Raw genomic sequence first — 57,671 nt, forward strand, 5'->3', positions numbered from 1 at the left:
GGTACCCGGATTCATCGTGGCCGCCGTACCGCAAGCCACGCCCAGCCGCACCATCTGGCGCACCGATTTGCCCGTCGACAGCGCGTAAAGCATCCCGGCTACCATGCTATCGCCGGCTCCTACGGTGCTGCGCTTTTTTACGGCGGGCGCTGGCACGTGGTCCTCCGTGTCCTGGGTCACGACGCAGGCGCCCTGCGGCCCCAACGACACGACGATAATCTCGCATTTGCCCTTGGCGATCAGGGCTTTGGCGGCTTTGCCCACGGCGGCGCTGTCCAACTCATCGACGCCGGCCATGCGGGCTAGCTCTCCCACGTTGGGCTTGATAAGGTACACGCCCTCCTCGACGATGCATTCGAGTGCCGGCCCCGAGGTGTCGGCTATTACCTTGGTGCCCGCCGCGTGCGCCCGCCGCACTACTTCTACCAAAAACTCCGGAGCGACGCCGGGGGGCATACTGCCGCTGATAACCAGAAATTCGGGAGCGGGCGTAAGTTCTTGGAGCACGCGCAACACCTGCGCTTGCTCGTCGGGCAATAGCAGCGTGCCCGGCATCCCGAACCGATACTGCTGATTGGTGGCAGAATCGACGACGATGAAGTTCTCGCGCGTCCAGCTGGCCGCGGCAATGGCGTGTTGTGCAATATGCTCGCGCTCAAGTAGTTCCTGCAAAAGCAGCCCCGCCGGCCCGCCGGCTGGAAACAGCGCGAGCGACTCCAGACCGAGCCGCTTTAGTCCCCGCGACACGTTGATGCCGCCGCCGCCGGGCTCGAGCTTGGGCGCTACGCACCGCATTTTGTGCTCCGGCACAAGCTTATCCACCGAAGTGCTTTTGTCGATGGCCGGGTTGAGTGTAAGGGTTACGATGCGATTCATGGCCAAGCTGATGGGTGTTTGAGAAAGAACTGCAAGAGACAAAAGTGGATATAAGAAGCTAATGTGAAATAACTTATATATTTAATGCAAAAAATTGTCGATCCTGTGAAGCTGTTGGCAATAAATTGGTTGGTAATATAAGTGATTGATTATAAGGTTCTTATGAATGTAAGGGTGTTTTGGCTTTACTGCATTATTGCGGGGGCATTGCCCACTATTCCCGTTTTCGGACAAGCCAGCCCGCAGGATAGCGCCTCGCTGACTGCCGCTGTTACGTCCGCAGGCAAGCAGTATGCGCAGGCTATGGGGCCTAACACGCTCCTGACCAACGGGCCGGAATACATCGATTACAAGTTGCCTTACATGAAAGGCCACCAGTTTTTCGGAGACGGCAGCCAGCAGATCGGCGCGGTTTATTTCGACGGAGTCCTGTACAAAGACGTGCCGTTGTGGTACGACATCAAGCTGGATCAGGTGGTGTCGCAGGTGGTCGCCAGCCCGCTGAAAGTGCGCTTGGTAAGCGAAAAAATAACCTACTTCGCGTTCGGCGAACACACCTTTACGCGCATTGTAACCGACAGCATAGCCGATAATTCCGTGCCGACGGGTTTCTACGACTTGCTAGTCGACGGCAGGGCTAGGCTCTTGGCAAAAAGAGTAAAAGTGCTCCATACAAAAGCCGGCCCCAACGGCATAGAAGGCTCCTTTCCGGAAGCCGTTACATACTTTCTGCAACAAGAAAACCGCTTTTATCCGGTCAGCTCCAAAAATGGCGTGGCAAAATTATTAAGCGATAAAAAATCGGAGCTGGAGGCGTACGCGCGGCAGCACAAATTAAAATTCAACAAAGCCAGCAGGGAAACGTCGTTGGCGGAGTTGGTTACCTATTATAATTCAGTGCAAAGCCAGCTTTCACAAAGCAAGTAACGAGTAAGAAAGCGCCGGCCGATTGACATAGCAGCAACTGATTTAGATGAAAAGATTTATACGTATTGTTCTGATATTCTTGATGTTATGTGCTGTATCTTCCGGTTATGCGCAAAACGCCACGCCGCCGGTAATCAGCGGAATATTTGAGAAGGCCTCTTTTGAGCACTTTGCCAAAGCCATAGAGTCGAAGTCGAAGTATCGCTTTTACTTTAATCCGGCGGCCGTTGACAGCTTATCCATCACGACGGAAGTGCGGGAGCGGTCATTGCCGGAAGTGCTGGATTCGGTGTTTAAAGGCACGAAGTTGCATTACGCTATCGATGGCGAAGGGCGCGTGTACATCACCTCGGGCCTCCGGTTGGAATCGGAGTTGCCAGCTGACTATTTCCGGCCGGGCGATGAGGAGAAAGTTGCTGTCGTTGACAATGCCAACGACGACGCGGCCAACCGCAAATCGCGCTCTGCGGCGGCGCTGCAACTGAAAGTATACGAAATCAGTGGTGGCCGTGGGGCTACGGCCAACGGCAACGTCACGCTGGTCGGGCACGTTCGGGAGCTGAAATCGGGCGAGGCCGTGATCGGCGCTTCGGTGTACATCGAGTCGCCATCCATCGGCACGGCCACCGATCAGTTTGGCTACTACTCGCTGACCCTGCCGGCCGGCCGGCACGAGCTGAGAATCAGGGGTGTGGGCATCAAAAACACCCGGCGCCAAGTGGTGTTGCGCACCGACGGAAAGCTGGACGTAGAGGTCGAAGAAGACATCACTACGCTGAAGGAAGTGGTGATCGAGGCCGAGAAGGACAAAAACGTAGCGGGCATGCAAATGGGGCTGGAGCGGCTCGACATCAAAACCATGAAGCAAGTGCCCACGGCCTTCGGCGAAACGGACATTTTGCGCGTGGTGCTGACCTTGCCCGGCGTCAAGTCGGTGGGCGAGGGCAGTACCGGAATGAACGTGCGCGGCGGGGGCACGGACCAAAACCTGATCCTGTTTAATGATGCCACCGTCTACAACCCTTCGCACTTGTTCGGCTTTTTCTCGGCCTTCAACCCCGACATCCTCAAAACCGTCGAGCTATACAAAGGAACAATTCCGGCGCGCTACGGCGGGCGCTTGTCGTCGGTGCTGGACATTGCCACGCGCGACGGCAACAAGAAAACGTTTGCCGGCTCGGGCGGTATTGGCTTGCTAACCAGTCGATTAGCACTGGAGGGCCCGATTGTGAAGGATAAAAGCTCTTTTATCATCAGTGGGCGGACCAGCTACTCCGACTGGTTGCTGCACCTGCTGTCGAACAGTAAGCTGAAGCAAAGCGCTGCCTCTTTCTACGATCTTAACGCGCACATTAGCAATGAGATAGATGATAAGAACTCCGTGTACCTTACCGGGTACCGGAGCCGCGATAGGTTTAAGCTGGCCAGCGATAGCGTGTACCAATACGAGAACACCAACGCCAGCGCGAAGTGGAAGCACAATTTCAACAACCGCCTTTACGGGGTCCTGACCGGCGCTTTCAGCCAATACAGCTACAACATTTCCAGTCAGGATAACCCAATCACCAACGCGCGACTTAAGTACGATATCCGGCAGGTGAATGCGCAGGCCGATTTTAGCTACCTGCCCAGCGCCAAGCACAGCATCGACTTTGGCGTAAGCTCCATTCTGTACAACGTCTCGCCCGGCACGTTTGCGCCCTCCGGCGACGCATCGCTGATTGTTCCCGACGCGTTGGCCCGCGAAAAAGCGGTCGAAAGTGCCGTGTATGCTTCCGATCTCATTACGGTTACGCCCCGCTTGGCCGTTTCCATCGGGCTGCGTTACTCGCTCTTTAATGCCTTGGGACCCAGAGATGTATACCAATACCTAGGAGGCGTGTCTAAATCGGTGAATACCATCACCGACACGCTGCACTACCAGAAAGGCAAAGCGCTCGCCACGTACCATGGCCCGGAATACCGCTTATCGGCCAAGTATTCGCTTTCCGACAACTCCTCGATGAAGGTGAGCTTCAACCGGCTGCGCCAATACATTCACATGCTATCGAATACGGCCTCGATGTCGCCGACGGATAGCTGGAAATTGAGCGATGCCAACATTCGGCCGCAGGTCGGTGACCAGATTTCGGTGGGGTATTACCGCAATTTCAAAAGCAACACCATCGAAACGTCCGTGGAAACCTACTACAAGGTGATGCACGACTTCCTGGATTACAAAGGCGGCGCGACGTTGCTCCTGAATCACCACATCGAAACCGATGTAATTAACGCGGAAGGCAAGGCATACGGCGTAGAAGTAATGGTGAAAAAGCTGACGGGCAAAATCAACGGCTGGGTGAGCTATACTTATTCGCGCTCGCTGGTGCAAGTCAACGTGGCTACCACCAGCGACATGATTAACGGCGGCCGGTTTTACCCGAGCAACTTCGACAAGCCCCACGACGTCACGCTGATTGGCAATTACCGCTTCAGTCGGCGCTTTAGCACTTCGCTTAATTTTAATTACAGCACGGGTCGGCCCATTACGCTGCCGCTGGCCAAATACGTCACGGCCAACTCGACGCGAGTGCTGTATTCCGATCGCAACGAATACCGCGTGCCCGATTATTACCGCGCCGACTTTGCCCTGAATTTCGAGGGCAACCACAAAGTGAAGAAGCTGGCGCACGGCTCCTGGACGCTATCCGTCTACAACCTGACGGGCCGCAAGAATCCGTATTCGATTTATTTCAAATCGGAAAATGGTCAGATCAAAGGCTACAAGCTCTCCATTTTCGGGCGGCCAATTCCTACCATTACCTACAATTTCAAATTCTAGATGGGCTACTTTTCGCTTCTGCTGCGCCCGGCTAGTCTTTGGTGGGCGTTGCTTTTATTGGCGCTGGCAAGTTGCATCGATCGCTTCGAGCCGACTGTACTCAACGCTTCCGTTGGCTATTTGGTCGTAGATGGGAGCATTAACCTCAATGGAGTAAGCACTGTTCAGCTCTCGCGCACGCAGAATCTGAGTAGCAAAGACGCCCCGCCCGCCGAAACCAAAGCCAGCGTATTTATTGAGCAAGAGGGCGGCCTGCGCTTTCCGCTGCTCGAAACGGCGCCGGGGGTGTACGCTTCCCAAGCGCTAAACCTGGTTCCAGGTAAGCGTTATCGTCTCTTTTTCCGGACTCAGAAGCAGCAGGATTTTGCCTCCGATTTTGTAGAGGCCAAAACTACACCGGCCATTGATTCGGTGACGTGGCAGGCCGGAGCGCAAGGCTTGCAATTTTATGTGGATGCCCACGACGCTGCCAACAATACCCGCTATTACCGCTGGGACTTTGAGGAAACCTGGGAATTTACTTCCGCCTACGTTTCCGGAGTTGAGTACCGCAACGGCCAGCTTACTTCCCGCACCGGCGAGGACATTTTTCACTGCTGGCGGACGGAGAAATCGACGGCCATTAAACTGGGCAGCACCGCGAAGCTCGGGCAAGATGTGATTGCTCACCAACCGCTCACGCTTTTGCCGCCTACTTCAGAAAAATTGGGGCAAAAATACAGCCTGTTGGTGCGGCAATACGCGCTGACGGCGGCGGAGTTTGCCTACTGGGAGCTGCTGCAAAAGAACACGGAAAGCCTGGGCACCCTGTTCGACCCCTTGCCCAGCCAGCTGGTGGGCAACGTGCACGCCCTCTCGGATGCCAGCGAAACGGTCATCGGCTTTGTGGGCGTACAGTCGGTCACCGAAAAGCGCATTTTCGTCGATTATGGCCAATTGCCCCGTACCTGGGTTTTTCAGACCGGCTACGAAAAGTGCGTTCCGCCCGACACCATACCGGGCCCGCATGATCTCAAAAAACCCCCACTGCCGCTCGTAATCGAGTTTTTCAAAAGCGGCGTCTTCCTCCCAATTGAAGAAATACAGATCGGGACGGACCCCACCAAGTATTACCTCTACTCATCTGCCGAGTGTGTGGACTGCCGCAAGCGCGGCACCAACAAGCGGCCGGCTTTTTGGCAATAAGCCTATTTATAAATACTTGATAGTTAACTACTTATATAAATGCAGATAAATTCATTGATCGACTTACTACGTGGGGTATGGCGTCGGCGGGCCTTGCTGCCGGTGTTGTTGCTGGCGAGTTGCATTGACCGCTTCGAGCCAAAAGTTGCCCAGAAATCAGTTGGGTATTTAGTAATAGACGGTGCGATCAACGCGGCCGGGGTGAGTACGATTCGTCTCTCGCGCACCCAAAACCTCGGCAACAAAACGGCGCCGCCAGCGGAAATCAAAGCCAATGTGTTCATCGAGCAGGAAGCGGGAACGCGCTACCCCTTAGCCGAAACTGCTCCTGGTACTTATACATCGGCCGTGCTGACGCTTTCTCCCGACAAGCGGTATCGCCTGTTTGTGCGCAGCAGCGGGCAGCGGGAGTACGCCTCGGACTTTGTGCAGGCCAAAATTACGCCGGCCATCGACTCGGTAACGTGGCAGATCAGCGACAAAGGGCTGCAATTTTATGTGAATGCTCACGACGCCGCCAACAACACCCGCTACTACCGCTGGGACTACGAAGAAACCTGGGATTTTAATTCTGCTTTTCGCGCCCAGATAGAATTACGCAACAACCGCCTCCAGCTGCTTACCGAAGACATTAATCACTGTTGGGCCACGGCCCGCGCGCCGTCCATCAAGCTGAGCAGCACCGTAAAACTTACGCAGGACGTCGTAACGCACTACCCGCTGACCTTACTGCCCAGCAACTCCACGAAGCTGCAAGTGAAATACAGCATTCTGGTGCGGCAGTACGCGCTGACGGCGGCGGAGTTTGCCTACTGGGAACTGCTGCAAAAAAACACGGAAAGCTTGGGCACCCTGTTCGACCCCTTGCCCAGCCAGCTGGTGGGCAACGTGCACGCCCTCTCGGATGCCAGCGAAACGGTCATCGGCTTTGTGGGCGTGCAGTCGGTGACGGAGCAGCGCCTCTTTATCGATCGCAACCGCGACCTGCCGCGCACCAATGCTTGGCTCCCTGTTACTGGCTACGAAAGCTGCGTCCGCGTGGATACCATCCTCGTCCGGAACCCCACCGGCCCGCAGGACCCACGGTATATCAGCTATTTCAAGGACAATCCTTTTGCGCCCATTGAATTTATTGATTCGCGTACCAAACCTGCCTATTCCTACTCCACCGCCGAGTGCGTAGACTGCCGCAAGCGCGGCACCAACAAGCAGCCGGATTTTTGGAAATAGACAATTATCTGAACTACAGTAAGTTGCAAAGGCGTGACAAGCGTCCGCAGACATTTCTTTTCTTCCTCCCGCTACTTTCAAATGAAGACATACAGGGCACTTTTGTTTTTCAGTTTGGCTTGGGCACTGAGCTTGGGAAGTACGTACGGGCAGGCAACGGATTCGCTGGCCAGCTTACGCAAGCGGTTTGATGCCTACAGCCAGCAGACGCTCCAAGAAAAGCTCTACGTGCACACCGACCGGCCTTTTTATGTGAGCGGTGAGATCTTGTGGTTTAAGCTAAATGCCGTCGATGGCACGCAACACAAGCCTTTGGCAATGAGCAAAGTAGCCTACGTGGAACTCCTTGATAAAGAACACAATCCGGTATTGCAGGCGAAAATCAATTTGCAACATGCCGCCGGCAATGGCTCGTGGCAGCTGCCGGCTTCTTTGGTTTCCGGCAATTATGTGTTGCGGGCCTACACCAATTGGATGAAAAACTTCAGCCCCGATTTTTATTCGTCCATTCCCGTAACCATTATTAATACGCGCCGCAATCTGGCTCAAAAAGCAAGCAAGGATTCGGCGGCAGTAGACGTACAGTTTTTCCCCGAAGGTGGTAATCTGGTAAAGGGAATAGAGAGCAAAGTCGCCTTCAAGATCACCAACAGCGCCGGCAAAGGCGTAGCGGCCGAAGGCACGGTGCGCAACCCGCAGGGCGCGGTGGTAAGCCAGTTTAAAACGCTGAAATTCGGCATCGGGAATTTCACTTTCACGCCGGCCCAGGAAGGAGTAGCTTACACAGCCTCAATCAAATTACCGGGTGGGCAAGTAGTTACCCGAAAGCTGCCCGCCGCGCATGAATACGGCTACACACTGCATCTGGAAGACATCAGTCCAGGCCAGCTCCGGCTAACTGTCGCGTCGAATATTGCTGAAAAGTCGGCGGAAGACGTGTTTTTGGTGGGGCACTCGGGCCAACAGATTTCCGTATCGACTGCTACTCGCCTTGCGGGCGGGCGCGGCGAATTTGTGGTTGAGAAAAAAAACCTTGCGGACGGAATTTCGCATTTCACCATTTTCAACAGTCGCAAACAGCCGTTGAGCGAGCGCCTGTATTTTCAGCGCCCAAAGCCCCAACTGCTCATTGCTGCCACTGCCGATAAGCCGCAGTACGGTATCCGCGAAAAAGTAGTATTGCAGCTGTCAACGACCTCTTCCACTGAGAAAGCCACGCCCGCCGACATGTCGTTGGCGGTGTATCGACTGGACTCTTTAACAACCGTTCCCGGCCTCGATGTAAACAGCTATCTATGGCTGACTTCCGACCTGAAAGGCACGGTTGAAAACCCTAATTATTATTTTACAAGCACTGGCCCTGAAATAGTAGAAGTGTCAGATAATCTGATGCTTACGCATGGCTGGAGCCGATTCCTTTGGACGGATGTATTCTCGAATAAAGCGCCGCACTTCGAATTTGCCCCCGAAATAAATGGCCACGTTGTTGAAGGCCGGGTGGTGAACGGCCATACCGGTGCGCCTGCGCCGAAAGTCGGCGCTTATTTGGCTAGCCCAAGCCGGCTTATTCGGATGTACAATGCGACCAGCGATCAGAATGGCCGAGTCCGGTTTGAAACACGCGATTTCTTCGGCTCTAAAGAATTGGTGCTGCAAACCAATACCCAGCGCGACAGCCTCTACCGCGTTGAAATCATCAACCCATTTTCCGTAAAATACACGGCCTCGGCCGTGCCACCGCTGGTTTTTTCGGAATCTTTTCGCACCGAGCTTGGCAAGCGCAGTCTTCAGATGCAGGTCCAGAATGCGTATTTTCGCAAGCAGCTGACGATGCACCGGCTCCCCGCCGCCGACAGCACCGCCTTCTACGGCAAGCCCGATGAGACGTACAAGCTCGACGACTACACCCGTTTTAAAGTGCTGGAAGAAGTAATGCGCGAATACGTGCCCGGCGTGCAGGTGCGACTGCGCAACGACGGCTTTCATTTCATGGTACTTGACAACATCCGGCACGTCATTCTGAACGAAAACCCGATGGTATTGCTGGACGGGGTGCCGGTGTTCGACATCAACAAAATCATGGCCATGGACCCGCTGAAAATCCAGAAGCTGGATGTAATTACCAGCCGGTATTTTCAGGGTTCTATGATTTATGATGGCTTGGTGAGCTACACTACTTACAAGGGCGATTTGGCTGGTTTTGAGCTTAATCCGCATGCGTTGGTGCAGGAATACGAGGGCATGCAATGGCAGCGCGAATTCTATGCGCCGCGCTACGAAACGGCGGCGGAAAAGCAAAGCCGCCTGCCCGACGCGCGCACCCTGCTCTACTGGAACCCCAACGTAGCCACTTCAGCAGATGGCAAAAAAAGCCTGGAGTTTTATACCTCCGATCATGCCGGAAAATATCTGGTTGTGATTCAGGGACTTGCGGAAAATGGTTTGGTGGGCAGCCGCCGATTTACGTTTGAGGTAAAGCAGCCTTTGTAACGAACAGCCCGCGATCAGAGCACCATTCCGGAGCCTGTCCGTGGTGGGGGTACTTTCGTAGAAGCTTGTAGTTTGTTTACTGAACCCGCTTTTATGCCTGTTACCTACATTGGCTGCTCCGGCTTTTCTTACCGCGATTGGAAGGGCGTATTGTATCCGGAGGGGTTGCCGCCGCGCAAATGGTTTGAGTATTACACGCAGCAGTTCAACACGTTGGAACTGAACGTGACCTTCTACCGAATGCCGGAACTGGCGACTTTTGAGGGATGGTACACGAAAAGTCCGGTCGAGTACCGCTTTGCGGTGAAAGCACCGCGCCTCGTGACGCACTACAAGAAATTCAATGCGGAAGCCCAGGCTGTTCTTGCCGATTTTTACGGCACGGTGCAGGAAGGGCTACGCGAAAAATTGGGCCCGGTGCTGTTTCAGTTACCGCCCAAAGCGGCTTACACCGAAGAACTGCTCCAACGCATTCTCGACAGCCTTGATCCCGCATTTAATAACGTACTGGAATTTCGGCACCCCACTTGGTGGGAAGGCGAGGTGTACCGCGAATTGGCCCGCCACCGCGTTGCCTTTGTGGGGCAGAGCCACCCGCAGCCCCTTCCCGACGAAGTAATTGCTAATACCGACGTGCTGTATTATCGCTTCCACGGCGTGCCGGAGTTGTACACAACGCCCTACAGCGCTGAGTTTTTGCAACGAATTGCCGACGAAATTCAGGCCGCGCCACACGTGAAAGAAGTGTATTTATACTTCAATAACGGCATCGGCGGCGCGGCCGTCAACAATGCCCGGACGATGCAGCAATTACTAACAGTCAAGGAAAAATCGTAGATCCGTTATGGATTAAGCCGTTCCAGCAAGGCGTACATCAGGTGATAGAGTTGCTGTAAATCGGCAGCTTCGACTATGCCTTCGTCTTTGCTGAAGCGCAGGACAATATCCGTTTCCGAGTGATGCGTCTCGGGCGCCAGCGTCAGCTCAAAGCCTTTGTGATTCAGCAGAATAGCGCGCAGGTTACCATCGGCAAACAGCGTGTGTAGCGTTGCGGGCTCGTTGGTTTTGATGATAAAAGCTTCGTCGAAATCCGGGTAACCGATTTCAATGTCTTCCAGCCCCAGCAATTTGCCCAACTCACTCACCCAATCCTGCTCGTGAATGGCAAATCGCAGCGCTACGGCATCCGACACGCGCGCCGTAAGCGTGGTGCTTTCAAACCCGCTCTCGAAGCCGCCACCCAAATCAATGTCGATATCCAGCAGAATCTGTTGCTTTCCCTGGTTTAGCTGCGCAGAGTACTCATAAATCTCGCCTTGCAGGGCCATGTCGGCGGTCACTTGCTGCCAGATTTCGGCTTCGCTGTTGGCTGTAAAAATGCGCGGATTTTCCATTGAGTGAATTGAATTCGGAGAGAATATTCGGCTGGTGCGCGGCGGCTGGCGCGTCCTTAAGTTTACGCAAAAGAAAATACGGCGCGGCTGTAAGCTGGCGCTACATGGCCACATCAATTTCGTCGGCTTTGGCATACGCGTACGGCGCCGAATGCGCTGCCGGATCGAAAGGGCGCAGCACATAATCATAGCCCGGCGGAACGGAAACAGCGTCGCCCTCGGGGCTGGTGTGCGCCTGCGATTTGGTAGCAACTACTTCAAATACAGCGTCTTCTTGCTGCTTCAGCACGACGCTGTCGCCCACAGTGAATTTCTTTATGGCGGTCATTTTTTGTGGTTTTGGGGTGGCGGAATGCACCCGCGCTGGCTGCATCTGCTCCTTATACGACGAAGCGTAAAACAGAAAACGAAAACGGGCAGGCGAAAAGATTATCTACGCTGGAAAGCCACTGCATGTTAAATGGGTAGGTATTTATAGTTGATTAATAATCAATTGCTTATACAAAATCTGTTGCGCCACATCCTGCTCATCTGCTTCTGAATTAAATAGCCGGTCGCCAAGAAATACCCGTATAGAGGTAAGCTCGCAAACGTCTCTTAGCTGTATGAAATCCTGGTTTATTGGGTGTTCCGGTTTTCATTATCGCCATTGGAAAGAAACGTTCTATCCCAAGGGCTTGCCGCAACGCAAATGGTTCGACTACTACAGCGAGCACTTTAAAACGCTTGAGCTTAACGTTACTTTTTATCGGTTTCCGCAGCTTTCTTTTCTGGAAAATTGGTACCAAAAAAGCCCATCCGATTTCCGCTTTTCGGTAAAAGCGCCGCGCCTAATTACGCACTACAAACAATTCAACGAATCGAAGCAGTTGCTCGCCGATTTTTACGGCACCATTGCCGAGGGTTTGCAGGAAAAACTAGGGTGCGTATTATTTCAATTGCCGCCCAAAACCGCGTTCACCGAAGAACGCCTGCAAAAGATTATTGACAACCTCGATCCGGCCTATCAGAACGTGTTGGAATTTCGCCACGTCAGTTGGTGGAACGAGCTAGTATACACTACGTTGGCGCGGCATAAAATTGCCTTCTGTGGCATGAGCCACCCGGATCTCCCCGCGGATATAATTCATAATACCTCGGTGCTGTATTACCGCTTGCACGGCGTGCCGCAACTTTATAAATCGCCTTATTCGGAGGAAGAATTGGTGCGAATTGCCGACGAAATAAACGGCGCTCCTGATGTGCAACAAGCCTATATTTATTTTAACAACGACATAGACGCCTCAGCCATTGGCAATGCCCAGCAAATGCAGGAATATTGCCTCGGCCAGTTGGCGTTACACTAGCAGCGTAGTTTTCATAAAATAGCTTGCTATATAATGCATTGATAATGAATGATTTGTATAATAAGCTAACGATAAGCAAAATCAAACGCGAGCTGGCGGATGTAAAGGCCTTTTATTTTGAGGAACCGGATGCACGACAGATATACTATGAGCCGGGCCAGTACCTGACGTTTGTGTTGCAAACCGCTACGCAGGAAATTCGGCGGTCGTATTCCATTATTTCGGCTCCCGTTTTGGGCGAGCCGCTGGCCATCGGGGTGAAAAGAATTCCTAACGGAGCATTTTCGCGCTACTTAATTGACCAAGCTCAATCCGGAGACCAATTGCTGACCATCGGCGCCGCCGGGTTTTTCACCTTGCCGCCTGACATTGATGCTTATCAGCAGGTATTTTTTCTGGCGGCAGGTAGCGGCATTACTCCGGTATTTTCGCTGCTCAAAACGGTGCTATACGCGCATCCAACGTTGCGTGCGGTGCTTATTTACAGCAACCGCTCGCGTGAGGAAACCATTTTTCACGCGGAGCTTGACCAATTAGCGGCCGAATTTCCGCAACGGCTGCGCATCGAATACTTGTACAGCAATAACGCTGTGTTGGCGCAGGCGCGTTTGCACAAAGATTTGCTGAAATCATTTATTGCAAAACTGGGCGTTGCTCCACGCGAAAAAACGCTGGCCTATCTGTGCGGTCCCACGGAATATATGCGCATGGGCGTGTACGGCCTGCGGGAGGCCGACGTGCCTTTTGAAAATATTAAGCGTGAGAATTTTAGTACGGATACGCTCGTAATTCCTAAAATACAACCTCCAGATACAGAGATACATACAGTAACTGTGCATCTGCGCAAACAGAAGCTTGAATTTCAGGTGCAGTACCCGAATACGATTCTGCAAGCGGCCAAAAAGCACGGAATTAATCTGCCTTATAGCTGCGAAACCGGCCGCTGCGGCAGTTGCGTAGCCCGGTGCACGGCTGGCCAGGTTTGGATGTCCTACAACGAAGTGCTAACCGAAAAAGACCTTGCCAAGAAGCTGGTCTTGACGTGCGTAGGATACCCAATAAACGGAGACGTGTGGCTTGAAATATAAAAGCCAGTTTTGAAGAGGCTCTTTAGGAAGCCTAAGGCGCTGATTGGAAAATAAGACAGCTTCAAAAGCTATTTCCACAAAAAGGCCTTCTCTTCGGAAGGCCTTTTTGTGGAAATAAAAGAATAGCAGAGCGGCTATACAAGCTCTGTGTCGATGGCTACTGACGCCGTGAGCGCTTTGTGCACGGGGCAGGCATTCGCGACTTGCAGCAGCCGTTGGCGCTGCTCTTCGGACAGGTCGCCGTCGAGGCGCAGGTGGCGGGTAAGGTGTGTAACCACGTGCTGCGCATTGCGCTCGAAACTCACCGTTGTATCGATTCCGCGCAGGGGCCATTGCTTACGGGCGGCGTACATGCGCACCGTGATGCACGTGCAAGCGCCCAGCGACGAAGCCAGCAGCTCGGCCGGCGCCATGCCCGCGTTTTGGCCGCCGTTGTCGGTCGGTTCATCGGCTAGCAGCTGGTGGCCGCTGTCAGATCTTATCTCAGTACGGAAATGCTCGGCACCACTGTGCGCCGTGATTGTGGGCATGGGGCTAGTGATTAATAGGCGCTTCGATCAGAATAAAGCGAGCTTCCGACGGGCACTCGATGTTAATGGTGTCAGTTTCCCAGATGCCAATGCTGTCGCGCTTGGCCAGTGCTTGTCCGTTTACAAGCAGCTCGCCCGTAATCACAAACACAAACACAAGCTTGTTCAAGGGGCTAAAACTGTACGTGAGCGTTTGGCCGGCATCGAAATAACCCAGGGAAAGCCGGGCATTCTGGTTAATCCAGCAATGCGCCGTGCCCTCTTCGTTGCTGACGATGGTCGTAAGCTGGTTTTTGCGCTTGGCCTCCGGGAAGCTGCGCCGTTGGTAGCGCGGCGTAACGTTCTGCAACTTGGGCTCAATCCAGATTTGGAGGAAATTGACCTCGTCGTCGCCGATGTTGTGCTCCTCATGACGCAGGCCGCTGCCCGCACTCATAATCTGCACGCCGTCGGTGGTCACTTCTTCCTTGTAGCCGAGGCTGTCGATGTGGTTCATGCGGCCGCCCAGCATCACGGAAATGATTTCCATGTTGGCATGCGCGTGCAAGCCAAAGCCGTTGCCGGGCTTCACAAAGTCGTCGTTGAACACCCGCAACAACCCAAAGCCGTTGCGTTCGGGGTTGGCGTAACTGCTGAAGCTAAACGTGAAGTTGCTCTGGAGCCAGCCGATGTCCTTGAGGCCCCGTTCGTTGGCTCGGGTGATGCGGTGGTTCATTCGGTGGGCAATTGCTGGTGAAAGACGAATTCAGAAAGGGGTTTGCGTTGGCGCTCGGCCTTTTCCCGGCTCCGGAAAGGCTCGTCCAGTTGGTCGATTTCACCCTGGTAGCCCAAGGCAATCATTACTGCTGGTTGCAGGTTATCAGTCAGGTGGAAAAGTTCAGTGGCTTTGGCCCGGTCGAAGCCCCCCATAAAGTGGCCGTGCAGGCCCAGGGCCGTCGCTTCCAAAATCAAGTTGCCGTTGGCAAGGCCCAAATCGTGCAGGGCTGCGCCGTTGGGCGTGCCGTTGTCATAATGGGTTTTGGCCAGCGCAAGGATCAGCACGGCCGCATCTTTGGCCCAGGGGCGATTGCCGGGCATCAGGCATTCCACCATCTTGCCGAAGGCTTCGGTGTTGGCATGGTGGGCGTAGATGTAGCGCCAAGGCTGCTCGTTCATGGCGCTGGCGGCCCAAGAAGCAGCTTCGAATACCTGATTTAGGGTTTCGGGCGCTACGGGATAGCTGGCAAAAGAACGCGGGCTCCAGCGGTTGCGAATGAGCTCGTGAATAGGATAAACAACAGGGGTGTGTTTCATGTGCAAAGTGCTCCGGCGCGACCTGCATTCCATGACGGAACTGCTGGCCGCGCCGAAGTCAGTGAAGCTGAAAAATAAAGAACTACAAGTCTACCGTATATCGGCGCGTAGGGTTGGCCTACAGCTCCATGGGCACTTCCATCAACAACAATTCGGCGTTGCTGTCGGCCGTGATCTGGAGCTTATCGGTTTCCCAAATGCCAAACCCGTCGCGGCGGTGCAAGGTTTGGCCGTCGATGGTGACGTCGCCTTCCAGCACAAAAGCATACACGCCGTTGCCGGGGCGCTTCAGTTGGTATTCGGTAGCAAAACCCGCGTCGAGCGAGCCGAGGTGAAACCACGCATCCTGCTGAATCCAGACGCCTGCATCGTCGGGCGAAGGCGAAAGCACTTGTTGCAGCCGGTTGTGGCGGTCTTCGGGCCGGAAGGTCTGCTGGTCGTAGCGGGGTTTTACATTCTCCTTGTTCGGGAACAGCCAGATTTGCAGAAACTTAACCTGCTCGGTGCTGCTGTGGTTTTTTTCGCTGTGCGCCACGCCCGTACCGGCGCTCATTACCTGCACGTCGTTCTGCCGAATCACGGCTTTGTTGCCCATGTTGTCTTGGTGCTCCAAATCGCCGGAAAGCGGGATGGAGATGATTTCCATGTTGTTGTGCGGGTGCGCCCCAAAGCCCTTGCCGCCGGCCACTGTGTCGTCGTTGAGCACGCGCAATGCGCCAAAGTGCATGCGGGACGGGTTGTGATAGTTAGCGAAGCTAAACGTGTGATAAGAATTCAGCCAACCATGGTTGGCGTGGCCCCGGGTTGCGGCCGGGTGCAAGATAGTCTGAGCCATAAAACGTTGAATTTTCGAAGTAAGCAGCCGGGCTTTTGAGCCCGATTTGCTGGTAGGTATATTCAAAGTTCGCGCCCAATACTATACTTTTGCAAGTGGTTACACGAATGTATATCAATATACTCTGTGTAACCTTTGCTCGTAATCAGGTAGTTATGAAAAATAAAAAAATAGAAATTATCAGAGATTGTCCTTTTCGACAGACATTGGATGTGCTGGAGGGCAAATGGAAGTTCGCCATCATCCATAGTTTGCTTGCGCACGGCACCATGCGCTTCAAGGTGCTGGAGCGCGATGTGGCGGGCATTACGCCGCGCATGCTCATCAAGGAGCTTAAGGATTTGGAAAGCCACGGCATCGTCAGCCGGAAAGCCTACGCCACTGTGCCGCCCACCGTGGAATATACCCTTACCGAGTGCGGCTTGTCGCTGGAGCCGGTGGTGCAGGCCATTCAGGAGTGGGGCGTTCGCAACCGCGACATCCTGAATCAGGCCAAGGTGGCGGAAACGGTAGAATAATATTTATTCGTATATGATTGGTAATAAGCCAGTTGTATCGCGGCTTGCGCCCACGCCCAGCGGCTATTTACACCTCGGCAACGCCGTTAATTTCGTGTTGACGTGGCTGCTCGTCCGCCGCGCCCACGGCACTTTGCACCTGCGCATCGACGACCTAGACCGGGCACGTCTGCGGTCGGCATATCTGGAAAATATCTTCCAGACCATCAAGTGGTTGGGCCTAGACTACGATGCCGGGCCCGACGGCCCTACTGATTTTGAGCGCCAGTACTCGCAGGTCCATCGCTTGGGCGAATACCAAGCAGTACTTACCAAGTTGCGCAACCTGCCCGGCCTGCTATACGCTTGTGGTTGTTCGCGCACCGAGATCCTGGCGCGCGCCACCGATGGGCGCTATGCAGGCACCTGTCGGTTGGCACACACCGATTTTGACGCGCCCAACACGGCGTGGCGCGCCCACGTGCCAGAACAATTGGTCGTCGAGTTTGAGGATCTGTGGCAAGGGCCGTTGCAAGTGCAACTGGCTCAGGCGCTCGGCGATTTTGTGGTGCGCAAAAAAGACGGGGAAGCGGCCTATCAGCTCGGCTCGGTGGTGGACGATGTGCGGCTGGGTACCACGCTCATCGTGCGCGGCAACGATCTGCTGCCCAGCACGGCTGCACAGCTTTGGCTTGCTGCGCAACTGCCCGAAACAGCCTCGTTCGGGGCTACTCACTTTGTGCACCACCCCTTGCTGCCCGGCCCCGATGGGCAGAAGCTTTCGAAGTCGCAGCAGCGCCCACTGGATCGGGGCATTATGGGCGAAACCACGTCGCCGCGGCCGGTATACGAAGCGGTAGCCCGCTTGCTGAGGCTGCCGCCAAGCACAGCCGAGTCGTTGCAAAGCTTACGCGCCGCGTTCGAAGAATCACGTATGCTGCACGCTATTTCAACTCTTTCTTGAATTCCTGCGTCCATTTATCGGCAAGGCGCGTGGGCTCCGGAAGCTTATAGCCTTTGGTGCAGGCCCAAGCCAGGCGCATCGCCGAAACCTGATCGCAGCGGTGGCCGGGGCTAACGAAGACCGGCTGTACGCGGTCTTTGGTGCGCAGTACTTCCCCAATGAGTTCGCCCTTATCCAAGAGGGGCGTGTGGCTGCCGGCGGTTTCGGCGGGTTCATCGTAGCGGCCCGTGAGGCGCTGTTTGGCAATCCCGAGCGTGGGCATGTCCAGCAATACGCCCAAATGCGAGGCGATGCCCATGCGCCGCGGATGCGCAATTCCGTGCCCATCGACCATGATCAGATCAGGTTTGTGCTGGAGCTTCTCGTAGGTTCTCAGCAGGTTGGGGGCTTCGCGAAAGGCGAGGAAACCCGGCACATACGGCAAATCCACCACATCGTGGTGGTAGACTTTCTCCAGCAATTCCAGCTTGGGAAAAGAAAGAACCACGAACACCGAAAGAATAGTATCGGGCGTCGGGAACGAGGAGTCGCAGCCCGCAATAAGGGTAGGTTCGGCAGCCAGCGGTTCGAGGCGCACGCGGGTACGCAGTTCCTCTTGCTGGCGCGTCAGCTCACGAACAACGATGGGGTCGGCGGGTGGGTGGTAGGGGCGATACATAGCTTGAGGAAGGTGGTTTTTTGCCTACGGCAAAACGCCGTTTTGCGATGCGCAGGGCGATTTTTTGCCTTTCGCAACTCTTGTACATGAGGGCAGGTATGTTTCTAAGAATATATTCATTGTTTGTAAGTATTTGACAATAAGATAGTTATGGTGAATGTGTTTTCTGCCTAAAGCCAAGGGAAGAATTGCTAAACCGCACTTGCCCCGATGCGTATGGAAGAGCGCCGCAACGGCTTCTGCCGACTTGTCGTGCCTCCTTTCCGCCATGGCTAAACCCGAACAACCTGCTCACGAAGGCTCCGGCGCTCTTTTTGAGCGCCGCTATTACGTCGATATCGAGCACCCCACGCAATCGGCTGACGCCTTAATAGAGGCCATCAAATGCGATGTCGAGCACTTTTCGCCCGACTTGCTGGCCGATTTCAAAAAGGTGAAGGGCGAAGCGCATCTCATCAAGGAAGGCGATGAGTTTTCCATCAAAATACTGGGCCCCTGGAACGGTTTGGTGCGCGTGGATAAGGTGGAAAACATGGGCTTTGAATTCGTGACTTTGGAAGGACACCCCGAAGCGGGGCGCATTCGTTTCTCGCTCCGGCATCTGCCCAATCAGCCTGATACCCTGCGGTTTGAGATTCACTCCTGGGCGCGTTCGCGCGATGGCTTAGTCTCGTTTGCCTACGACACGCTCGGTATTGGGCGGCGGGTGCAGGAGAAAACCTGGTGCACGTTCTGCGAACGCGTGGCCGAGGCCAGCGGAGGCAAGGTGCTGGCCCCCGTGCACATCGAAACCATTGACCACGACCACGATACCGTTGAGAAAAAACATGGCTGAGTCGATGCCGCTGTGGCAACAGCACCGCTTGCAGTTGGAGTCGTATGGCAAAGCGGGCTATAATTTCGACCCGGAGCGCAGTCACGAATACACTGCGGCAAATGGCTGGCGCATAGATGATTACGAAACCGATCTGCCGGCCGAAGCGCCCGGTCCGCCCGTGCCGGGCGGCTCGTGGGAAGCTGCCCGCGAGGTATTGCGCAACTATACGTTTCCGCCGCCCGACCTGATTACCGGCATCTTTCCGCCCGATTCGCCGCTCGACAACCGCACCATGGTTCTGCGAGGCCGGTTTTTGATTTTTACCTTCTGGTTTGGCGTGCGCATCAGCGGCCTGACCGACGAAGTCCGTACCACGCCCGACGGGCAGGAGCAGGTGTGGGGCTACAATTACCGCACGCTCGAAGGCCATTTCGAGCGCGGCCAGATTGATTTTACGGTGCACAAGCAATTTGCCACCGGCAAAGTAGATTTTCGCATCCACGCTTTCTCGCAGGTCGGCCGCATTAGCAATCCGTTTTATTGGCTCGGCTTCAAGCTGTTTGGCCGGATGCTCCAGCGCCGGTTTGCGCACAAATCGATGAAAAGAATGCGCGCCCAGGTAGATGCTGCCCTCGCGAAAAGCGCTTAATAATACACCTGGAGCACGTCCACGTCGCCAAGCGGCAAGCTAACGGTGATGCCGTTTGGCGACTGCTGAAAGCGCAAAGGCCCTTTCTCAGCCGACGCGACGCGCCGCACTTCTTTATTGGTCGCCACGGTGACTTCCACGGTTTGCGGCGTGCCGTTCCAGTTGAGCAGCGTTACGGCCACGCCCGCTTGGCTATACAGCGCCGGCGCTTCAATAAGCGCTTTGTTGACTTTAACAGGCAAAGTGGCCCCACTTGCCTGCACGGGTTGCACGATGAGATTGCGCCACGCCTCGGAAAAGCCGCTGGCTAAGCCGCCCGTGGTGCCCTTCGCCGATTTGCGGTACGAGAGACCCGGATAGCAAGCATAGCGCAGGATGCGGCCCTTGCCAAGCGGGCGCTCCGTAAGGGCCGGCGTGCCATCGTTGAAAGTGGCCTTTATCTGCACCTCAGTGGCTTGGTTGGCGCTGATTGTCAGCTTCTCACGCTCGCCAAACACGGCTACCTGTTTGCTGGCCTGCGTGAGCGTGCCATTGGCCTTGGCATCGTCGTATTTGAAAAGCGGCATCCGGACGGCCGTAGCTGGGGCCACGCAGGCAGCCTGTAGCAACATGGGCATGGGCTGGTGATACCGATCAAATTCGGCGGCCCCGGCTACGGTTACCAGCGTGCCGCCGTCGCGCACCCATTGCAGCAGCGCCGTGGCCGATTCGGCGGGCAAATCGGGAGCGGTGAGATACAGCACTTTAACCGTTTTGAAATCGGGCTCCGTCAGTTTCTGCTCATCCACGAAGCGGACGGGCACGGCGCTGTGCTGCAAAGCCAGAAACAGTGAGTACAGCTCCGATTGGTAGCCCATTCGGCCGCCGTACATATCGGCGTTGGTCACATCCATCAGGCCCTGAGCCAGTTGCTGCTCTTCTAAGTCCCAAAGCGGGGAGCTTTGCGGCGTCAGAATGGCGACTTCCGATGGGCGCATCTGGCCGGCATACAGCAAATCTTCAGCCTTGGCCACCAGCTGCATGCCTTTGGCCAACGGCTTCATCACCGCCAGATTTTCGGAGTAACAATTGCCGGGAAACGCGTATTCGGGGCCATAGGTAAAGAAATCGATGGTTTTGGCGCCGTTGCCCACCAGCGCAAGCAGCTTCTGGGCCATGCCGCCCGGTCGCTGCCCCGACACGCGCGGAATCACCAGCGAGCCGAAATCAACTTTCCCCAACTCCGCCGCAGCCCGCAACCGCGAGGCATAAAACGACCATTGGTAGGCCACGTCGTCGCCAAACCAGTCTTCCGTAGAAATAGACGTGGTACCGCGCGACCGGCCGAATTCCAGCCAATCGTGCTGGCCCATGGCGGCGTTGGGGTCGGTTTTCGTGGGGTTGTTGCCCACCGGGCCGGGCTGATACGCCACGCCCATGAAGTTGTTAAAATTGACCAGAATGGGCACGTCGGGCCGAATGACTTCCTCGTAGGCCTTGGCTACTTCCGCGAAAAACTGCGACGAAGCCCACGGCACAAACCGGTTGGACCAGTAAAACAACCGCCGCGAAGGCAAATCCGTGTACTGTTTTCGCCCGATTAGCTGCACTTCTTCCCACGAAGATTTGCCCAAATCTTGTGGGGATAACTTATTGTCTTGTAAGTACTTATGGAAAGTGGCCAGCGCATTCGGATCTTTGTTGAAGTCGTTGTAGGTGTTGGGGTAGTACCAGCCGGGCTCGTCGCTGGTGACCCAGAAGCCGATGTCTTCTTTCTTCCAGCCCGCCGCCAGCGAAGGGTTGATCTGATCCTGCGCAAACTTGACGAACTCGGCGTGCCGGGTGGGGCTGAAATTGAAGGCGTAGCCAGGCGGGTTGTACACGGCGCCCCATAACTTCTGGATGCCCGCTTCGCGCACGGTGGCCGTTAGGTTGGCGGGCACCGGATGCAATGCATTGAAACCCAGTCCGCACAGCCGCCGAATGCCTTCTTTCCAGCTCAGGTTGTCGTTGTCGCCGCCGATGTAGCGATCGCCGAATAGGATCTTCTTGGGGCGTTCGTTGGCGGGCAAAAAGGCATCTTTCATGGCCTTTTCGTAGTAACGCCGCCCGTGCCCCGTGAAGGTGTCGATGTGAATTTTGGCATCGGGGCCTTTCCACAGAATAAGACCAACGCTTGGCCCAAACAGCTCGGCCTCCGTAACGCTAATTTCGCCACCGACCAAGGCGCTTTCCACTTGCAGCTTGATACTGGGAAACGCCGGACTAGCCGCCGCCGGATTGAGGGTTAACCCGGTCACTACCTGCCAGTTGCTGTTGTTGGCGTTGTTGTAAGTTGCCACCGCCTGCTCGATTCCGGCCCGCGTAGAAGCCACCCAGGCGCTCCACGCCACGCCTTTGAACGTAGCGCCCTGCGGCGTGCCTGCCAAGGCAAGGGTGAAGCCCTGCTCGGCGGTCGGGCGCTGGCCGTTTATACTCGTCACGCGCACGCGCACCTTGAAATCGGGGACTTGTTTGGCGGTAGGCCCGGCTACGGCGCGGCTGCCCAAGGCAAGCAGGCAGACGATTAGTATCGGAAGCCAGATCAGGATTTTATTTTTCATCTGTGATGATTTGATGCGCTCTGGATGACGGACGAAGCGGCAAGGAGCGGCTGCTCATGCTGGTACAAACCTCAACCAACACTGCCCCGACGTCAGAACGCGCAAAGCTAGCGGCTGTTGTTTACGCCATCGCGAAGCCATTATTTCGGCTTTTGTACGCGGCCCGCCAACCTTTACACCGGAAGTGGGTTAAAAGACTTCCAAAACCCAGACCCATGATTCAAACAAAAGCATATGCCGCCGACGCGGCAACGGCTCCATTAGCGCCTTTCCAACTGGAGCGCCGCGAAGTAGGGCCGCACGATGTCCTGATCGAAATTCTGTTTTGTGGCGTGTGCCACTCCGACGTGCACCAAGTCCGCGACGAGTGGGGCGGCTCTACGTTTCCGATGGTGCCGGGCCACGAAATTGTAGGTCGCATTACCCAAGTAGGCGACCACGTCAAGAATTTTAAAGCGGGTGACTTGGCCGGCGTAGGCTGCATGGTAGATACCTGCCGCACCTGCTCCAACTGCGAGCAAGGGCTGGAGCAATACTGCGAAACGCATATTTCCTTCACCTACAACAGCACCCTGCAAGACCGCCAAACGCGCACGTACGGCGGCTATTCCAACCAGATTGTGGTGGACGAAAACTACGTGCTGCATGTATCTGACAAGTTGGATCTGGCGGGCGTTGCGCCGCTGCTCTGCGCCGGTATCACCACGTATTCGCCCTTGCGCCAGTGGAATGCTGGTCCGGGCAAGCGCGTGGGTGTGGTCGGTTTGGGTGGCCTGGGCCACATGGCTGTAAAACTCGCCGCTGCCATGGGTGCCGAGGTAACTGTACTCAGCACATCGTCCAGTAAAGAGGCCGATGCCAAAGCCTTGGGCGCTCATAAGTTCGTGGTGACCAAAGACGCCGAGCAACTCAAAGCCACGCAGAACTATTTCGATCTGATTATCAACACAGTAGGTGCCAACATCGACTTCAACGCCTACCTGATGCTGTTGCGCCTCGACGGCACGATGGTGATGGTAGGCTTGCCTCCCGAAGCGCCGCAAATTGGCATTTTCCCACTGGTGGGGCAGCGCCGCCGTTTGGCCGGTTCGCACATTGGCGGCATCAAGGAAACCCAGGAAATGCTGGATTTCTGCGCCGAGCACAACATCGTTTCCGACGTGGAAGTCATCAGCATCGATTACATCAACGAAGCTTACGAGCGCATGATTAAAAGCGACGTGAAGTACCGTTTCGTAATTGATTTGGCGACGCTGTAGACAGCATGAAAGCATAAAAAAGCCGCTTCTCATTAATGCGAAGCGGCTTTTTTATGTGTATAAAATGAAGCTTTTATCCTTTCGTGAAAAAGTAAGGATCGTACTCCAGAAAGTCATTCACCTTTAATTCCACCCCCGAGATTTTATTTCCTTCGACCTTAAACACGGCCGGATAAATACCGAAGGTCAGGTTGGAATATGTGGTGCGAAATTCCTGACCGTCCATGTAGTCGAGCGTGGCGGTGAGGCCGGGGTGCGTTGCAAAACGTACGAGCAGCTGCTTGCCTTTTTGCTCGATGGTGATGGGGCCGAATAAGGGGTGCGTGTAATTGCCGGCGTAGGCGCTGAGGGCCAGGGCGGGCTTATTCTTTTTCACGCGCGTATTCAGGCGGGCTACGGTTGCTTTAAGGGCTTTTTCCTCTTCGCGGGCACCTTTCAGGAGTTGGGCGCTGCGGTTGGTGTACGGCACACCCAAATAGCTGTCTAGCAGTTGATAACGTAGGGCCTCGAAAAAGCTCTGGTTGTCGTTGTTGGTCAGGATGGCGATGCCGATCTGCTCTTCGGGCACGAAGCAGGTGTTGCTTACAAACCCTGTGGCGCCGCCCGTGTGCCAGTAGATTTGCTTGCCGTTGTAGTCGCCCGAAAACACGCCCAAGCCATAGGTGATGTAGTGCATCGGAAACGCCGTCGACTTGCGAGTGGACAGGAGCGTATTGGGGTCACGGGTTTTGCGCACGGCCGCCCAGCTTACGACCTGTTTGCCTTCGTAACGGCCGCTATCGAGCTGCATTTTCAGCCACTTGCCTAAGTCCGCGACGTTGGAAACGATGCCACCGGCAGGCCCTAAGTTGTCGATCTCGTCGAAAGGCACGGGTGCGAGCGGACCGTAGGTATTGGAATAGGGGATGGCCACGTTCGAACGCTGCGCGAGGCCGGCCGTGCCCGTATAGGTATTGGTCATGCCCAGCGGTTGCAGAAAATTCTGCTGCACATAGGCTTCCCAAGTGGTACCGCCCGTTGCAGCCGGAATCACTTGGCCGGCAGCCACGAAGCCCGCATTGCAGTAGCCGTAATCCTTCCGGAACTCACCATTGGGCTTCAGCAACCGCATCCGCTTAATGATTTCCTCGCGGCTGAGGTTGGAGTCCCAGAAAGTAAAATCGCCCTGAAACGTCTTGGTGCCGAAGTGGTGGCCCATCAGATCGCGCACGGTTACGAGCCGTGAGGCCGTCGAGTCGTAAAGCCGGAAACCAGGCAAGTATTTCACCGCGTGATCGTTGAGCGACAGCTTTTTCTCATCTTCCAGCTTGGCCAGTGCCGTGCCCGTAAACAGCTTGCTGTTGGAGGCGATCATAAACAGCGTGTTGGCATCCACGGGCTCGTTTTTGCCCACGGCCCGCGTGCCGTAGCCCTTGGCCACTACCACTTGGCCATTTTTGACAATTACGATGGCCAGCCCCGGAATCTGCCACTGCCGCAAGCCGCGCTGAATATAACGGTCGAGGCTGTCGGTTACGAAGCGGTTGGGAGCCGGGGTTTGGGCTTCAACGGTGTGGGGGCAACTAATTGATAAACAAGTAGTTGCAAGAGAGAGGGCAAGGCCTGCAAAATGCTTGCGCATAGAAGTAAGAAGACTGACGGGTGAAGTAAAACGCTCCAATAAAGGTACACGAAGGCCCTCACCAGCGGGCACCTCAGCGGCAATAAAAAACAACCGCGCCAAGCCAAAGCCCAACGCGGTTGCGGATAATTCTGAACGCAAAAACCCGATCAGTCGTCGCCGTTGATCATGCCCGATACGATGCCTTTGTTTTTGGTTACTTCGGCCCACACCACGCCCACAATGTGCGCAGCCACAAACGCGATGATCAGGTACATGTTGAAATTATGCACCTCCTTAACGGTGTGCTCTATTTTGTGCAAGGCCTCTACATCGTCGGCGTACACCAAGAGCAAGCCGGTGATTACCATGACGGCCAACATGATGTAAAACACTACATACGAGTACTTTACCAGCAACGAGTGGCGCGCGTCTTTTATGTCGGCGCCGCGTTCGCGGTAGTGCTGCTTGGCTTCCTGCAAGCGCCGCGAGAAGCGTTGCGCCGCGGGTTGCATAAATTCCATCAGCGTGCGAAACAGCAACAGCACCGCCAGCGTGAGGCCCAAATAAATATGCCAGTCCCAGATGCGGTGGCTGACGATGCGCGTCAGGGAGCGGGCTTGGTCGAGGGTGACGGTGACACCGGTTTTTTGCAGCGCTTCCTGAAATGCCGGGCCGACCGTCTTCATCTTGAGCACCACAAACAGAAAGAAAATGGTGGTTAGGAGGGACGAAACGACAAACGTGTTGCTCCAGTGCCAGATGCGCATGGCCAAGGAGTATTTTTTCTGAGCGACGGCCGCCGAGGAAGCTTGCTGAACGGGCATAAGATGCGAGAAGAAAAGTTGATGAAGGCGTAATATATTACTTGTGAAGCACAATAGGCACCACGTTCACGGCCCTTGGACTACAGGTTGCCCATCAAGTTTAAACGGGGGTTGTCCGACATGGCTGCGGCGCCAATGCTCGTGCCGGTTTCGTGCAGGGCAACTATCGCAAAATGGAACGGTTGATATAATTGTTTGATAGTCAATCTATTGCCTGCGGTGGCCGGCGGCTATGCGGATGAGATGCCAGCCCAACAAGCAGAGCAAAGGGGCTTCGGGCAACGTAGTGCCCAAGGCCGAGAGCCGCGTGAGTCCTACTTGCGGCGTGAGCGTAAAGGTGCGGCGCAATTCGGCCAGCACTTCGCCTGCCTCGGTGCGCCACTGCCATGTTGTGCTCCAGAAGCTCTTTTTGCGGAAGTAAAACTGCTTGCCGTTGGCGAAAACAATGTCGGCCTGGCCGTTCCACTGCCTACTGACGAGCGCACTATTGGTAGGTGCCCCAGCCGGCCGCACCGTAATTTTCCGATGAAAACAGCCGATGCGCTTGAACGTCCAGCTTTGGGCGGGAGTGCTGGCTTCGGTCAGTGGCTGCCAGATGCTTTGCCGCTTCAACGTTCCGACTACGATTTCGCCATTCTGAAGCTCATAATCGGGCATCCAGATTCCTCGCCGTACCACTGTGAGTGTTGTAACTACTTCAAAATCAAGATTATCCATAGTAAGGGCGTGAAAAGGAGAAGGCGGAAGCCTCCGTAATTTACGGGGGCTTCCGCCTTCTACAAATTAACGCGGCCTGCTACTTACCCAATGCGGCCCGGATACACTTCCAGGGCTTTTTCGAGGCAGTCGAGGGCCTTGTTCATCGTATCGCGGTTGAGCACGTAGGCCAGCCGAACTTCGTTTTTGCCCAAGCCCGGCGTGCTGTAAAAACCAGTAGCCGGGGCCACAATCAGCGTTTGGTTGTGGTGAGAGAAAGTTTCCAGCAGCCAGATTGCAAACGCTTCGCTGTCGTCGATAGGCAGGCGCGCAATGACGTAAAAGGCGCCGCCCGGCGAGGGGCAAAACACGCCCGGCATGGCGGTGAGCCGGCTCACCATCAGGTCGCGGCGCTTGACGTATTCGGCTTTGGTATGGTGAAAATAGGTTTCGGGCAAGTCGGTAGCGGCTTCGCCCAGCAACTGCGCCAGGCCCGGCGGGCTTACGCGCATCTGCGCAAACTTGAGGGCAGCCGCAATCAAGGACTTGTTCTTGGTCACGAAAGCGCCCATGCGCGCGCCGCAGGCGCTGTAACGCTTCGAAATAGTGTCGAGCAGCACCACATGCTCGTCGGCGCCACTCAGGTGCATGGCGCTCACGTAAGTGCTGTCGTAGCAAAACTCGCGATAGGCCTCGTCGGAAAACAGATACAGATGGTGGCGCAGGCAGATGTCGCGGAGTTGCTCTAGTTCCGCGCGGCTGTACACGTAGCCCGTGGGGTTGTTGGGGTTGCAAAGCAGCACGGCCTTGGTGCGAGGCGTGATCACTTTCTCAAACTCCGCAATGGCCGGCAGTGCAAAGCCATCGGCAATGTGCGAGGTAACCGACACAATGTGCACGCCCGTCGCCACAGCAAAGGCGTTGTACGAAGCATAAAACGGCTCCGGAATGATCAGCTCGTCGCCAGGGTTGAGGCAGCTCATCAAAGCGAAGAAAATGGCTTCGCTGCCCCCCGTTGTAATCAGAATATCCTCGGCCGTAACCGGAATGCCCGCGCGTTGATAATACGCGGCCAGCTTGCGCCGGTAGCTTTCGTTGCCCGCACTGGGGCTGTACTCCAGCACCCGGATATCGGCTTGCTGCACGGCGGCTAGCATCGCCGGGGGCGTCTCAATATCGGGCTGGCCAATGTTGAGCGGATACACCGTGAGGCCCCGCTGCCGGGCCGCCTCCGCGTGCGGCATCAGCTTCCGAAAAGGAGAAACGGGCATCGTAGCACCGCGAAGAGAGACTTCCAACATGCCGCAAAGGTAAGGCCCGGCCACCGATTTTGCGCGCACAACGCCATGATTGCCTGCAGGCTGGCCGTCGTAGGTCCTGGCCGGCTTACCTGAGAAGCAGCCGCAACCGGGGTTATTTACTCCCAAATGCTGTTCGCCTCCGTGAGGATAAGGGGCTTGTCATCGGTAATCACAATGGTATGCTCGTGCTGAGCCACGAAGCTGCCGTCTTTGGTGGCCAGCGTCCAGCCGTCGCTGAGCTGATGGGCCAGCGTAGCGCGGGTAGAAATAAACGTCTCCACTGCCACCACCGAGTTCTTCTTGAAGCGCTTCAGGTTGTAGCGGTCGTAGTAGCAGGGTATTTCCTTGGGCTCTTCGTGCAGGCTACGCCCCACGCCGTGCCCTACCAGGTTCTTGATGACCTTGTAGCCCGCCTGTCGGGCTTCGCTTTCGATCAGGCGCCCGATCTCGGCGATGCGCACCCCGCCTTTGATTTGGTTGAGTGCCTTACGCAAGATCTGCCGGGAGGCATCGACCAGCGGCTGGTGGTTGTGCACATCGGCTCCCAGCACAAATGAGCCGCCGTTATCAGCCCAATAGCCGCCCATCTCCGCCGATACGTCGATGTTCACCAAGTCGCCGTGTTGCAGCACTTTGCAGGTCGATGGGATGCCGTGCGCCACTTCGTTGTTCACGCTGATGCACGTCCAGCCCGGAAAATCATAGGTAAGCCGCGGAGCCGATTCGGCCCCCAAGGCAGCCAGAATACGTCCGCCGTATTCGTCTACCTCTTTGGTCGTCATCCCCGGCTGGGCGTACGCGCGCATTTGTTTAAGGGTAGTACCGACGGCTTCGCTGATGCGCTGAAGGCCGGCTAAGTCTACTTGAGAGGTGATGGACATGAGGCGGAGGGTTTGGGGCTCTCTGACGTTTGTTGTACAACTTTGGCTGGCTAACAACATGGAGAAAGCGGCGACAGTTTACGTTAGTAGTTGGTTTTAGGCCTTTTTTGCGTGAGGATGAGCCCCGCTGAGCCGATAAACGTCGGCACTGCGCAGGGGCTTGCCCTCATGCTTTCGCCGAACTCGGTTGCTAGACTGCAACTTGGGTTACGTTATTTTGTGAATTGCTTATAATCAATAATTTATGTATGTAAGATGTTTTTGGGTAAAAAGCTAAAACTAGGCATTAACTCTGCATAGAAAGCCGCTTCTAAAGCACGAAAAAAGGGCAGCTGACCGGCTGCCCTTTTTTGAAGATCAAGCTCGACCAGAGCTAGTTTATGACCAGCTTGGAAGTAAGGGTTTTATGCCCGTCGTTGACCGAAATCAGGTAGAGGCCGGCGGGGAGCGCTTGGCTTGGCACCCGGTGCTGGCCGATGGCTTTGGCCTGGTACACTTGGCGGCCGGTGCGGTCGTAGATGGTAATTTGCGCTGGGCCCTGAAGCTCCGCAAACTCCAGATTCAGCGCCTCCTGGCCCCGGCGCAGCGGCTGCGGGTATACTTGCAGGCCTTTGCCCGAACCGGCTGGGCCTTTCAGCGAAGCTACGCCCGCCGCGGCTTGCAGAGAAGACGGGGCCGCCTGCCATAGCTCAATGCCGGAAAGATTGGCGTCGCCCCCAGTGGTTCTGACCGTCAGGTTGCCATCGCTGACCTCAGCGCGGAAGGGGCCGAGCTTGCTCCACTGGCCCGCTTCGCCCGAATTGTGCTCCGCTACCACAAGCTTGTTTTCGAGGTGGATGCCGAAAGTCGCCGGCGAATTGTCTTCCCACGCATACAAAAATACGTCGTAGGTGCCGTTGTCGACGTTGAGGACGTCGAGCGTCGTGTTGCCGCCCCACACCGAAGAGCGAAGCATGGTGGCGCGCTCGGCATCGGTGCTAGGGTTCAGGGCAATGCTGAAGTCGGAAAATGCTCCGTTCTGGCCACTCACGTCAATATTGCCGTCCGACGCAAGCCAGCTATGCCCGTCGATGGTAAGTGCCGGCCCGTCGATATTGATGGCGCGGTAGAACGCTCCCGGCAAAGGCGCTGCCGTCGTATTCTCCCGAAATAAGGCCGAAGCCGGCACTACTTGCTTGTCAACACCCGGCCCTTGGTATTTCACAACCAGGGTTTCGCCGCCGTCGCGTTCGAAGAAGGTCACGGTCAGGGCATGCTTGCCGGCTTTCAGGCCGATGGCGCCGCCGCGCTCCTGGTTGGCGTGCAGGCCGTTGTTGTCGACTACAAGTTGGCTACCGATGAAAAGCTGGCTGCCATCGTCGGAAGAAGTATAGAAGGTGTACTCACCGTCGGCAGGTACCTCGATGTAGCCCGTGTAGCGGAAGCCAAAGTTGTCGGCGCGGCCGCCTACATTCAGGTCGAAAGCATTTGTGGCGCCTTGCTTTACAGTCACTTGGCTGTTGAAATCGGGCAGAGCGCTCCAGCTGCCTTCGTAGTAGCGGTAGACCAAGCCGTTGACCACATTGCTGGGGTTATCGGCTTCCCGTAACACAATGGGGGTAGGGGCAGGGTCAGGAGCTGGCGCAGGCGGTGCGGGTGCTGGTGGAGCTGGGTCAGGCGCTCCGGTAGCAAGCACCGATTGTAGCGCCTGATACCAGCGGCTGGCCATGAGTTCTTCGCCGCCTTCGCGAGGATGAATGCCATCGTACGTGAGCGTGGAGGCGTCAAAGCCCGAATTCTGATCTACTACGATGATGGGCGATTGGCTCGTGGTTTTTTGGCTGGCCAAACCCGGAATTAAGCTGTTGAGGATGTTCAGGTTGGCGTTGGGCCCGCTTTGCGTAGTAGGAATGAGCTGGGCCATCAGAATCTTGACGTTGGGGTTTGCAACCCTCAGTCGATCAACGATTTGCGAAATTTCGTCGAGCGTGCTTTCCACACTCTGGTCTTGCAGCATGTCGTTGGTTCCCACGTGCATCAGCACGATATCCGGGGTGTTGGCCGTGGCCCAATCCTGCACCGAGCCCAAGATTTGGTCGGCCCGCCAGCCCCAGTGGCCTTCGTGGTTGAGATCGAAATCGGGGTGGGGCGACGGAGCATTGAAGCTGCTATTCTGGCTGCCTACAAAATCGACGTTGTAGCCGCCGTCTTTGAGCTTAAACCACAACGGCCGCCGGTAGCTATCGTGGTTGTGGTCGGCTTGCGTGATGGAGTTGCCCAAAGGCATAATGCGCACCTGCGCGAACGCTGCGGTAGAAGCCGTAAGCAGGCTGGCCAAGCACAGCAGAAAAACCACAGCTTGGCTTCGGGGAGTGAAAAAGCGAGTAGAGGTCAGGTCAGTAGAGCAGTTTTTTCTCATAGATTAGGGTAAGTGAGGTTGAAGGAATAGAGACAGGTGGTAGGAGCGCGAACCATGAATCTCCGCATTTTTTGGTAACTATCTGATTATCAATAGAAGATTTTTGATAATCTTTCAATTTAACATGCTGCGAGATGGGTTTTAAAGGGCATCATCACAGTCGAGCTCCAAAAAAATAAGGTGCGTTCCGGGCACGCTGACCCAGGAATTCCAACAACTCGGGCACCTTGCCGTTATGCTTTCATGACCTCTACCAACCCCCGCGAAGTATGGTTGCGCGGGCCGCTGCCCAACGTGCCGCCGCTGCTGCAACCCGTGGCACACGCCCTGCTGCAGGCCCGCGAAGAACTAGATGCTGCCCTCCTCGATTTTCCGGAGGACCAACTCTGGGCGCGTCCTGCCGGCGTCGCGTCCGTGGGCTTTCACCTGCAGCACCTCACCGGCGTACTCGACCGCCTCGGTACCTACGCGCAAGGCCACGCCCTGAGCGACAATCAGTTGCAAGCGTTGTCTGGGGAAGGCCAGTGTCCGGAGCCGCCCTGCCATGTCTTCGATCTGATTCAGGCTTTCGATGAGCAAGTAGAGCGCATGCTCGCGCAGCTCCGCAAAACCGACCCGGACACCCTGCTCGAAGCGCGCGGCGTAGGCCGGGCGCAGCTTCCCTCTACGGTACTGGGGCTGCTGGTACACGCCGCCGAGCACACGACCCGCCACCTGGGTCAGCTGCTGGTCACCTCCCGCATCCTTCGGGAGAAGAAAATAAATTAATTGTAAATGCCTAATAATTAATAAGTTATAAAATTAAAAAAGGGAGTACGATTTCGTGCTCCCTTTTTTGTGCTGGCCAAAGCCAGCCGGACAAGTGTTGTTATTCCGGGTTTAGTGACCTACCACATCGGCTTTCATAGCGTCCAGAATGGCCAGCAGTTCGGCTTTTTCTTTGGCCGGCAGTTGATTGGTGGTCAACGAGGCTACCGCGGCTTGGCGCCACACGGCAAACTCATTTTCCGTGATCATCATGCCCTTGTGGGCGGCCAGCATGTTCATGCCCGTGTATTTCAGCGGTCCGCCAGTGGCCTCGCCCAGCTGATCGATGAAATGGTTGCGTAGGCGCTGCAAGCGCGTAGGGTCGGCGCCGGAGCTGACCGCATCCAGCATTGGTTTGTGCGTGCGCAGCATCACCGTATTGGTTTGCTGCGTTTCCGCCCCGACGTTGGCGATAAGTTGGTCGACGATTTTGGCAATGCCATCGGCCTGGCCAATGCGGGTGTAGAGCGTGGTGGGCGCGGGGGCGGCTTCATGGCCACAGGAGAAGAGAAACAGCGTGGCAGCCAGCAGCGCCAGCGATAGTCGAAGTTGTTGCATTAAACTTATTGGAGGAAAGAGAAGTAAGAAATGAGTTGCTTTTAAATGCGCACGAATAGCCGACGTAAGTTCAGGGCAAACCGGATGCGCTCCAGCGCGGTCGTGTAGCCGGGCGGCACGGGGCACTGGCGGCGGTCGTTAGCTCGGGGTGCTGGTTCTAGCTTCGCGACCGCGAAAACGCCGCCCACCGATACCACGCGCAGCAGCTCGGCTTCCGAAACGGTGCCTGCGTGATACAGCAGAGTCGCCAGTTGCGTGCGCGCATTGATGGAGCAGGCCGCGACGCCCGGCACCGCAGCCATTTGCTGTTGCAGATGCACCGCTTGCGGCGGCGTTCGGAGGCCATCGATCTGAAGTTGAAGGATGCTGACCGGCTCCACATAATCATGCAGGCTCGGATCTTCCCAACTCGCCCAAGTGAGCAAAATCAGCAAAACAACCACAAGCAGGCTTTTGCCTCTGGTGAAAGTAAGCATCAGAAAATGACAGGGTTGGATTTAAAAATACAGCGAAGCCAGTTCCAGACATTCGGCCTGAAATCAACTTCGCTGCATAAAAGGAGGCCGGATTAGACTCCGCGGCTGCGGAAATTACTTCGTTGTAATGTTGCCCCGGATTTCGCCGCCGGCATAAGCGGAGGAGTGGAAGTTAACGTAAGCGCCCGACAGCAGGCTGTTGGCGCTAGCATCCGACAAAGTAGCCGTGCCCGTTATGGGCGACGAAGCTACATTTGAGAAGGGCACGAAGGCATCGCCATTCTGCCCGGCAACTCCCGCATGGATGTGGCCCATGGTAGGTGTAATGCCTTGATATGTAACCGTGTACGTGAGAACGTGGGTGCTCTTGTTATAAGAACCCGTAAACGAGCCCGTGCCAGCAGAGGCGTTGGCGGGTACCTCCTGCGCACCGGTTAGGGAAGCCGTTAGCTGCACGGTGTCGTTGGCAGGCGTAGTGTTGTTGTCTTTGTCGCAAGCGGTGAAAGCAGCTAAGCCGACCATGAGTACTGCAGCAGAAGTAAACTTTTTAAACATGTTTTTTGTAAGTTGTTGGTAATTAATGTGTTGTATTTGGGATGAATGGTAATGCTTACTTGCGGAATTCGCCTTTGGGCCGAATCGTGAAGTTGCGGTTCACGTTGAAGCCGAAGTAGAGGTCGCCTTTGAAGAAGTTGCCCCGCGTGTTGGCCACAAAAAACTTCTCAATCATGCCCTGCGAATTGGTCACGTGTAGCTGAAACACGTGGCCACCAGTCTCGATGTCGAAGCCCAGCGCTAAGGCGTTGCGTACGCCGTTGGGTTTGCTGTCGGGCAGCAGGTAGTAGTATTCGGCATTGATCGACGTGCGCTTCGTCAGCTTTTGGCGGCCACCAAAGCCCAGTGCATACACGTCGTTGTGGTCTTGGTTGGTGGCTACTAAGTTGCTGTGAACCAAGGTCGGCATGAATTGCAGCGACAGATCGGCGCTGAACTTGCGGGCAATCAGGGCTTGGTACGTGTAGGCCATGCGGCGCGGCAAGGTGTGATCGAAGGCGTCGTTGTACTTCAGCGAATTCAGGGCCGAGCTCGCAAACAGCGTCACCGAAACCGGCATAGCGTGTAGGCCCGTGCTCTGGCGGATGGCTTTGTATTTGAGAAATCCGTCGAAGGTTTTTTCCAGCGAGCTGCGTCCCACGCCCACGGTGAGGCGATCGGTGAGGCCATATTCAAAGCCTAAGCGCAGCGTAGCCTGGTCGAGGCCGAAGAAATTGTAGGCGCCGCTGTTGAGCGTGCCAAAACGGTGCGAGATCAAAAACACCATGGTGCCCTGGCCCGGCGTCTGCACCGTGTGGCCACTGATCAGGCGCGTGCTCTTAAAAGTCGCATCGACATACTCCGTGGTGGTTGTCTTTGCTTCTTGATTTTCAAGCTGATTTAATAAGTCGTCTTGGGCGAGCGCTGGCGTAGCCCAGCCCAAGCCGGCAAGCAATAACAGCAAGGCCAAACGGGCCCAAGATGGGTAGAGGTAACGATGCATAGGTAGAGGAAATGAGGAGTTATTTGGATAGGGTGAGCTGCGAAACCGGGTCGCACGACAGGGCCACCCGAATGCCCACCACCTTGGCAATGTTTTCGCGCACGAGCAACGGAATCTCGATGTTGTAATCGGCCGGCGCGACGCTGAAATAAGCGTGTACCAATAAGGCACCGTGCTGCATTTCGAGCGATCCAGGCACCGATATGTGCTTGGTAACGCCGTGAATGGTGAGGTCGCCTTCTACCGTAACGCGTTGTGAGCCACCCTTAAATAGGGCGTTGGCATCCAGATCGGTGATGCGGCCCGAAAACGAGGATTTCGGGTACTTCCCCGATTCCATGTAGTTTTCGTTGAAGTGCTCCTGCATCAGCGTGCGCTTGAACTGAAACGACTTGATGGGCAGCGTGAAAGCCAATTGACTGCCCTGCAAATCCACCAGCGCCGCCATCTGGTCGGAGCGCGCCTCAATGTCTTCGATGATGCTCGTGGAGTAGAAGGTAACTACGCCGTTGCGGGTGAGGTATTTTTGCGCTTCGGCCTCCGAAATGGTGCAGAGCAAAAGCATGAGCAAAAACCACCAATAGCTGTTTTTCATGGGGTTAGAGCAAAGGGCCACACTTAGTTATTAAGCGCTCCAGCATCTACCCACTTTCTCAACAACTCAATATCACACTCCGAAAGCTTGGCGCCGTCTTTGGGCATTTGGGCAAATCCGGGCGCGTGACTGACCACGCCAATGAGCTGGCCGGTACCGGCCCGGCGCTTAAGCTCCGCAAAATCTTCTAGGTTCACGCCGCCCGTGAGCAGCGTTGGATTGTGGCAGGTGCGGCAATTGCGGTCGAGCAGCGGCGAAATCGACAGCGAGTACGACACCACGTCGGGCGTAGTGCAGGGGATTTTAGGCGCCAATTCCTCGGCATTTTCGTACGTACAACCTGCTAATAGAGCTAGAAAGAGAAATGAAAACCGACGCATAAAACTGGTAAAACAAGGTTGCAAAAGGAGATCGGCTAGGTGAGCCGACTGGACGGTAGGGGCAAAACAGTAGTTCGAAAGCGCTAGCAGCGATCTGCAACGCCTTATGGCTACGGAAGTATTGGGAGGCAAACGCCGCGATAACCTAGCAAAGCATGATCACCCGAGTATTAGGCTGAGTGAAGGCTTACTGTGCTGATTCACAGTGGTTTAAGCAGATGGATGAGCTCCAGGCCAGTCTGCTGAGAAGGTTCGTCGGACAGGTAAAGTAATAAGTAGATTTTTTTCATATGACCCAGTGATTATGAAGTGCAGTGAAACAATACCTGAATGGAAAAGGAACAGAAAGCGCAATGTCAAATAATATGACTATACCGAGCAGAGCAAAAATCTATAGTAATTTCTTCTGTGTTGCCGCATGCTTACGAAGTAGAGAAGCACATCGGTTTTAAGTACAAGAAACTTTGTGAAGAAATGTTTTAAATTAATTTGTTAGGACTTTTACAGATCGTAGGCCTGTATTTCTTTTTACCATAGCGATATTATGTATAATATGTTGATAATAACCTGATTGGGCAATCGAAATTTTTTGGCGCACTCCATGACCCTTGGTAACATCTTTGATTAAATAAGTAAGGCTTGCTATATAATTCATAAATATAAAGTTTAAAATTTTATAAGATTATTTATATTACTTCTTGATTGCTACTGTACAAATCTTGAGCATTTAACAGCGTTAACTATATTCCCTGCTCTTGCAATATTTTTGTCTAAAATCAAGACATGTCTTGGCAAACATCTTCCCTTGACAAACATAGATTTTTTATCATCCTCAACTTGTACTATTCGTTTAATTCGCCTTTTTTGCAGCTAAACGCACAGAATTCCTCGCTGAAGGAGGCAGCTAATTGTCCGAAAACGAGAGAGTTGTCTAGAATCGAGACTATCGGCTGCTTTATTACCTATGCCGAGATTGGCTTGGCCTAACTTACTTATGCTGAGGCGCGGAGGGAACCTTTGCTCAATGAGAAGCAGGCTTGAAAACAAACGCTAGGCTGCGACTATTATGAGGCAATTGCAGCGGCCGGAAACTAAACAGCAAAGGGTTGCGTCTAGGCGGAAGACCAACAGCATGTTGGACAGCTAGCGTAAGGGCGGCTTTCTTGCGAAGGTCCTGGTTTATGCTTAGCTTGTAATCACCACTTGGCTTTTTGTCTATGATTTCTCTTCAAGTAGCTTTCTTATCCGTTGGTGCCAGCTTACTAGGGCCTGTGGCAACGCCGCATACAGCGACCCTACCCGTAGCAACCTCAGCAGTAAATGTGGTCGTCACGGATCTTCCTTCGACCAAGGCTACGTTGAAACTGTATTTCTACAACGTGAAGGAAAACTTCCTGCAACGTGGCCGCTATACGTTGCTCAAGTACGTGAAGCCTGCCGGCCAAAAACAGATTACGCTGCCCATCGAGCTGACCAACGGCGAGTGGGCCGTCGCACTGACGCAGGATTTGAACGACAACGACTTGGTGGACAAGAACATGCTGGGCATTCCGACGGAGCCGTATGCCTTTTCCAACAATATCCGCCCCAAGTTTAGCGCCCCGGCTTTCGACGAGTGTAAGTTCACTGTGAGCGGCCCAGCCACGTTGGTCACCATTTCGATGAAGAAGTAAGTATCCCAACTACCTAAAACGCCGACGGCTCCTGCATGCAGGAGCCGTCGGCGTTTTAGGTAGTTGGCTTAGAGGCTGTTCTGAGACGCCGGTGATACGACCAAGTACGATTACTCAGCTAATGCAAACCCCCACTAAGCATCTAACCAAAGCTGGGTATTTGCCTATGTTTATAAATTATTGATTATCAACTGATTATGAAGATGCGGTAGGTGGGGTCAATTTGTTTATTCACGCGCATCGTTCCGGAATAAGTTCTTGTCAGCCCAAAAGGTGCCGAAGGGAATCACCGAGGCAAAAAACGCCAGGAGGGCTTTGCGGAAAGGCCAGCTGTATTCGATGCTGGCCTGAATCACCAACACGACGTACAGCACAAACAACAGCCCGTGCGCCATGCCCACGATGCGCACCGCTTGCGGTTGGCCCGCCAGGTATTTCAGGGGCATAGCGATTCCCAGCAGTGTCAGAAACGAAAGACCTTCCAAGAAACCAATAATGCGCAAGCGCCCAAGGGTAGTACGAAGCAAAGAGGCAAACATAAAATGAAGCTGAATGAAGCGGCAAGTTACACTGTCTAAAGTGTTGCTTTCTGTAATTGGGTTATTGGAAGTTTATAAATGTTCTGTTGTTTTATAAGCCGCGTCAAAACTTTAAAACAAAACCCCCACGTCAGCTAAAGCCAACGTGGGGGTTTATTTGGTCTAGGCCAAAGTATTACATTCTGTTGATGATCTCTTCGCCGAACTCGCTGCATTTCAGCAAAGTAGCGCCTTCCATCAAGCGCTCGAAGTCGTAAGTCACGCGCTTGGACGCGATGGCTGCTTCGAGGCCTTTGTAGATGAGGTCGGCAACTTCCTGCCAGCCCAGATATTCGAACATCATAGCGCCGGACAAGATCACCGAGCCGGGGTTTACTTTGTCTTGGCCTGCATACTTGGGCGCCGTGCCGTGGGTAGCTTCGAAGATGGCGTGGCCAGTTATGTAGTTGATGTTGGCGCCGGGCGCGATGCCGATGCCGCCCACGATAGCTGCCAGCGCGTCGGAGATGTAGTCACCGTTCAGGTTGAGGGTAGCTACTACCGAATACTCAGCCGGGCGAAGCAGAATTTGCTGTAAGAAAGCGTCGGCGATGCTGTCCTTAATGAGCAGCTTACCGCCGTCGAGCGCGGCTTTCTGTTGAGCATCGGCAACGTCTTGGCCTTGTTTGGCCGCGATGCGGTCGTACTGAGCCCACGTAAACACCTTGTCGCCAAACTCGCGCTCGGCCAGCTCATAGCCCCAGGTTTTGAACGCGCCTTCCGTGAACTTCATGATGTTGCCTTTGTGCACGATGGTCACCGAAGGCTTCTTGTGCGTGATAGCATAGTCGATGGCCGCGCGCACCAACCGCTCGGTGCCTTCCTTCGAAACCGGCTTGATGCCAAACGAAGAGGTTTCGGGGAAGCGAATTTTCTTCACGCCCATTTCGTCCTGCAAAAATTCGAGCATTTTTTGCGCCTGCGGCGTGCCGTTCATGTACTCAATACCGGCATAAATATCTTCGGTGTTTTCACGGAAGATCACCATATCCGTCAGGTTTGGCTGCTTCACCGGCGATGGCACGCCTTCAAACCACCGCACCGGGCGCACGCACGCATATAGGTCAAGCTCTTGGCGCAGGGCCACGTTCAGCGACCGAATGCCGCCGCCCACGGGAGTCGTCAGGGGGCCTTTGATACCTACTAAGTATTCGCGGAACGCGTCCAGCGTTTCGTTTGGCAGCCAGTTGCCGGTTTGCTTAAAGGATTTCTCGCCGGCCAGCACTTCTTTCCACACCAGTTTGCGCGCGCCGCCATATGCTTTGGCTACCGCTGCGTCAAACACTTTCTGCGAAGCCGCCCAGATATCCGGACCCGTACCATCGCCCTCGATGAAAGGGATTACGGGAGTATTGGGTACCGTCAGCTTGCCGTTTTTAATGGTGATTTTCTGTTCTGCCATTGTTGAAATGTGTCAGTTGTTAGTTGACAGTTATTGGTGTTTTGGGTTGTATTAAGTAAAAGCAGGTTGTCACGTTAGGCCTTGCAAACTAATTCCGATGCGTACGGAGTATGCCAAACAAGTCAATTTGCAAGCCCTTGATTAACAAGTAGTTATTAATAGCCGAAAATCTCCTTCAGCGTAAGTTGCCGGACTTGTCCGTATTTGGCCAACTCCTTGAAATTCAAGCGGTCTTTCGAGCCAATAACCAAAATCGTCTGACTTTGGCCTTTGATTTTGGCTTCCTGAAACTTCTTCAGGTCGTCGAAGCTCATGTTATAAGTCTTCTCGTACACGTCGCGGCGCACGTCATAATCGAGGCCCAGGCGGCGGGCACGCTCGTAGCTGAACAGAATGTCGGACTTGGTGATGCGCTCCGTAGCGATGCTGTTGCGAATGGCATTCTTAGCGATTTGCAGGTTCGCTTCAGCCACCGGCATATCGTTGAGCAGCGCTTCCATCCCGGCCATCGCCTCGGGGAGCTTGTCGCTCTGGGTGCCAATGTAGGAGAGCACATAGTTGGATCGGCCCAGCTTATCGGCGTTGGCGTACCGCGACGAAGCCGAATACGCCAGCGCCTTCGACTCGCGTAGTTCTTGGAATACAATGCTGCCCATCGAGCCTCCGAAATACTCGTTGTAGAGGCTCGCGGTGGGCACAATTTCCTTGTTATAAATGTCGCCCTTGGTCAGAAACAGGATTTCGGCCTGCACCATGTTGTAGTCCACCCAATACACCTTGCGGTCCTTCATGGGCTGCTCCGCGAAGTCTTTGTTGGCCGGAACGGGCGTAAGCTTGTCTGGGTTGCGGTGGTACTTGTTGAGGACGTTTGTAATCCCAACTCTTGTTGAAGCCAGTTTGGCGTCAGGAACTATGTCAGTAGTAGTGTAAATAGCAATACCAGCACTTTCCGGATAACGCGGTCCATAGTACAGCACACGGTGCTGGTAAGAAGTCAGCTTCTTGGTAAGAGCCGTGAGGTCAGCAGGTTTTAAGGCGCGAAGCTCCTTCTCTGGCAGAATGCTGGTGAACGGATTTCTGGGGCCGTATTTGGCGTAATTCACCATCGCCTGGCTTAGGATCACCTGCTTGTTCAACTTGGCATCCTGGCGGGCTTTTAGAATGCCCGCTACCATGTCGTTGAGTGCTTTGGCATCTGGTTTAGGGCTAGCCAGCAAGCTTTCAAACAGTTGCAAAGCCGGCTCGAAGTTGGTGTCCAGCCCGCTCAGGCTAACATACATCCGATCCTGGCCCGAAAAAACGCCGAACGAGCAGCCCAGCTTGTAGAACTCCTGTTGCAGCTGTGCCGCTGTGTACTTGTCGGTGCCCAGATATTGCAGATAATCAGCCGCTAAGCCCAGTTTGGGATCGTTGTTCGTGCCCATATCTAGGATGTAGTACAGGTTGAACAAACCGTTTTCGGTGTTCTGACTGTAATACAGCGGTATGCCCGATTTCAGCGTGGCCTGCTGGATATCCTTCTGATAATCAACGAAAACCGGCTGCAAATCCGGCGACGGCATGCTCGTTACCTGCTTATAAAAAGCTGAAGCAGCATCCCGGTTGACCGGTACCGGCGTGATCGCAGGTTTGATGACTTTCGGCGTGCTGGTGTCTTTGCCGGTGCGCTTGTAGATGAGCGCGTAGTTGGTGCCGTAATACTGGTTAGCGACGCGCAGCACGTCGTCCTTCGTGATTTTGGCAAAGTCATCGAACTGTTTCAGGTAATCCTTCCAGTCTTCGTGGGCCACAAAAGCCGCTACAAAAGCACCGGCGCGGGCCTCGTTGCTCTCGTAGCTTTTGGTGCGTTGCAGCTTCTCATTGTTGACGATGGCCGGGATCAGCCACTCGGGGAAGTCGCCTTTCTTTACCTTATCAAGCTGGGCGAGGAGCAGATCACGCACCTGCGGCAACGTCTGGCCTTGGCGCGGCATACCGTACAGGATGTGCGTCGAGTAATCGTTGTTGATGTCCGTAATCGTAGCCGCCTGCAATACCTTTTGCTGCTGGTTCAGATTTAGGTCAATCAGGCCGGCCTGGCCGTTGCTCAGGATTTTATCGATCATGCGCAGCACCAGCGCATCCTGGGTAGTTGTGCCCGGGAAGCGAAAGCCAATCATCACGTTTTCGGCATCGGGACCAACTATTTCCTTCGTGATGGGAGCCGCAATGGGATCTTCCTTCGCCACGTTAAACGTGGGCACTGGCTTGGTAGGCAGCTTACCGAAGTATTGGTCGATGATGCGAATGGTCTGGTCATAATCCAGATCGCCGCTTAGGCAAAGTGCCACGTTATTGGGCACGTAGTACTTGCCAAAGTAATTTTTGATTTCCGTGATCGACGGATTTTGCAAGTGCTGAATCGTGCCGATGGTCGTTTGGGTGCCGTACTCGTGCTTGCGATACAGCGTGGCGTTCATCGCCTCAAATTCCTTCGAAAAATCGCTGTCCAGCGTACGGTTTTTCTCTTCGTACACGGCTTCCAGTTCCGTATGAAACAGGCGCGGCACCATTTCGCGCAGGCGCTCCGACTGGATAGCAGCCCACTTCTCGATTTGGTTCGAAGGGATATCTTCTTGATAGACAGTCTGTTCTACCGAAGTGTAAGCGTTCGATCCTTTGGCGCCAATAGCACCCATTACCTTATCGTACTCGTTAGCGACGGCGTATTTGGCCGCCACACTCGAAATCGAGTCGATCTGGTGGTAAATGCGCTTACGCTCCGCGGCGTCCGTTTTGGTGCGATAGGTTTCGTACAGCGCCTCTATCTTGTCGAGTTCCGGCTTTTCCGCGGCCCAGTTCTGCGTGCCGAGCTGCGAAGTGCCTTTGAACACCATGTGCTCCAGATAGTGCGCTAAGCCGGTGGCGTTGTGCGGATCGTTTTTGGAGCCTGCGCGCACCGCCAAATATGTTTGGATGCGTGGTGCGTCGTCGTAATCCGACAAATACACGGTTAGGCCGTTGGCGAGGGTATAGATGCGGGCCTTAAGTGGGTCACCCTCAACGGTTTCGTATTTGTATTCTTTGACCGTCGGGGCCGGAGCCGTAACTGCCGAAGTAGTCGCAGCAGCCGGTTTGCTGGATTGGCATTGCGTGGTAAGGCCCAAAGCCGCTAAAGCCGGAAACAAAAGCAGAAAGGGTTTTTTCACGAATTTCCGGAGCAAAAAACAGGCCTGAGGAATAAGAAATCAAAGATAGGAGGCAAGCACTGGAATTAAAAACGTGATCAGGTATAGTATTGATTACTAAGTAATTACCAATTCGATCCTTTTTGCTATGAGCGTAGTGCTACAATGCCGCCCGAAGAGCAGGCAAAACCCCGCGAAAAAACGGCCTCCGCGCTCTAGCATTTTGCTTGGTACATGTTGCTGGGAAGCAGAGCTGTAGGAAGGTAAACTGCCTCCGGGCCTGCCCAGCAGACAGGCTGGTAAATCGACGTCTAGACGAAGCGCATTCTGCCCATCAAACGGCTTTCGTCCGGAACAAAGAACGACCGCCTAAAAAGTTGCGGACTCTTATTTGAGAAGATGAATCCTTAGAAATCTGCGTCGAGACCCAGGCGATTTTTCATTTCGCGGAGCATCGGGAACTTCTCAGCGAGGTATTCAAACTTGTCGCTAGAGGTGTAGAGCTTGCGTTTGGTATCGGTCTGCTCGGCTACTACTACATTGATGCTGAGGCGCGGATACCCAGTGCGACGACGCAATTCACCCAAGAAGTCGATGCGTAATTCGTTGAACTGATCTACTTGAATCGGGTTGTCGACGACCAGTTGAATCACATGCTGCTCGTCGGCTGCTACCGGGCGATTGAGCACCGTGTATTCGCTCATCTTGTCCTGAGCGCGCCGCTCTTCTTTCAGCTCATTCCAGACGCGCTGGAGCAATTCAGTATTTACCGGCTGCAATCCCAAGACCGGGGCGCTGGGCTCTTCCAGTTCCACTGCTTTCTTGGTGCTGGGTTGCGCTACCTGTGCCTTTAAGTCATTGAGACTCGGGAGCTTGGCTGCTAGGCCAACGGGCTTAGCCGTGGCCGACAGCGGTCGCGGAGCAGCTACTGTCAATGGTGGCAAAGTGGCCACGCCGGGCTCGTGGCCAGCCACACTCGGCCGGCCAATTTCCACATGCGGACTGGTATCGCGAAATTGATGCGACGTAACCGGCATGTCGGCGGGTTCGTCCTCGATGCTGGGCGTATCGTGCATCTCCTCAATACCACTTTCAACCGGGATCATCTCCTCCGGCGCAGCCGGCGCCGACATAGCTACCGGCGCAGAAAGGGGAGAGGGCGCAACGGGCTGAGGTGCTGCCGGGGCAACAAACTCGCTAGTGCTAACAGGTTGAACAGCTGGCGCAGCAGTAGCTACACTAGTTTTTTTTTTAGCCTCGCCGTTGCTGGCGGAGCCGTTGCTCAAGTCGCGGGCAAACTGCACGGCACCGTTGAGATAAGCCAGTTTCATGAGCGTAAGCTCAACGTGTAGGCGCTGATTTTTAGCCTGTTTGAATTCGCGGTCGCACTGACTCACAAGGTTCAAGGACGATAGTAGGAAAGACAGCGGCGCCGCCTGAGCCTGCTGCACATAGCGCGCTTTGATGCCCTCGGATACTTCCAGCAACTGTACTGTCACTTGGTCTTTGCACACCAGCAGGCCGCGCAGATGCTCGGCAGCGCCCACCACGAAGTTGTGGAGGTCGAAGCCGTTTTGCATCACCTCATCCAGTAGCATTAAGGCTGCCGAGAGATTTTCGGTCAGGAGCGCATCAACTAGCCGGAAGTAGTACTCATAGTCCAGTACGTGCAGGTTCTGGACGACATCCTTGTAAGTCAAGTGGTGGCCGGCGAAGGTCACCATCTGGTCAAACATCGAGAGGGCATCGCGCAGACCACCGTCGGCTTTCTGGGCTACGAGGTGGAGCGCATCGTCCTCAGCCTCAACCTGTTCCTGCGTGGCTACGTAGCGCAAGTGCTTGCGAATGTCCTCGACACGAATGCGGTTGAAATCGAATATCTGGCACCGCGACAGGATCGTGGGGATGATTTTGTGGCGCTCGGTAGTTGCCAGAATGAAAATAGCATACGATGGCGGCTCTTCCAGGGTCTTCAAAAAGGCGTTGAAGGCCGCGTTGGAGAGCATATGCACTTCGTCGATGATGTAGATTTTGTAGCGGCCCGTCTGCGGGGCATAGCGTACCTGCTCTACCAACGAGCGGATATCTTCGACCGAGTTATTGGAAGCCGCGTCCAGTTCGTGCACATTGAACGAAGCGTTCTGGTTAAAGGCCCGGCACGACTCGCACGTGTCGCAGGCTTCGGCTTCGGGGGTAAGATTCTGGCAGTTAATGGTCTTAGCCAGAATGCGCGCGCAGGTGGTTTTGCCCACGCCGCGTGGTCCGCAAAACAAGAAAGCCTGCGCCAGATGATTGCTCAGAATAGCGTTCTGCAACGTGGTGGTCACGTGCTGCTGCCCCACTACGCTGCGAAAGGTGGCGGGACGATACTTACGGGCCGAAACGACGAAATTTTCCATACTCCTTCCTGCAAAGATACCCCGAAAAGACGGTCTTTGGAAGGGAACAAATGCGGGAACAAGTAACGTTTTGTGGGTTGGATGCGTATCTTCGCACCCTGCCGGCAGTTACGCTGGCACTTGTTCTTTCTCATTTGGGGCTGACCGGAATTGACAGCTTGAGCATGTCGCGAGTAAGCGTGCCGGGAGTTGGGTAAATCTCCTGCCAAAAAGTTATCCGAACAACAACCGGCGAGTATAGCTACGCCATGGCTGCTTAGTCTAGGTACTAAGTAATGTCATCGTCCCGCATCCGTCCTCCTTTTCACGGGTGAGCACGGGGCGTCGTAAGTAAAGGGATAGTTGCGTGGGAGGTGTGACCACGCAGCGAATCTAACTGCATCTAAGGGTAAACCAAGGGCCTGATGTGCGCCTGGGATATCACGAAAATCTAAGCATAGATACGCACGTAGAAAGCTCGACGGCTTCCTTGTCTGGACCAGGGTTCGACTCCCTGCAGCTCCACTTTAAACCCTGCCTCCAAGTCGGAGGCGGGGTTTTTTGTTTTTAGGCATGCCGTAATTGCTTCCTGATGAGTAAGGCTGCCGCAAGCCGGCATCGTACAATTCCTTGCCGGCCTTGGTAAAAGCAGTTTGGGTAGTACAGCTGACCAGATGCTGGACAGTGACCGCATTTTTTTATCGCTTGTGACCGCTAGAAAATTCCTGCTTGACGCGCTTTGAAGCTGGAAAATTGATTAGTTCTACTGTATAGCATTTGTCATATAATCAGCCATTTACGAACACTGCTGCCCGTTTGCCCGTAAAAGGCTGACTTGTCTTTAGGACATGGTATAAGAGAATCTTATTCTACCATTTTCAGCCCAACACCAATTCTTATGAAAACTGCTTTTGCAATTGCTGCGCTACTCGCGGCGGGTATCACGTCGGCTAACGCCCAAACCACTACCACTGGAACGACTGCTGGTACCACATCGGGAACGACTGCAGGTACAACAGTAGGCACCACATCGGGCTCGACAACGTACGGCACCACTGCCGGTACAACCGGCACAACGGTAGGAACTACTACCGGCACTACATCGGGTACCATGGGAACCACCTCGGGCTCTACAAGCGGTTCGATGACTAGCGGTACTACCGCGGGTACTACCTCGTACGGCACGACCGCCGGCACTACTACCAGCGCAACCACTTCGGGCACCACGAGCGGCGCCATGACGACCGGCACAACTTCGGGCACTACAAGCGGCTCGATGACTGCAGGCACGACTAGCGGCACCACGAGTGCCACTACTTCGTATGGCACAACCAGCGGCGCTGGCGACATGACTACGAGCGGCACGACTTCGGGCCGTACGAAAACCAAGGCTACCAAAGCCAGCAAAACCACCAAAACCAAGAGAACCAGCAGCACGACCGGCATGTAGTCGGAAGCTGATTCCTAACAGCTAAAAAGGCCGCTGACACAACTTGTGTCAGCGGCCTTTTTGTGTGCAAAATGTCCGTCTAGGGTTTTAGCGCTGCTTATCCAGCTCAGCGCCTTTCTTGATGAGCAAGTCACCGATGGTACGAAGATCGGCTTGCTGGTCAGCAGGCGCCTGAAAAGCAGCCTGGTTGGTCTGGGAGCCTAACAGGCTCAGCGACTGGCCGATAGCTCCGCCGTCGAGTTTGGATGTGGTGAGCAACGATTGCAGATTGCCGATTTCGCGGCCAATATCCTGCAACGCCGGCTGGCCGCTTTGCAGAAAGTCTTGCTGCCAAGCCTCGAGCATGTCCATAGCGGCGCTGAGCGGAATGCTGGTCAGGCCGTTTTTCAAAGATTGAATCGTAAGGTTCAGTCGGTCGGTGGGAACGGGTTCGTTAGCCATCAGATGAAGAAATCGAAGTAAGTGAATGGGTTTTGGTAAACTACAGACAATCAAATAGTTACTGAGGCGGCTACTAGCTGTAGTTCCCGTAAGATGCTTACGGCCCGGCAGGCGCTGGCTTCTTTGTCCTTGATTTCCAGCATGATATCGACGTCGAGGCCGTGCAGATGCGTCAGGAACTCGCGAAACAAATCTTCCTCCAAGGACGTCACGTGCTTGCCCTTGCGCTCGCCCGGCGATTGAGAGCTATAATCCATCATCAGCACGCCGTCGCGCTGGGGATCCCAAGTTGCCGCCGCCAGCCGCAAGGCCTCCGACATGGGTTCGCCGTGGTTGAGGCACTCGTGGTGAAAATTATCGAACAGGATAGGGACGCCGATGGCCGCGTGGAGTTCCAAGCAGTCGCGCAGGCTGTAGAGGCGGTCGTCGTTTTCGACTACTAGCCGCACTTTTACCGCTTCCGGTATTTGGTGATACGTTTCGATCCAACGGGCCAGGGCGCTGCTTTTGTCGCCGTACACACCGCCGGCATGAATCTGGAGCTTGGCCGTCGAGTCGAGACCCATCAAATCGAGCATCGAGCCCTGGTAAACCAACTCGGCAATGCTCCGCTGCACAATGTCCGGATCGGGCGAGTTGAGCACTACAAACTGATCGGGGTGCAGCGAAATGCGCAGGTTTTCAGCTTTGATGTAATCGCCAATGGCGCGAAACTCGGCTGCAAAATGCGTTTGCCACGGATACGTATTGACCGGGTGCGACCCAAACGGCACGATCCCCGAGCTGATGCGGAAAAAGCGCAGCTCGTTGGCCACGTTGTACTCCAGAATGCGCTGCAAACACGCCAAGTTGGAAGCCACGCTGCTGATCAGGCGCTCTTCGGAATAAGACGCCAGCCGAAACGTGGTAGACGAGCTACAATCCAGGGTTTCGTTGACGCAGGGATATCCAATTCTCATACCCCGAGCTTACGGCGGCGGTAAGCGAATGGTTAATAAATGCCGCAAACGGCTTGCACAGTAAATAGAAACGCCTCTATTGCAAGTGTTTGATAATCAGATACTTGCAATAGAGGCAAAAAAGCCTTGCCTTGGCGCTATTCGTAGCCGCGGTTGTCCTTGAAACTCTTGTTGTACTGTTGGCGCTCTTTGCGCTGCTGTTCGGCTTTGTCCTGAGCCTGAAGCTCTTGCAGCTTGCGGCGCTGCTTGCCTTCCTTCGAAAACTGATCGTAAATCAGGCTGACCGGGCTTTGCACGGTGGGCACGGGTGCCTTGGGCGCCGTCGAATCGACGGGAAACAGCGGCTTGGGCTTGGGCGGGCGCCGCACGGCGTTGGCGGGCGGCGTGGGGCGCTTGATGTTGCGCAACGCGCGGTTGATGGTGGCGTCGTCGGGGCGGCCGGGTTGCACCCGTACTTCGCCCAACTGAATGTTGGCGCGCTCCAGCTTCACCTGAATAATAATCTGCGAGAGCCCCGAGCCGCCCAAAGGCAAAAGCTTGGTTTTGAAGCCGATGGCTCGGAATATCAGCGTATCTGTACTGGCGGCTTGCACATTAAAATCGCCTTGGTCGTCGGCGGCCGTGCCCCGACCCGTGCGCTGAATCACGACGCTGGCGCCCGCTATGGGCTTGCCATCCTGCGCACTCGTCACGGTGCCCGTCACGCGAATCTGGGCCGAAGCCGCCCCCGAAAGCAGCAGCAAAAGCAGCAGCAAGCTGACGTGCTTGGCAAAGAAGGACAACAGGACGTGCGACGAACGAATACTCAAGGCAAGCAAATTCTACGAAGGCTGCAAGGTAGCCAACTACTGAGCCAAAAAAAGCCCGCACCGTTGCAGGTGCGGGCTGGGCAAGAACAAAAAAGCAGCCAATAAGTGCTCCCTTATTTGATTTTCGTTTTTGGGGCGTCGACAGGCTTGCTTTTCACGGTGCCGTCGTCGGCGTCCATTTTGCCTTTGTTGCCTTCGCTGTCTTTGACTTTCACGTCGCCGTCGCTTTTTACTTTCATCTTGCTGCCGTTGTCGCCTTTCAGCTTGGCTTTATCAACGGACATGCTGGTAGTAGAGCCCGCATCGGAAGCGCTGCCAGAAGACGCGTCGGCGCTCATGGTCGTGCCCGAGGAGTCGGAAGAGCTCATGGCATCCGACGACGAGTTATCGGCGTAATTCGCATCGTCGTACGTGGCGCGGTTGGTTTCATACGCCTGATACTGAGCCGGATCGGTGAATATGGTTTTGAATTCCGAATCGGTTTCCGTGTTGGCATCGCGCATTGCGGCGGCCATGCCCGTCGTGTCGGACGTGTATTGGCTGCGCAGCTCGCTCAGGCGGCGGGCGCGGTTGTAGTACGCCGTGCGCACCCGCGATACCACGGCCGTATCCGTGATTTTCATGTCGGTGGCCATTTTCTGCGCAATGCGGTCGGCCCGGTCACGATAAGTGGCGTCCGAGGTCGTCGTGGTGGTCGTGGTAGTTGTGGTCGTGGCCGTATCGGCAGGTTTATCCTGCGAGCAGGAAGCCATTGTGAGCGCCGCAGCGCTCGTCAACAGCAGCAGTGTCTTTTTCATGGTAAATCGGGAAGGTGAGAGAAAAGGAAGGGGATAGGATTTCTTCCATTAGGATTGACGCATATACGCTGAGCTCTACTGTAGGTTACTGCCCAGCCAGAACGTACGCCCACAAAAAAGCCACAACCGGCTGGCTGTGGCTTTCTAGAGTAAAAGTCCTTTTGGCGCTACGCCCGATGTAGCTCAAACACAGTGATTTCGGGCAGAAAGCCCACCCGGCCCGGGTACCCAATAAAGCCCAGCCCCACGTTGACGTACAGGTATTGTTTGCCTTTCTGGTACAGGCCCGCCCATTGCTTGTATACGTACTGCACCGGGCTCCACTTGAGAAAAGGCAAATTGACGCCAAACTGCGAGCCATGGGTGTGGCCCGCTAGCATCAAGTCAATATCTTGATAATCAAGCACTTGGCCTTCCCAATGCGAGGGGTCATGCGAGAGTAGGATCTTGAATGGCGCGTCGCCGGAGCTGGCATGGGCTTTGGCTAGGTTGCCGTACTTGGGGAAGTGCAGGTTGTTGCCCCAGTTCTGGACACCCAATATTGCGATTTTTTCGCCGTTGCGCTCGATGGTGTGGCTTTCGTCGAGCATGAGCTTCCACCCGATTTTGGCGTGGTTGCCGATGAGCCGCTGCAAATTGGCCGCTTTGGCCTCGCGGCTTTCCCATTGCACATAATCGGCGTAATCGTGGTTGCCGAGGATGGAATAAATCGGCAGGTCGGATTGGATGCCGGCCAGCGTGTCGATGTGCTCTTCGACCTCGTGCGCGTAGTTGTTTACCAAGTCGCCGGTCATGAAAATGAGGTCGGCTTTCTGTGCATTAATCAGATCCACAGCACGTTGCAACGGCTCTTTCGACTGAAACGAGCCCGTGTGCAAATCCGAAATCTGCAACACCCGGAAGCCATCAAACGCCGCGGGCAGGTTCGAAAAGCGCAGCTTTACGCGCTTTACTTGGTAGTTGGTGCCGCCTTTTACCATGCCCCAGAGCAGGGCCACAAACGGAATGCCGCCGAGCAGCACCGCAAACCAACTCAGGAACGTGCTGCGCGAAATTGGTGTGCCCGTGGTGGCAACATCGGAAGGCGAAAACTGGCGCACCGCAAACCGGCCGATGCGCACCACGTCTTCCAGCAACAGCGGAACCATGGTCAGGAGCTGCGCCGCAATCATGGCCATCAGCAGACCACCGAAATAAGCTTTGTAGGTGGCGTGCTCGCGCCGCGTCATCATGGCCCAGATGCCCAATACCCAGATACCCAAGGTGATGAGTAAATAAAGTCCGGTAGTAAGGCGCCGGCCAAAGGCCGTATCGGCGTGTATCAACATGCGAACGGCTTGCAGGCCGTACCATTCGGCCAGCACCAGAAGCACCAGCACAAAAGGAGAGAAAATGCGTGACATAGAGAAAATAAGGGTCTGGGCGCCGAAGCTGATTTCAACAGCGCTCTACGTCAGAAATAGACGTAAGACGAGGGATTTTACTTTATTTTAGAAGTTTAGAAGAGTATTATCCTGTCAACAACAGTGCGCAATGAATTCGTTTGACATTCTGTCGGAAGAAAAATTAAACCCTACTGCTTACCAAACACCGGCCAGCTTCAGCATCAAAAGCTGGGCAGAAGAAGACCGGCCGCGTGAGAAGCTGCTCCAAAAAGGCCGCGCCGCCCTCTCCGATGCCGAACTGATGGCGATCCTCTTGGGCTCCGGCACGGCCAAACTCTCCGCCGTGGACGTCGCCAAACTGATTCTGGCCGCCGTCGATAACGATTTGAATGCGCTGGCCAAACTGTCGGTGAAGGAGCTGATGCGCCACAAAGGCATTGGCGAGGCCAAAGCCATTGCCATCGTAGCGGCACTGGAGCTGGGGCGGCGGCGCAAAGAAACCACGGCCGCAGCGCGCACCACAATTACCTGTTCCACTGATATTTACAATCTGGTGCGCCCCAATCTGCAAGACTTGCCGCACGAAGAGTTTTGGGTGATTCTGCTCAATCGGGCCAACGTGGTGATGCGCAAGCAACCCGTAAGTACCGGCGGTGTGGCCGGCACCGTCGCCGACCCCAAGATGATTTTCAAGCACGCGCTGGAGCAACTAGCTAGCTCTATTATTTTGGTGCACAACCACCCCAGCGGCAACCGCAACCCCAGCACCGCCGACATCGCTCTCACCCGCAAGCTCAAAGAAGCCGGTCAGTTCCTCGACCTTCCCGTGCTCGATCATTTGATTTACACCGACCACGGGTACTACAGCTTTGCCGACGAAGGTATTCTGTAAGTAATTGCAAGTCAAATACTTATACAAATAATCTCTGTCATCCTGAGCTTTGCGAAGGACCTTGTCACGCCTGCAAATACCTGTTGTTCTTTCGTGATAAGGTCCTTCGCTCTGCTCAGGATGACAACTTTGGGCGTGCTATTTTTGCGCTCATATGCGTCTGAATCCTAAACTTCTCATTGGCCTGGGGCTGCTCATTGTGGCGGGGTATTTTCTGGCCGATCTGGTCTTTGGCAGCGACCAGTATGCGGCGGGCATCGAAAAAGCCCGGCAAGCCAAAGACGATGCGTTTCGCCTGTCGGGAACCTCGCCGCTGAGCAGCACCCAGCGCGATATGTTCGACAGCCTGCGCTATTTCGCGCCTAACAAAGAGTACCGTCTCACGGCCCAGCTAGAGCCTTTTGCCCAGCGGGATACCGTGCTGATGCAACTCACCGATGGCAAAGCGGAGAAGTACCTGCGCTGGGGCCGCGCTTCGTTTGAGTGGCAGAAGCAGCCGCAGCAGCTCGTGCTGTTTCTGAAAGCCGACGGTCGCGACTCCACGCTATTTGTGCCCTTTACCGACCGCAGCAACGGCTTCGATACTTACGGCGGCGGCCGCTACCTCGACGCGCCCAAGCCTGCACCCGGCGACAAAACCATCGTGCTCGACTTCAACGAGACCTACAACCCCTACTGCGCCTACAACGACGAGTTTGCCTGCCCTGTGCCGCCGTCGGAAAACCGCCTAACCTTTGCGGTGAAGGCCGGGGAGAAGTCCTTTCATGATTAAACGATCGCTTGGAGTACCCGTTTAGGCCTCCCTCCGAATCCGTACCTTTGTCGTCGCTATTGGCCTGCAACCGGCCCCAGACAACTACCAACTAGATGAAAATCTCTCTCGACTGGCTCCGCACACTCATTCCCACCGACAAATCTGCTGCCGAAATCGGGGCGTTGCTCACCGGCTCCGGGCTAGAGGTAGAAGGAATTGAGGAGCTGGAAAGCATTCCAGGCGGCTTGCGCGGCGTCGTGATCGGCGAAGTGCTTACCTGCCAGAAACACCCCGACGCCGACAAGCTCAGCCTTACTACCGTTGACGTAGGCGACGGTACGCCCCGCCAAATCGTGTGCGGTGCCCCAAACGTCACTGCTGGACAAAAGGTAGTTGTGGCCTTGGATGGCGCCACTTTGTATCCTTCTCAGGGTGAGCCGTTTAAAATCAAGAAGTCCAAGATTCGCGGGGCCGCTTCGGAAGGCATGATCTGCGCCGAAGACGAGATTGGCTTGGGTACGTCGCACGCCGGCATCATGGTCCTCGACACGCCGTTGCCCAATGGTACGCCGGCAGCGGAGTATTTCGGGCTGGGTTCGGATTCGGTGTTCGAAATCGGCCTGACGCCCAACCGCGCCGACGCCGCTTCGCATTTCGGCGTGGCCCGTGAGCTTCGGGCTTTGTTGCGGCAGCCCTGCCACTTGCCGGAAATCGGTCACTTTCATGCCCCGGCTACGGCCAAGCGCAACATACGGGTAGAGATTCAGGACGAAACCGGCTCGCAGCGTTATGCAGGCTTACTGCTTGATAATGTGAAGATTGGCCCTTCGCCAGAATGGTTGCAACGCCGGCTGCGCAGCATTGGCTTGTCGCCGATTAATAACGTGGTGGATGTAACCAACTTCGTGCTGCACGAACTGGGCCAGCCGCTGCACGCCTTCGACGCCGACCAAATTCCAGGTGGCAAAATTGTAGTGAAACGCGCCACCGAAGGCGAAAAGTTTGTGACGCTCGACGGGGCCGAACGCACCTTGCGCGCCGCCGACCTCGTGATTGCTGGGGCCGCCGGTGAGCCGCTGGCCTTGGCGGGCGTGTTCGGGGGCAAAACCTCGGGCGTATCCGACGCTACTACCCGCGTTTTTCTGGAAAGCGCCTACTTCGCGCCCGCCGCGGTGCGCCGCACGGCCCAAACGCACCAACTCAAAACCGATGCCTCGTTCCGCTTCGAGCGCGGCACCGATCCGCACATGGTGCCCATTGCCCTGAAACGGGCAGCGTTGCTGCTGCAAGAGATTGCAGGTGCCACGATTGCCGCGCCCATCGTGGATGTGTACCCAACGCCCATCGCGCATACGCTGGTGCGGCTGCGGTTGCCACGCGTGGAAATGCTTGTGGGACAGTACATTGCGCCGGAGCGAATCCGCCAGATTCTCACCGACCTGGATATTCTGATTTCGGAAGAAAGCGAGGACGGCCACGAGTGGATTTTGGCCGTGCCGCCGCACAAGGTAGATGTGACCCGCGAAGCCGACATCATCGAAGAGATTCTGCGCATTTACGGCTACAACCACGTAGCCTTACGGCCGCACAACTCAGCTTCCTTTCTGGCCAAGTTCCCGAATCCGGACCCTGAAGTGCTGCGCCAAAACATTGCGCGGCTGCTCAGCGGGCAGGGGTATTCGGAAATCATCACCAACTCCCTTACTAACTCGCAATACTTCGAGAAGGAAGGCCAGCCCGCCGACGAGTTGGTGCGCGTACTCAACTACAACAGCGCCGACCTGAACGTGCTGCGCCCATCGGTGCTGCATTCGGGCCTCGAGATTCTGCGGCACAACATCAACCGTCGCCAGCGCGACCTCAAGCTCTACGAATTCGGCAAAACGTATCAGCGCGATGCTGATGGTAAGTATCAGGAAAAGAATAAGTTGGCTATTTTCCTGACGGGCAACGCGACCGCCGAAACCTGGCAGCACAAGTCTGAAAAGAGCAACTTCCACGACTTGGCTGCGGCTGTGCAACAGGTACTGGCCGCGCTTGGGCATCCGGCGCCGGCGCCCCAGCCGGTACAGCATCCGTACCTAGCGGGTGGTCTTGCGTTATTAGCTCACAATCAGGTGGTTGCGCAACTGGGTGCGGTGGCTGCCGGCGTACTGAAGCGCTTGGATGTGAGCCAGCCCGTGTGGTACGCCGAGCTGGATTGGGATTGGCTGGTGCGCAAGTACAAGAACGCGCTTGCGGCGCGTGAGCTGCCCAAGTTTCCGGAGGTGCGGCGCGACCTGTCGCTGGTCGTGGATCGGAGCGTGACCTTTGAGCAACTGCGGCAAATTGCCGTGCGCGCCGAACGGAAACTGTTGCAAACTGTTACTGTATTTGACGTATACGAAGGCGATAATCTTGGAGAAGGCAAAAAGTCTTATTCCGTGAGCTTCATCCTTCAAGACCCTACCCAGACCTTGACCGACCAAGCGATTGATGCCGCCATGCAGCGATTGATTGGGCAGTTTGAGAAACAGGCGGGGGCCGTAATTCGGCGGTAAGTACGAACTACAGCGCGTTCGGCGTTTGCATCGGGTTTGGGGAACAGGCGAAAACCTGCCAACTTGCTCAACCGGTCCATCCGACGAACGCGCCGCTGGTCGTTCTTCTACAAAAAACAATCTGCATGGCTTCTTCTCAGCAACTTGCCCAACTCGACCGCTTAGAGCGGCAGGTGACCACGTTAGTGGCTGCTTATCAGCAGTTGCGCGAAGAACTGAGCGATGCCCACACCACCATTGAGCAACTGCGCGCCGACGTCCGCGACCGGGAGCGGCAGTTGAAGGATTTCCAGAATCAGGAGAATATTGCTAAACTTGTCAATACCATAGCAGGGGAACCTGCCAACGCAAACGAGCTGAAACTGCGCATCAACGAATATATACGAGAGATTGATAAGTGCCTTGCCTATTTGAGGGAGTAACAACCATCAAACCTCCAATCCACTACTGATGAGCGAATTATCTATTAAAATCCGAGTCGCCGACCGGGATTACCCGATGCGGGTATCTCCCACGGACGAAGAGCGCCTGCGCATGGCAGGCCGCTTGCTCAACGAACGGGTCAAGGAATTTCGCGAACAGTACGGCATTCAAGACAAGCAAGATTTGCTGGCCATGATTGCCTTATCCACAATGGCTGACCGCCTGAAGGTCAGCAAGGAAAAGGATGGCACCGATGCAGCTCTGACTGAGCGCCTTACGCGCTTAGACCAGCTGCTCTCGTCGCTAGTGCTCGGGTAGAGCACTGGTGCGGTTTCACGCCCGGCCCTGGGGGAGCAATCGGCTCCGCCATTCGGACGCCGTTCGGCAGCCTTCCGTTGTTATGGTTTTTAAATCCCACCTCCCTTAAAAACCATAGCTAATGTCTGACACTATTTATATCGTCCTGGCCGCTGTGCTTGCCCTTGTGGTCGGCATTGTGGTGGGGCGCCTGCTGGCCGGAAAGGCTAGGCAGGATCACGAAGCCGAAGCTCGCTCCCGCGCGCAGCAAGTGCTGCAGGAAGCCGAAGAAAAGGCCAACCGCATCCGCGACGAGCGGATTCAGCAGTCGAAAGACAAGTTCCGCGGTCTCAAAAACGAATTTGAGCAGGAAAGCCGCCGCCAAAAGCAGGCCCTCGATCAGGAACTCACCGAGCGCCGTGCCGCCGTAGTAGAGCAGGAGCAGAGCATCAAGCAACTGACCCAGACTACCCAACGCCAACTCGAGCAGCTGCAACGCAAAGAGCAGGAACTGGAAACGACCCGCGAAAAGCTGCAAAATGAGTCGCAGCAGCAACGCGAAAAATTCGAAGCCCAGGAAGAAAAACGCCGTCTGACGCACGAAACCCAAATCGCTAAGCTTCAGCAAAAAGAAGCTGACTTGGACGAGAAACGCCACGCGATTCAGCAACAACTCGAAGTCATCTCGGGCCTGACGGCTGCCGAAGCCCGCGAGCAATTGGTAGAATCGTTGAAAAACGAAGCCCAGATTCAGGCCAGCAGTTACATCAAGGATGTAGTAGCGCAGGCCAAGCTGTCGGCTACGAAAGACGCCAAAAAGGTAGTGCTGGAAACCATTCAGCGCACCGCCGCCGAACACGCCATCGAAAACTGCGTGTCGATCTTCAACATCGAATCCGACGATGTGAAGGGCAAAATCATCGGTCGGGAAGGCCGTAACATTCGGGCGCTGGAAGCCGCCACCGGCGTCGAGATTATTGTCGACGACACGCCCGAGGCCATCATCATCTCCGGCTTCGACCCCGTGCGCCGTGAGGTAGCGCGCCTGTCGTTGCACTTGCTGGTGAAAGACGGCCGTATTCACCCGGCTCGCATTGAGGAAATCGTGGCCAAAACGCGCAAGAATATCGACGAGGAAATTGTCGAAATCGGCGAGCGCACCATCATCGACCTGGGTATTCACGGCCTGCATCCGGAGCTGATCAAGATGGTGGGCCGGATGCGTTTTCGCTCGTCGTATGGCCAAAACTTGCTGCAACACTCGCGCGAAGTCGCCAACCTCTGCGCCACGATGGCCGCTGAGCTGGGCCTGAACGTGAAGCATGCCAAACGTGCTGGCTTACTGCATGATATCGGCAAAGTAAGCACCGAAGAGCCTGAGCTTCCCCACGCCATTCTGGGCATGGAGATGGCCAAGAAGTACAAAGAGCATCCCGACGTAGTGAACGCTATTGGCGCTCACCACGACGAAATCGAGATGACGGCCATGATTTCGCCGCTGGTTCAGGCCTGCGACGCCATCTCAGGCTCGCGCCCCGGCGCCCGCCGCGAGATGATGGAAAGCTACATCAAACGCCTCAAGCAGCTCGAAGAAACGGCTGTGTCGTTTGACGGGGTGCTGCAATGCTATGCCATCCAGGCTGGCCGTGAGTTGCGCGTAATGGTGAACGCCGAAAACGTGACCGACGAGCGCGCCCAGGAATTGAGCTACGAGATCTCGCAGAAAATCGAGAAGGAAATGCAGTATCCTGGCCAAATCAAGATTACCGTGATCCGGGAGATGCGGGCAGTGGCCTATGCCAAGTAACTGACAACCCCATGCCACGTTTTGAAGCGGCCGTAGCTAAGAGCTACGGCCGCTTTTTTGTGTAAGTGCTTTATTGGTAAGTATTTGATTGATAATTATTTATGAAAATAGATTTGCCGAGCTTATTACAGTTCCTGCTTCTGAGTGCGTTGCTGACAAGCTGCTCTGTGTATGCGCCCGTGCAGCCTACGGTGCCGCAGTTAACTGCCCGAGGCCAAGCCGAAGTCGTTGCCTTGGTGCATCTGAATGGCCAAGTAGGAGGTTCGGTAGCCTACTCGCCGCTTCGCTATGCCACGGTGCTAGCTACTAGCTATTCCAAATCTGATTCACGCGATACCACTTACTTCCGCAACCGGCAGTTTGAAGTTGCAGCGGGCGGGTATCACCCCATTGGCAGGCATTTCCTGATAAGCGCTTTGGGC

Annotated in this window: 53 protein-coding genes and 1 other RNA gene (2 of these 54 cut by a window edge); 24 read left to right on the top strand and 30 right to left on the bottom strand. The window is 55.1% G+C overall.

Translation table 11 applies throughout. The features are described from left to right. Positions 1-876, bottom strand: the 5' portion of a protein-coding gene (locus tag H9I52_RS00245) for a 1-phosphofructokinase family hexose kinase (protein WP_187452175.1). Its footprint begins 78 nt before the window's first position; only the first 876 of its 954 coding nucleotides appear in the window; its start codon is at positions 874-876; its stop codon lies off the left edge, out of view. A gap of 207 nt (positions 877-1,083) precedes the next feature. On the opposite strand from H9I52_RS00245, the gene H9I52_RS00250 reads away from it, so the two are divergent. From H9I52_RS00250 to H9I52_RS00275, 6 genes are all read left to right on the top strand, one after another. After that, a complete protein-coding gene (locus H9I52_RS00250) occupies positions 1,084-1,803 on the top strand; it encodes a hypothetical protein (RefSeq protein ID WP_187452176.1) in 720 nt (239 codons plus the stop codon). Between the two features lie 82 nt (positions 1,804-1,885). Then, positions 1,886-4,624: a TonB-dependent receptor gene (locus H9I52_RS00255; RefSeq protein ID WP_262385912.1), complete on the top strand. Its 2,739-nt coding sequence runs from the start codon at positions 1,886-1,888 to the stop codon at positions 4,622-4,624. Beyond that, positions 4,625-5,809, top strand: coding sequence for a DUF4249 domain-containing protein (locus tag H9I52_RS00260; protein ID WP_187452178.1), 1,185 nt, complete (start codon positions 4,625-4,627; stop codon positions 5,807-5,809). A gap of 39 nt (positions 5,810-5,848) precedes the next feature. Next, positions 5,849-7,039, top strand: a complete 1,191-nt coding sequence (locus H9I52_RS00265; protein WP_187452179.1) for a DUF4249 domain-containing protein — start codon at positions 5,849-5,851, stop codon at positions 7,037-7,039. Between the two features lie 114 nt (positions 7,040-7,153). After that, positions 7,154-9,529, top strand: a complete 2,376-nt coding sequence (locus tag H9I52_RS00270) for a hypothetical protein (RefSeq protein ID WP_187452180.1) — start codon at positions 7,154-7,156, stop codon at positions 9,527-9,529. Positions 9,530-9,622: 93 nt separating this feature from the next. Further along, a complete protein-coding gene (locus tag H9I52_RS00275; RefSeq protein ID WP_187452181.1) occupies positions 9,623-10,366 on the top strand; it encodes a DUF72 domain-containing protein in 744 nt (247 codons plus the stop codon). Between the two features lie 5 nt (positions 10,367-10,371). On the opposite strand, the gene H9I52_RS00280 is transcribed toward H9I52_RS00275, so the two are convergent. Then, the gene (locus H9I52_RS00280) at positions 10,372-10,923 is read right to left on the bottom strand and encodes a hypothetical protein (RefSeq protein WP_187452182.1); all 552 of its coding nucleotides are present in this window, start codon (positions 10,921-10,923) and stop codon (positions 10,372-10,374) included. Positions 10,924-11,023: 100 nt separating this feature from the next. Then, on the bottom strand, positions 11,024-11,251 hold the full coding sequence (locus tag H9I52_RS00285; RefSeq protein ID WP_187452183.1) for a hypothetical protein: 228 nt from the start codon (positions 11,249-11,251) through the stop codon (positions 11,024-11,026). 277 nt (positions 11,252-11,528) lie between these two features. On the opposite strand from H9I52_RS00285, the gene H9I52_RS00290 reads away from it, so the two are divergent. Further along, positions 11,529-12,269 carry a DUF72 domain-containing protein gene (locus H9I52_RS00290; RefSeq protein ID WP_187452184.1) on the top strand — a complete coding sequence of 247 codons (741 nt, stop codon included), beginning with the start codon at positions 11,529-11,531 and terminating at the stop codon, positions 12,267-12,269. A 44-nt stretch (positions 12,270-12,313) separates the two neighbouring features. Further along, positions 12,314-13,357 carry a ferredoxin--NADP reductase gene (locus H9I52_RS00295; protein WP_187452185.1) on the top strand — a complete coding sequence of 348 codons (1,044 nt, stop codon included), beginning with the start codon at positions 12,314-12,316 and terminating at the stop codon, positions 13,355-13,357. A gap of 134 nt (positions 13,358-13,491) precedes the next feature. Here the strand turns inward: H9I52_RS00295 and H9I52_RS00300 are convergent, their stop codons facing one another. The 4 genes from H9I52_RS00300 to H9I52_RS00315 form a co-directional block, all read right to left on the bottom strand. Further along, positions 13,492-13,887: an OsmC family protein gene (locus H9I52_RS00300; RefSeq protein ID WP_187452186.1), complete on the bottom strand. Its 396-nt coding sequence runs from the start codon at positions 13,885-13,887 to the stop codon at positions 13,492-13,494. A gap of 4 nt (positions 13,888-13,891) precedes the next feature. Beyond that, on the bottom strand, positions 13,892-14,602 hold the full coding sequence (locus tag H9I52_RS00305) for a pirin family protein (protein WP_187452187.1): 711 nt from the start codon (positions 14,600-14,602) through the stop codon (positions 13,892-13,894). Further along, a complete protein-coding gene (locus H9I52_RS00310; RefSeq protein ID WP_187452188.1) occupies positions 14,599-15,180 on the bottom strand; it encodes a nitroreductase family protein in 582 nt (193 codons plus the stop codon). Before H9I52_RS00310 ends, H9I52_RS00305 begins: the two co-directional genes overlap by 4 nt. Positions 15,181-15,298: 118 nt before the next feature. After that, a complete protein-coding gene (locus tag H9I52_RS00315; RefSeq protein ID WP_187452189.1) occupies positions 15,299-16,015 on the bottom strand; it encodes a pirin family protein in 717 nt (238 codons plus the stop codon). A 155-nt stretch (positions 16,016-16,170) separates the two neighbouring features. On the opposite strand from H9I52_RS00315, the gene H9I52_RS00320 reads away from it, so the two are divergent. Both H9I52_RS00320 and H9I52_RS00325 read left to right on the top strand, forming a co-directional pair. After that, entirely contained in the window at positions 16,171-16,533 is a 363-nt protein-coding gene (locus H9I52_RS00320) for a winged helix-turn-helix transcriptional regulator (RefSeq protein WP_187452190.1), read from the top strand. Positions 16,534-16,546: 13 nt separating this feature from the next. Further along, positions 16,547-17,476 (top strand): glutamate--tRNA ligase family protein, encoded by a 930-nt coding sequence (locus H9I52_RS00325; RefSeq protein ID WP_187452191.1) that lies wholly within the window; start codon positions 16,547-16,549, stop codon positions 17,474-17,476. Here H9I52_RS00325 and nfi read toward each other — a convergent pair. After that, a complete protein-coding gene (gene nfi / locus H9I52_RS00330; protein WP_187452192.1) occupies positions 17,457-18,134 on the bottom strand; it encodes a deoxyribonuclease V in 678 nt (225 codons plus the stop codon). The genes H9I52_RS00325 and nfi overlap by 20 nt on opposite strands. A gap of 268 nt (positions 18,135-18,402) precedes the next feature. On the opposite strand from nfi, the gene H9I52_RS00335 reads away from it, so the two are divergent. Both H9I52_RS00335 and H9I52_RS00340 read left to right on the top strand, forming a co-directional pair. Continuing rightward, positions 18,403-18,969, top strand: a complete 567-nt coding sequence (locus tag H9I52_RS00335) for a DUF1990 family protein (protein WP_187452193.1) — start codon at positions 18,403-18,405, stop codon at positions 18,967-18,969. Further along, on the top strand, positions 18,962-19,600 hold the full coding sequence (locus tag H9I52_RS00340) for a DUF1990 domain-containing protein (protein ID WP_187452194.1): 639 nt from the start codon (positions 18,962-18,964) through the stop codon (positions 19,598-19,600). The genes H9I52_RS00335 and H9I52_RS00340 overlap by 8 nt, the downstream gene beginning before the upstream one ends. On the opposite strand, the gene H9I52_RS00345 is transcribed toward H9I52_RS00340, so the two are convergent. Then, entirely contained in the window at positions 19,597-22,182 is a 2,586-nt protein-coding gene (locus H9I52_RS00345) for a hypothetical protein (protein ID WP_187452195.1), read from the bottom strand. The genes H9I52_RS00340 and H9I52_RS00345 overlap by 4 nt on opposite strands. Before the next feature lie 215 nt (positions 22,183-22,397). Here H9I52_RS00345 and H9I52_RS00350 point away from each other — a divergent pair, with 215 nt between their 5' ends. Further along, the gene (locus H9I52_RS00350) at positions 22,398-23,441 is read left to right on the top strand and encodes an NAD(P)-dependent alcohol dehydrogenase (RefSeq protein ID WP_222940382.1); all 1,044 of its coding nucleotides are present in this window, start codon (positions 22,398-22,400) and stop codon (positions 23,439-23,441) included. A 73-nt stretch (positions 23,442-23,514) separates the two neighbouring features. Here H9I52_RS00350 and H9I52_RS00355 read toward each other — a convergent pair whose 3' ends face one another. The 6 genes from H9I52_RS00355 to H9I52_RS00380 all read right to left on the bottom strand — a co-directional run bounded on the left by H9I52_RS00355 (position 23,515) and on the right by H9I52_RS00380 (position 31,144). Next, complete coding sequence (locus tag H9I52_RS00355) at positions 23,515-25,062, bottom strand: serine hydrolase (protein ID WP_187452196.1); 1,548 nt, start codon at positions 25,060-25,062, stop codon at positions 23,515-23,517. 149 nt (positions 25,063-25,211) lie between these two features. After that, positions 25,212-25,868 carry a cytochrome b/b6 domain-containing protein gene (locus tag H9I52_RS00360; RefSeq protein WP_187452197.1) on the bottom strand — a complete coding sequence of 219 codons (657 nt, stop codon included), beginning with the start codon at positions 25,866-25,868 and terminating at the stop codon, positions 25,212-25,214. A gap of 207 nt (positions 25,869-26,075) precedes the next feature. Continuing rightward, positions 26,076-26,585: a hypothetical protein gene (locus H9I52_RS00365; RefSeq protein ID WP_187452198.1), complete on the bottom strand. Its 510-nt coding sequence runs from the start codon at positions 26,583-26,585 to the stop codon at positions 26,076-26,078. A gap of 83 nt (positions 26,586-26,668) precedes the next feature. Beyond that, positions 26,669-27,865 carry a pyridoxal phosphate-dependent aminotransferase gene (locus H9I52_RS00370; RefSeq protein ID WP_187452199.1) on the bottom strand — a complete coding sequence of 399 codons (1,197 nt, stop codon included), beginning with the start codon at positions 27,863-27,865 and terminating at the stop codon, positions 26,669-26,671. A 116-nt stretch (positions 27,866-27,981) separates the two neighbouring features. Next, positions 27,982-28,746 carry a type I methionyl aminopeptidase gene (gene map / locus H9I52_RS00375; RefSeq protein ID WP_187452200.1) on the bottom strand — a complete coding sequence of 255 codons (765 nt, stop codon included), beginning with the start codon at positions 28,744-28,746 and terminating at the stop codon, positions 27,982-27,984. Between the two features lie 373 nt (positions 28,747-29,119). Continuing rightward, complete coding sequence (locus H9I52_RS00380) at positions 29,120-31,144, bottom strand: PA14 domain-containing protein (RefSeq protein ID WP_187452201.1); 2,025 nt, start codon at positions 31,142-31,144, stop codon at positions 29,120-29,122. Positions 31,145-31,387: 243 nt separating this feature from the next. Here H9I52_RS00380 and H9I52_RS00385 point away from each other — a divergent pair, with 243 nt between their 5' ends. After that, complete coding sequence (locus H9I52_RS00385; RefSeq protein ID WP_187452202.1) at positions 31,388-31,912, top strand: DinB family protein; 525 nt, start codon at positions 31,388-31,390, stop codon at positions 31,910-31,912. 111 nt (positions 31,913-32,023) lie between these two features. Here the strand turns inward: H9I52_RS00385 and H9I52_RS00390 are convergent, their stop codons facing one another. From H9I52_RS00390 to H9I52_RS00415, 6 genes are all read right to left on the bottom strand, one after another. After that, on the bottom strand, positions 32,024-32,509 hold the full coding sequence (locus tag H9I52_RS00390) for a group I truncated hemoglobin (RefSeq protein WP_187452203.1): 486 nt from the start codon (positions 32,507-32,509) through the stop codon (positions 32,024-32,026). A gap of 41 nt (positions 32,510-32,550) precedes the next feature. After that, complete coding sequence (locus H9I52_RS00395) at positions 32,551-32,985, bottom strand: hypothetical protein (protein ID WP_187452204.1); 435 nt, start codon at positions 32,983-32,985, stop codon at positions 32,551-32,553. 114 nt (positions 32,986-33,099) lie between these two features. Next, entirely contained in the window at positions 33,100-33,540 is a 441-nt protein-coding gene (locus H9I52_RS00400; protein ID WP_187452205.1) for a CHRD domain-containing protein, read from the bottom strand. A gap of 55 nt (positions 33,541-33,595) precedes the next feature. Beyond that, positions 33,596-34,522, bottom strand: a complete 927-nt coding sequence (locus H9I52_RS00405; RefSeq protein ID WP_187452206.1) for a DUF5777 family beta-barrel protein — start codon at positions 34,520-34,522, stop codon at positions 33,596-33,598. 19 nt (positions 34,523-34,541) lie between these two features. Then, on the bottom strand, positions 34,542-35,117 hold the full coding sequence (locus tag H9I52_RS00410; RefSeq protein ID WP_230471296.1) for a YceI family protein: 576 nt from the start codon (positions 35,115-35,117) through the stop codon (positions 34,542-34,544). Positions 35,118-35,140: 23 nt separating this feature from the next. After that, positions 35,141-35,431, bottom strand: a complete 291-nt coding sequence (locus tag H9I52_RS00415) for a hypothetical protein (protein WP_222940383.1) — start codon at positions 35,429-35,431, stop codon at positions 35,141-35,143. A 1,283-nt stretch (positions 35,432-36,714) separates the two neighbouring features. Here H9I52_RS00415 and H9I52_RS00420 point away from each other — a divergent pair. Beyond that, positions 36,715-37,170, top strand: a complete 456-nt coding sequence (locus H9I52_RS00420; RefSeq protein WP_187452207.1) for a DUF2141 domain-containing protein — start codon at positions 36,715-36,717, stop codon at positions 37,168-37,170. Between the two features lie 227 nt (positions 37,171-37,397). Here H9I52_RS00420 and H9I52_RS00425 read toward each other — a convergent pair whose 3' ends face one another. The 4 genes from H9I52_RS00425 to H9I52_RS00440 all read right to left on the bottom strand — a co-directional run bounded on the left by H9I52_RS00425 (position 37,398) and on the right by H9I52_RS00440 (position 44,716). Continuing rightward, a complete protein-coding gene (locus H9I52_RS00425; protein WP_187452208.1) occupies positions 37,398-37,709 on the bottom strand; it encodes a DUF3817 domain-containing protein in 312 nt (103 codons plus the stop codon). 175 nt (positions 37,710-37,884) lie between these two features. Then, positions 37,885-39,150 (bottom strand): NADP-dependent isocitrate dehydrogenase, encoded by a 1,266-nt coding sequence (gene icd / locus H9I52_RS00430; protein WP_139514682.1) that lies wholly within the window; start codon positions 39,148-39,150, stop codon positions 37,885-37,887. A 155-nt stretch (positions 39,151-39,305) separates the two neighbouring features. Beyond that, positions 39,306-42,338: a M16 family metallopeptidase gene (locus H9I52_RS00435; protein WP_316247985.1), complete on the bottom strand. Its 3,033-nt coding sequence runs from the start codon at positions 42,336-42,338 to the stop codon at positions 39,306-39,308. Between the two features lie 386 nt (positions 42,339-42,724). Next, the gene (locus tag H9I52_RS00440) at positions 42,725-44,716 is read right to left on the bottom strand and encodes a DNA polymerase III subunit gamma/tau (protein ID WP_187452209.1); all 1,992 of its coding nucleotides are present in this window, start codon (positions 44,714-44,716) and stop codon (positions 42,725-42,727) included. A gap of 136 nt (positions 44,717-44,852) precedes the next feature. Here H9I52_RS00440 and ssrA point away from each other — a divergent pair. After that, positions 44,853-45,223, top strand: a transfer-messenger RNA (tmRNA) gene (ssrA, locus tag H9I52_RS00445). A 370-nt stretch (positions 45,224-45,593) separates the two neighbouring features. Beyond that, on the top strand, positions 45,594-46,145 hold the full coding sequence (locus tag H9I52_RS00450) for a hypothetical protein (RefSeq protein WP_187452210.1): 552 nt from the start codon (positions 45,594-45,596) through the stop codon (positions 46,143-46,145). Between the two features lie 87 nt (positions 46,146-46,232). On the opposite strand, the gene H9I52_RS00455 is transcribed toward H9I52_RS00450, so the two are convergent. The 5 genes from H9I52_RS00455 to H9I52_RS00475 form a co-directional block, all read right to left on the bottom strand. Beyond that, positions 46,233-46,586, bottom strand: coding sequence for a hypothetical protein (locus tag H9I52_RS00455; protein WP_187452211.1), 354 nt, complete (start codon positions 46,584-46,586; stop codon positions 46,233-46,235). A gap of 50 nt (positions 46,587-46,636) precedes the next feature. Beyond that, positions 46,637-47,545 (bottom strand): UV DNA damage repair endonuclease UvsE, encoded by a 909-nt coding sequence (gene uvsE, locus H9I52_RS00460; RefSeq protein ID WP_187452212.1) that lies wholly within the window; start codon positions 47,543-47,545, stop codon positions 46,637-46,639. A gap of 137 nt (positions 47,546-47,682) precedes the next feature. Next, on the bottom strand, positions 47,683-48,354 hold the full coding sequence (locus H9I52_RS00465; protein ID WP_187452213.1) for a carboxypeptidase-like regulatory domain-containing protein: 672 nt from the start codon (positions 48,352-48,354) through the stop codon (positions 47,683-47,685). Between the two features lie 113 nt (positions 48,355-48,467). Then, complete coding sequence (locus tag H9I52_RS00470) at positions 48,468-49,151, bottom strand: hypothetical protein (RefSeq protein ID WP_187452214.1); 684 nt, start codon at positions 49,149-49,151, stop codon at positions 48,468-48,470. 167 nt (positions 49,152-49,318) lie between these two features. Next, entirely contained in the window at positions 49,319-50,554 is a 1,236-nt protein-coding gene (locus H9I52_RS00475) for a metallophosphoesterase (protein ID WP_187452215.1), read from the bottom strand. Between the two features lie 130 nt (positions 50,555-50,684). Between H9I52_RS00475 and radC the strand changes: the two genes are divergently transcribed. The 7 genes from radC to H9I52_RS00510 form a co-directional block, all read left to right on the top strand. After that, complete coding sequence (radC, locus tag H9I52_RS00480) at positions 50,685-51,428, top strand: RadC family protein (RefSeq protein ID WP_187452216.1); 744 nt, start codon at positions 50,685-50,687, stop codon at positions 51,426-51,428. A 154-nt stretch (positions 51,429-51,582) separates the two neighbouring features. Next, positions 51,583-52,200, top strand: a complete 618-nt coding sequence (locus H9I52_RS00485; protein WP_139514674.1) for a DUF1684 domain-containing protein — start codon at positions 51,583-51,585, stop codon at positions 52,198-52,200. 95 nt (positions 52,201-52,295) lie between these two features. Then, entirely contained in the window at positions 52,296-54,722 is a 2,427-nt protein-coding gene (gene pheT, locus H9I52_RS00490; RefSeq protein WP_187452217.1) for a phenylalanine--tRNA ligase subunit beta, read from the top strand. A 125-nt stretch (positions 54,723-54,847) separates the two neighbouring features. Beyond that, entirely contained in the window at positions 54,848-55,144 is a 297-nt protein-coding gene (locus H9I52_RS00495; RefSeq protein WP_139514672.1) for a hypothetical protein, read from the top strand. A gap of 28 nt (positions 55,145-55,172) precedes the next feature. Then, positions 55,173-55,463: a cell division protein ZapA gene (locus H9I52_RS00500; protein WP_139514671.1), complete on the top strand. Its 291-nt coding sequence runs from the start codon at positions 55,173-55,175 to the stop codon at positions 55,461-55,463. A gap of 121 nt (positions 55,464-55,584) precedes the next feature. Then, positions 55,585-57,249 (top strand): ribonuclease Y, encoded by a 1,665-nt coding sequence (gene rny / locus H9I52_RS00505; protein WP_139514670.1) that lies wholly within the window; start codon positions 55,585-55,587, stop codon positions 57,247-57,249. A gap of 101 nt (positions 57,250-57,350) precedes the next feature. Next, positions 57,351-57,671 carry the 5' portion of a hypothetical protein gene (locus H9I52_RS00510; RefSeq protein WP_187452218.1) on the top strand. It continues 63 nt past the right edge of the window, so the window shows 321 of its 384 coding nt (coding positions 1-321); it begins with the start codon at positions 57,351-57,353; its stop codon lies off the right edge, out of view.

It is taken from the genome of Hymenobacter sp. BT491 (genome assembly GCF_014349165.1).
GTDB lineage: Bacteria > Bacteroidota > Bacteroidia > Cytophagales > Hymenobacteraceae > Hymenobacter > Hymenobacter jejuensis.

Bases quoted from the DNA above. Each gene is read 5' to 3' on its own strand.
- H9I52_RS00255 (WP_262385912.1), top strand. From the start codon at position 1,886: ATGTTATGTGCTGTATCTTCCGGTTATGCGCAAAACGCCACGCCGCCG.
- H9I52_RS00260 (WP_187452178.1), top strand. From the start codon at position 4,625: ATGGGCTACTTTTCGCTTCTGCTGCGCCCGGCTAGTCTTTGGTGGGCG.
- H9I52_RS00265 (WP_187452179.1), top strand. From the start codon at position 5,849: ATGCAGATAAATTCATTGATCGACTTACTACGTGGGGTATGGCGTCGG.
- H9I52_RS00275 (WP_187452181.1), top strand. From the start codon at position 9,623: ATGCCTGTTACCTACATTGGCTGCTCCGGCTTTTCTTACCGCGATTGG.
- H9I52_RS00280 (WP_187452182.1), bottom strand. From the start codon at position 10,923: ATGGAAAATCCGCGCATTTTTACAGCCAACAGCGAAGCCGAAATCTGG.
- H9I52_RS00285 (WP_187452183.1), bottom strand. From the start codon at position 11,251: ATGACCGCCATAAAGAAATTCACTGTGGGCGACAGCGTCGTGCTGAAG.
- H9I52_RS00290 (WP_187452184.1), top strand. From the start codon at position 11,529: ATGAAATCCTGGTTTATTGGGTGTTCCGGTTTTCATTATCGCCATTGG.
- H9I52_RS00295 (WP_187452185.1), top strand. From the start codon at position 12,314: ATGAATGATTTGTATAATAAGCTAACGATAAGCAAAATCAAACGCGAG.
- H9I52_RS00300 (WP_187452186.1), bottom strand. From the start codon at position 13,887: ATGCCCACAATCACGGCGCACAGTGGTGCCGAGCATTTCCGTACTGAG.
- H9I52_RS00305 (WP_187452187.1), bottom strand. From the start codon at position 14,602: ATGAACCACCGCATCACCCGAGCCAACGAACGGGGCCTCAAGGACATC.
- H9I52_RS00310 (WP_187452188.1), bottom strand. From the start codon at position 15,180: ATGAAACACACCCCTGTTGTTTATCCTATTCACGAGCTCATTCGCAAC.
- H9I52_RS00315 (WP_187452189.1), bottom strand. From the start codon at position 16,015: ATGGCTCAGACTATCTTGCACCCGGCCGCAACCCGGGGCCACGCCAAC.
- H9I52_RS00320 (WP_187452190.1), top strand. From the start codon at position 16,171: ATGAAAAATAAAAAAATAGAAATTATCAGAGATTGTCCTTTTCGACAG.
- H9I52_RS00325 (WP_187452191.1), top strand. From the start codon at position 16,547: ATGATTGGTAATAAGCCAGTTGTATCGCGGCTTGCGCCCACGCCCAGC.
- nfi (WP_187452192.1), bottom strand. From the start codon at position 18,134: ATGTATCGCCCCTACCACCCACCCGCCGACCCCATCGTTGTTCGTGAG.
- H9I52_RS00335 (WP_187452193.1), top strand. From the start codon at position 18,403: ATGGCTAAACCCGAACAACCTGCTCACGAAGGCTCCGGCGCTCTTTTT.
- H9I52_RS00340 (WP_187452194.1), top strand. From the start codon at position 18,962: ATGGCTGAGTCGATGCCGCTGTGGCAACAGCACCGCTTGCAGTTGGAG.
- H9I52_RS00345 (WP_187452195.1), bottom strand. From the start codon at position 22,182: ATGAAAAATAAAATCCTGATCTGGCTTCCGATACTAATCGTCTGCCTG.
- H9I52_RS00350 (WP_222940382.1), top strand. From the start codon at position 22,398: ATGATTCAAACAAAAGCATATGCCGCCGACGCGGCAACGGCTCCATTA.
- H9I52_RS00355 (WP_187452196.1), bottom strand. From the start codon at position 25,062: ATGCGCAAGCATTTTGCAGGCCTTGCCCTCTCTCTTGCAACTACTTGT.
- H9I52_RS00360 (WP_187452197.1), bottom strand. From the start codon at position 25,868: ATGCCCGTTCAGCAAGCTTCCTCGGCGGCCGTCGCTCAGAAAAAATAC.
- H9I52_RS00365 (WP_187452198.1), bottom strand. From the start codon at position 26,585: ATGGATAATCTTGATTTTGAAGTAGTTACAACACTCACAGTGGTACGG.
- H9I52_RS00370 (WP_187452199.1), bottom strand. From the start codon at position 27,865: ATGTTGGAAGTCTCTCTTCGCGGTGCTACGATGCCCGTTTCTCCTTTT.
- map (WP_187452200.1), bottom strand. From the start codon at position 28,746: ATGTCCATCACCTCTCAAGTAGACTTAGCCGGCCTTCAGCGCATCAGC.
- H9I52_RS00380 (WP_187452201.1), bottom strand. From the start codon at position 31,144: ATGAGAAAAAACTGCTCTACTGACCTGACCTCTACTCGCTTTTTCACT.
- H9I52_RS00385 (WP_187452202.1), top strand. From the start codon at position 31,388: ATGACCTCTACCAACCCCCGCGAAGTATGGTTGCGCGGGCCGCTGCCC.
- H9I52_RS00390 (WP_187452203.1), bottom strand. From the start codon at position 32,509: ATGCAACAACTTCGACTATCGCTGGCGCTGCTGGCTGCCACGCTGTTT.
- H9I52_RS00395 (WP_187452204.1), bottom strand. From the start codon at position 32,985: ATGCTTACTTTCACCAGAGGCAAAAGCCTGCTTGTGGTTGTTTTGCTG.
- H9I52_RS00400 (WP_187452205.1), bottom strand. From the start codon at position 33,540: ATGTTTAAAAAGTTTACTTCTGCTGCAGTACTCATGGTCGGCTTAGCT.
- H9I52_RS00405 (WP_187452206.1), bottom strand. From the start codon at position 34,522: ATGCATCGTTACCTCTACCCATCTTGGGCCCGTTTGGCCTTGCTGTTA.
- H9I52_RS00410 (WP_230471296.1), bottom strand. From the start codon at position 35,117: ATGAAAAACAGCTATTGGTGGTTTTTGCTCATGCTTTTGCTCTGCACC.
- H9I52_RS00420 (WP_187452207.1), top strand. From the start codon at position 36,715: ATGATTTCTCTTCAAGTAGCTTTCTTATCCGTTGGTGCCAGCTTACTA.
- H9I52_RS00425 (WP_187452208.1), bottom strand. From the start codon at position 37,709: ATGTTTGCCTCTTTGCTTCGTACTACCCTTGGGCGCTTGCGCATTATT.
- icd (WP_139514682.1), bottom strand. From the start codon at position 39,150: ATGGCAGAACAGAAAATCACCATTAAAAACGGCAAGCTGACGGTACCC.
- H9I52_RS00440 (WP_187452209.1), bottom strand. From the start codon at position 44,716: ATGGAAAATTTCGTCGTTTCGGCCCGTAAGTATCGTCCCGCCACCTTT.
- H9I52_RS00450 (WP_187452210.1), top strand. From the start codon at position 45,594: ATGAAAACTGCTTTTGCAATTGCTGCGCTACTCGCGGCGGGTATCACG.
- H9I52_RS00455 (WP_187452211.1), bottom strand. From the start codon at position 46,586: ATGGCTAACGAACCCGTTCCCACCGACCGACTGAACCTTACGATTCAA.
- uvsE (WP_187452212.1), bottom strand. From the start codon at position 47,545: ATGAGAATTGGATATCCCTGCGTCAACGAAACCCTGGATTGTAGCTCG.
- H9I52_RS00470 (WP_187452214.1), bottom strand. From the start codon at position 49,151: ATGAAAAAGACACTGCTGCTGTTGACGAGCGCTGCGGCGCTCACAATG.
- H9I52_RS00475 (WP_187452215.1), bottom strand. From the start codon at position 50,554: ATGTCACGCATTTTCTCTCCTTTTGTGCTGGTGCTTCTGGTGCTGGCC.
- radC (WP_187452216.1), top strand. From the start codon at position 50,685: ATGAATTCGTTTGACATTCTGTCGGAAGAAAAATTAAACCCTACTGCT.
- H9I52_RS00485 (WP_139514674.1), top strand. From the start codon at position 51,583: ATGCGTCTGAATCCTAAACTTCTCATTGGCCTGGGGCTGCTCATTGTG.
- pheT (WP_187452217.1), top strand. From the start codon at position 52,296: ATGAAAATCTCTCTCGACTGGCTCCGCACACTCATTCCCACCGACAAA.
- H9I52_RS00495 (WP_139514672.1), top strand. From the start codon at position 54,848: ATGGCTTCTTCTCAGCAACTTGCCCAACTCGACCGCTTAGAGCGGCAG.
- H9I52_RS00500 (WP_139514671.1), top strand. From the start codon at position 55,173: ATGAGCGAATTATCTATTAAAATCCGAGTCGCCGACCGGGATTACCCG.
- rny (WP_139514670.1), top strand. From the start codon at position 55,585: ATGTCTGACACTATTTATATCGTCCTGGCCGCTGTGCTTGCCCTTGTG.